General features: G+C 49.9%; 45 protein-coding genes, 1 tRNA gene, 1 pseudogene and 1 riboswitch (1 of these 48 running past the window's edge). Of the genes and pseudogenes, 29 read left to right on the top strand and 18 right to left on the bottom strand.

Annotation, left to right across the window (positions count from 1 at the left end):
- The 18 genes and pseudogenes from ACG2E4_RS01665 to ACG2E4_RS01580 form a co-directional block, all read left to right on the top strand.
- Positions 1–270: pseudogene (locus ACG2E4_RS01665) on the top strand (PLP-dependent cysteine synthase family protein); its annotated part reaches 717 nt to the left of the window's first position; the annotation flags it as partial.
- Between the two features lie 51 nt (positions 271–321).
- The gene (locus ACG2E4_RS01660; RefSeq protein ID WP_395260514.1) at positions 322–642 is read left to right on the top strand and encodes a DUF3467 domain-containing protein; all 321 of its coding nucleotides are present in this window, start codon (positions 322–324) and stop codon (positions 640–642) included.
- A gap of 576 nt (positions 643–1,218) precedes the next feature.
- Positions 1,219–2,079: a M23 family metallopeptidase gene (locus tag ACG2E4_RS01655; protein WP_395260512.1), complete on the top strand. Its 861-nt coding sequence runs from the start codon at positions 1,219–1,221 to the stop codon at positions 2,077–2,079.
- 75 nt (positions 2,080–2,154) lie between these two features.
- Positions 2,155–2,574, top strand: a complete 420-nt coding sequence (locus tag ACG2E4_RS01650) for a polymer-forming cytoskeletal protein (protein ID WP_395260511.1) — start codon at positions 2,155–2,157, stop codon at positions 2,572–2,574.
- Positions 2,575–2,599: 25 nt separating this feature from the next.
- Positions 2,600–2,815, top strand: coding sequence for an AtpZ/AtpI family protein (locus ACG2E4_RS01645; RefSeq protein ID WP_395260510.1), 216 nt, complete (start codon positions 2,600–2,602; stop codon positions 2,813–2,815).
- 2 nt (positions 2,816–2,817) lie between these two features.
- Positions 2,818–3,210, top strand: coding sequence for a hypothetical protein (locus ACG2E4_RS01640; protein WP_395275530.1), 393 nt, complete (start codon positions 2,818–2,820; stop codon positions 3,208–3,210).
- A complete protein-coding gene (gene atpB, locus ACG2E4_RS01635) occupies positions 3,211–4,251 on the top strand; it encodes a F0F1 ATP synthase subunit A (protein ID WP_395260506.1) in 1,041 nt (346 codons plus the stop codon). It begins immediately after the preceding gene.
- A 64-nt stretch (positions 4,252–4,315) separates the two neighbouring features.
- On the top strand, positions 4,316–4,531 hold the full coding sequence (atpE, locus tag ACG2E4_RS01630) for an ATP synthase F0 subunit C (protein ID WP_310683858.1): 216 nt from the start codon (positions 4,316–4,318) through the stop codon (positions 4,529–4,531).
- Between the two features lie 18 nt (positions 4,532–4,549).
- Entirely contained in the window at positions 4,550–5,074 is a 525-nt protein-coding gene (gene atpF / locus ACG2E4_RS01625; protein ID WP_395260503.1) for a F0F1 ATP synthase subunit B, read from the top strand.
- Positions 5,075–5,077: 3 nt separating this feature from the next.
- On the top strand, positions 5,078–5,623 hold the full coding sequence (gene atpH / locus ACG2E4_RS01620) for an ATP synthase F1 subunit delta (protein WP_395260502.1): 546 nt from the start codon (positions 5,078–5,080) through the stop codon (positions 5,621–5,623).
- Positions 5,624–5,657: 34 nt separating this feature from the next.
- Complete coding sequence (atpA, locus tag ACG2E4_RS01615; protein ID WP_395260500.1) at positions 5,658–7,283, top strand: F0F1 ATP synthase subunit alpha; 1,626 nt, start codon at positions 5,658–5,660, stop codon at positions 7,281–7,283.
- A 3-nt stretch (positions 7,284–7,286) separates the two neighbouring features.
- Positions 7,287–8,171: an ATP synthase F1 subunit gamma gene (gene atpG / locus ACG2E4_RS01610; RefSeq protein ID WP_395275529.1), complete on the top strand. Its 885-nt coding sequence runs from the start codon at positions 7,287–7,289 to the stop codon at positions 8,169–8,171.
- A gap of 79 nt (positions 8,172–8,250) precedes the next feature.
- Positions 8,251–8,337: transfer RNA gene (locus ACG2E4_RS01605), tRNA-Ser, on the top strand.
- Positions 8,338–8,474: 137 nt separating this feature from the next.
- Positions 8,475–9,872 carry a TolC family protein gene (locus ACG2E4_RS01600; RefSeq protein WP_395260497.1) on the top strand — a complete coding sequence of 466 codons (1,398 nt, stop codon included), beginning with the start codon at positions 8,475–8,477 and terminating at the stop codon, positions 9,870–9,872.
- A gap of 52 nt (positions 9,873–9,924) precedes the next feature.
- On the top strand, positions 9,925–10,467 hold the full coding sequence (locus ACG2E4_RS01595; RefSeq protein ID WP_395275528.1) for a phospholipid-binding protein MlaC: 543 nt from the start codon (positions 9,925–9,927) through the stop codon (positions 10,465–10,467).
- Positions 10,468–10,519: 52 nt separating this feature from the next.
- Positions 10,520–11,545, top strand: coding sequence for a hypothetical protein (locus ACG2E4_RS01590; RefSeq protein ID WP_395260495.1), 1,026 nt, complete (start codon positions 10,520–10,522; stop codon positions 11,543–11,545).
- Positions 11,529–12,482, top strand: coding sequence for a hypothetical protein (locus ACG2E4_RS01585; protein WP_395260493.1), 954 nt, complete (start codon positions 11,529–11,531; stop codon positions 12,480–12,482). The genes ACG2E4_RS01590 and ACG2E4_RS01585 overlap by 17 nt, the downstream gene beginning before the upstream one ends.
- 21 nt (positions 12,483–12,503) lie before the next feature.
- Positions 12,504–13,964 (top strand): capsule assembly Wzi family protein, encoded by a 1,461-nt coding sequence (locus tag ACG2E4_RS01580; protein ID WP_395260491.1) that lies wholly within the window; start codon positions 12,504–12,506, stop codon positions 13,962–13,964.
- Positions 13,965–14,064: 100 nt separating this feature from the next.
- Here the strand turns inward: ACG2E4_RS01580 and ACG2E4_RS01575 are convergent, their stop codons facing one another.
- Positions 14,065–14,814, bottom strand: a complete 750-nt coding sequence (locus tag ACG2E4_RS01575; RefSeq protein ID WP_395260489.1) for a glycosyltransferase family A protein — start codon at positions 14,812–14,814, stop codon at positions 14,065–14,067.
- A gap of 171 nt (positions 14,815–14,985) precedes the next feature.
- Here ACG2E4_RS01575 and ACG2E4_RS01570 point away from each other — a divergent pair, with 171 nt between their 5' ends.
- Positions 14,986–15,747, top strand: a complete 762-nt coding sequence (locus tag ACG2E4_RS01570; protein WP_395260487.1) for a DUF3047 domain-containing protein — start codon at positions 14,986–14,988, stop codon at positions 15,745–15,747.
- A 223-nt stretch (positions 15,748–15,970) separates the two neighbouring features.
- Entirely contained in the window at positions 15,971–18,481 is a 2,511-nt protein-coding gene (locus ACG2E4_RS01565; RefSeq protein ID WP_395275527.1) for an RND family transporter, read from the top strand.
- A gap of 300 nt (positions 18,482–18,781) precedes the next feature.
- Here the strand turns inward: ACG2E4_RS01565 and ACG2E4_RS01560 are convergent, their stop codons facing one another.
- Positions 18,782–20,305 (bottom strand): TrkH family potassium uptake protein, encoded by a 1,524-nt coding sequence (locus ACG2E4_RS01560; RefSeq protein WP_395275526.1) that lies wholly within the window; start codon positions 20,303–20,305, stop codon positions 18,782–18,784.
- Positions 20,305–21,654 carry a Trk system potassium transporter TrkA gene (gene trkA / locus ACG2E4_RS01555; RefSeq protein ID WP_395275525.1) on the bottom strand — a complete coding sequence of 450 codons (1,350 nt, stop codon included), beginning with the start codon at positions 21,652–21,654 and terminating at the stop codon, positions 20,305–20,307. The genes ACG2E4_RS01560 and trkA overlap by 1 nt, the downstream gene beginning before the upstream one ends.
- 585 nt (positions 21,655–22,239) lie before the next feature.
- Positions 22,240–22,492: riboswitch (cobalamin riboswitch) on the top strand.
- A 125-nt stretch (positions 22,493–22,617) separates the two neighbouring features.
- On the opposite strand from trkA, the gene ACG2E4_RS01550 reads away from it, so the two are divergent.
- From ACG2E4_RS01550 to ACG2E4_RS01525, 6 genes are all read left to right on the top strand, one after another.
- Positions 22,618–24,795: a TonB-dependent receptor plug domain-containing protein gene (locus ACG2E4_RS01550; RefSeq protein WP_395260479.1), complete on the top strand. Its 2,178-nt coding sequence runs from the start codon at positions 22,618–22,620 to the stop codon at positions 24,793–24,795.
- Positions 24,796–25,515: 720 nt separating this feature from the next.
- Positions 25,516–29,130 carry a vitamin B12-dependent ribonucleotide reductase gene (locus tag ACG2E4_RS01545; RefSeq protein ID WP_395275524.1) on the top strand — a complete coding sequence of 1,205 codons (3,615 nt, stop codon included), beginning with the start codon at positions 25,516–25,518 and terminating at the stop codon, positions 29,128–29,130.
- A gap of 152 nt (positions 29,131–29,282) precedes the next feature.
- The gene (locus ACG2E4_RS01540) at positions 29,283–30,233 is read left to right on the top strand and encodes an NADP-dependent oxidoreductase (RefSeq protein WP_395275523.1); all 951 of its coding nucleotides are present in this window, start codon (positions 29,283–29,285) and stop codon (positions 30,231–30,233) included.
- A gap of 460 nt (positions 30,234–30,693) precedes the next feature.
- A complete protein-coding gene (locus tag ACG2E4_RS01535) occupies positions 30,694–31,113 on the top strand; it encodes a hypothetical protein (RefSeq protein ID WP_395275522.1) in 420 nt (139 codons plus the stop codon).
- A gap of 584 nt (positions 31,114–31,697) precedes the next feature.
- Positions 31,698–32,408, top strand: a complete 711-nt coding sequence (locus ACG2E4_RS01530; protein ID WP_395260469.1) for a PIG-L deacetylase family protein — start codon at positions 31,698–31,700, stop codon at positions 32,406–32,408.
- A gap of 23 nt (positions 32,409–32,431) precedes the next feature.
- Positions 32,432–33,514 (top strand): AI-2E family transporter, encoded by a 1,083-nt coding sequence (locus tag ACG2E4_RS01525; protein WP_395260466.1) that lies wholly within the window; start codon positions 32,432–32,434, stop codon positions 33,512–33,514.
- A gap of 120 nt (positions 33,515–33,634) precedes the next feature.
- Here the strand turns inward: ACG2E4_RS01525 and ACG2E4_RS01520 are convergent, their stop codons facing one another.
- Positions 33,635–34,807, bottom strand: coding sequence for a lycopene cyclase family protein (locus ACG2E4_RS01520; RefSeq protein ID WP_395275521.1), 1,173 nt, complete (start codon positions 34,805–34,807; stop codon positions 33,635–33,637).
- A 281-nt stretch (positions 34,808–35,088) separates the two neighbouring features.
- The gene (locus ACG2E4_RS01515; RefSeq protein ID WP_395260460.1) at positions 35,089–35,556 is read right to left on the bottom strand and encodes a TspO/MBR family protein; all 468 of its coding nucleotides are present in this window, start codon (positions 35,554–35,556) and stop codon (positions 35,089–35,091) included.
- 391 nt (positions 35,557–35,947) lie between these two features.
- On the opposite strand from ACG2E4_RS01515, the gene ACG2E4_RS01510 reads away from it, so the two are divergent.
- The gene (locus ACG2E4_RS01510; protein WP_395260458.1) at positions 35,948–36,712 is read left to right on the top strand and encodes a creatininase family protein; all 765 of its coding nucleotides are present in this window, start codon (positions 35,948–35,950) and stop codon (positions 36,710–36,712) included.
- A gap of 64 nt (positions 36,713–36,776) precedes the next feature.
- Here ACG2E4_RS01510 and ACG2E4_RS01505 read toward each other — a convergent pair whose 3' ends face one another.
- From ACG2E4_RS01505 to ACG2E4_RS01485, 5 genes are all read right to left on the bottom strand, one after another.
- Positions 36,777–39,113 carry a M20/M25/M40 family metallo-hydrolase gene (locus tag ACG2E4_RS01505; protein ID WP_395275520.1) on the bottom strand — a complete coding sequence of 779 codons (2,337 nt, stop codon included), beginning with the start codon at positions 39,111–39,113 and terminating at the stop codon, positions 36,777–36,779.
- Positions 39,114–39,202: 89 nt separating this feature from the next.
- Entirely contained in the window at positions 39,203–40,042 is an 840-nt protein-coding gene (locus ACG2E4_RS01500; RefSeq protein WP_395275519.1) for a uroporphyrinogen-III synthase, read from the bottom strand.
- Between the two features lie 241 nt (positions 40,043–40,283).
- Entirely contained in the window at positions 40,284–41,291 is a 1,008-nt protein-coding gene (gene moaA, locus ACG2E4_RS01495) for a GTP 3',8-cyclase MoaA (RefSeq protein ID WP_395275518.1), read from the bottom strand.
- Positions 41,292–41,551: 260 nt separating this feature from the next.
- The gene (locus tag ACG2E4_RS01490; protein WP_395275517.1) at positions 41,552–42,973 is read right to left on the bottom strand and encodes a pyridoxal phosphate-dependent decarboxylase family protein; all 1,422 of its coding nucleotides are present in this window, start codon (positions 42,971–42,973) and stop codon (positions 41,552–41,554) included.
- 10 nt (positions 42,974–42,983) lie between these two features.
- Complete coding sequence (locus ACG2E4_RS01485) at positions 42,984–44,282, bottom strand: NCS2 family permease (protein ID WP_395275602.1); 1,299 nt, start codon at positions 44,280–44,282, stop codon at positions 42,984–42,986.
- Positions 44,283–44,346: 64 nt separating this feature from the next.
- Here ACG2E4_RS01485 and nfi point away from each other — a divergent pair, with 64 nt between their 5' ends.
- Complete coding sequence (gene nfi, locus ACG2E4_RS01480) at positions 44,347–45,048, top strand: deoxyribonuclease V (protein ID WP_395260445.1); 702 nt, start codon at positions 44,347–44,349, stop codon at positions 45,046–45,048.
- A 62-nt stretch (positions 45,049–45,110) separates the two neighbouring features.
- Here the strand turns inward: nfi and ACG2E4_RS01475 are convergent, their stop codons facing one another.
- The gene (locus ACG2E4_RS01475; protein ID WP_395275516.1) at positions 45,111–46,376 is read right to left on the bottom strand and encodes an HD domain-containing protein; all 1,266 of its coding nucleotides are present in this window, start codon (positions 46,374–46,376) and stop codon (positions 45,111–45,113) included.
- 348 nt (positions 46,377–46,724) lie between these two features.
- Complete coding sequence (locus ACG2E4_RS01470) at positions 46,725–47,171, bottom strand: acyl-CoA thioesterase (protein WP_395260440.1); 447 nt, start codon at positions 47,169–47,171, stop codon at positions 46,725–46,727.
- 178 nt (positions 47,172–47,349) lie between these two features.
- Here ACG2E4_RS01470 and ACG2E4_RS01465 point away from each other — a divergent pair, with 178 nt between their 5' ends.
- Positions 47,350–48,426 carry a M42 family metallopeptidase gene (locus ACG2E4_RS01465; RefSeq protein ID WP_395260437.1) on the top strand — a complete coding sequence of 359 codons (1,077 nt, stop codon included), beginning with the start codon at positions 47,350–47,352 and terminating at the stop codon, positions 48,424–48,426.
- Between the two features lie 190 nt (positions 48,427–48,616).
- Here ACG2E4_RS01465 and ACG2E4_RS01460 read toward each other — a convergent pair whose 3' ends face one another.
- The 6 genes from ACG2E4_RS01460 to ACG2E4_RS01435 form a co-directional block, all read right to left on the bottom strand.
- Complete coding sequence (locus ACG2E4_RS01460; protein WP_395260435.1) at positions 48,617–49,090, bottom strand: hypothetical protein; 474 nt, start codon at positions 49,088–49,090, stop codon at positions 48,617–48,619.
- 571 nt (positions 49,091–49,661) lie between these two features.
- The gene (locus ACG2E4_RS01455; RefSeq protein ID WP_395275515.1) at positions 49,662–51,809 is read right to left on the bottom strand and encodes a fasciclin domain-containing protein; all 2,148 of its coding nucleotides are present in this window, start codon (positions 51,807–51,809) and stop codon (positions 49,662–49,664) included.
- Between the two features lie 120 nt (positions 51,810–51,929).
- Positions 51,930–54,707 (bottom strand): carboxypeptidase-like regulatory domain-containing protein, encoded by a 2,778-nt coding sequence (locus ACG2E4_RS01450; protein WP_395275514.1) that lies wholly within the window; start codon positions 54,705–54,707, stop codon positions 51,930–51,932.
- A 10-nt stretch (positions 54,708–54,717) separates the two neighbouring features.
- A complete protein-coding gene (locus ACG2E4_RS01445) occupies positions 54,718–55,689 on the bottom strand; it encodes a FecR family protein (protein WP_395275513.1) in 972 nt (323 codons plus the stop codon).
- The gene (locus tag ACG2E4_RS01440) at positions 55,679–56,254 is read right to left on the bottom strand and encodes an RNA polymerase sigma-70 factor (protein WP_395275512.1); all 576 of its coding nucleotides are present in this window, start codon (positions 56,252–56,254) and stop codon (positions 55,679–55,681) included. The genes ACG2E4_RS01445 and ACG2E4_RS01440 overlap by 11 nt, the downstream gene beginning before the upstream one ends.
- 218 nt (positions 56,255–56,472) lie before the next feature.
- Positions 56,473–57,414, bottom strand: coding sequence for an L-threonylcarbamoyladenylate synthase (locus ACG2E4_RS01435; protein ID WP_395275511.1), 942 nt, complete (start codon positions 57,412–57,414; stop codon positions 56,473–56,475).
- Positions 57,415–57,671: the final 257 nt, after the last annotated feature.

The following is a 57,671-nucleotide window of genomic DNA, read 5'->3' as shown; positions in this document are numbered from 1 at the left end:
GGGAACATGGATTTCGACTTGTTGGACGAGGTCGTGCAGGTCAATGATGAGAACGCCCTGACCTTTACCCGAACACTGGCCCGGCAGGAGGGGCTGTTTGTCGGCGGGTCGTGCGGGGCGGCGGTTTATGGTGCGCTGGAATATATTCGGGAAAACCCGTTCGGGGAAGACGACCTGATGGTGATTATTCTTCCCGACAGTGGTTCGCAGTATGTTTCAAAAATTTATAATGACGAGTGGATGAAAAAGCATGGTTTCCTGGAAGAGGAGTAGTCGTCAAAACGGAAAAATTCTTTAATCTCAGAACATAAAGTTGATACAATGTCAGATCAAACCAACGAGTTTAACAAAGAGCAGATGCAAATTGAGCTTCCGGAGGAAGAAGCATCCGGGACCTACTCAAACTTGGTAATGATCACTCACTCCAATTCCGAATTTATCCTGGATTTCATATCAGTCATGCCGGGAGTGCCCAAGGCCAAAGTGGTAAAGCGGATGGTGCTGACGCCCGATCACGCCAAACGCCTTTCCAACGCACTGGCCGAAAATGTGAGTCGTTACGAAAAGGAACACGGCACGATTTCATCGGAAGATCAATTTGATGTACCGTTTAATTACCGTGGCCCCACCCCGGAGGCCTAACCTGAATTTCTCACGAGGTTAATTTAATATTTCTTGTAAAGCTTTGATATACAGTGGATTACATTTATTTATAGAATCAAAAATAACCTGAGTTCGACATAATTGTCTCACCCGGGTGCCTGTTTGCCTTGGAATGGCAAGAAAACAGTCCCTCCCCGAGGAGGGTGGCCAATCGCATGGGTCTGGCGATTGGGTCGGGAGGTGCAGGCCTAACATAGAATAATATCCCTCCCGCCTTCGGCGGGGCTCCCCCACGGGGAGATTAAAGGCCTGCTCCAGGAAGTTAAGAAACGATGTTAAAGCTGGAAGCTATAACCAACTTACGTTAAAAATAATATAACAGTGTGTAGCCAGCTGCGAAATTGTTTCGTATGCTGCGTTGATGATGGAAATCGCTCACTCTACGTATGACGATACGTTTCGGTTCCCGATTTCCCCGTCGCCTTGCGTACAAACCAATATCTTGGTGAGAATGCAGGTTAACCGGCGCTTCCTTGAAGCAGGGATGACTGATTAATGGAGTCGTCTAAATTGACTTAGCCCGGATTATTCACGAAATACTAAAAGTAGATGGGTATGCTAGATTTTATAAAAAAGCTGTTTCAGTTCAGGAAAAAGGCTCTTACGGTTATACTCCTCGATGATGATGAACCGGAGAGCTCAAACAGTTTTGAGTTCCGTCCCACCAAATTATTTGGGCTGTATTACCTGTCTCTGGCCCTTTTTTCAGTTATTTTAATTTTTTTTGTAATGTTTACCCCTTTGGGTTCTCTTATACATGACAAGCAAGATGAAGAACTGCGAAGTTCTGTCATCGAAATATCAAAAAGAATATCATCTTTACAGGATTCACTACGTGCCCGCGACCGGCAACTTCGGGAAATACAGCAGGTCTTGGCAGAAGGGGAGGATACGACCTTTAATATAGAGGGAAGTATTCCATCTACCGTCTCTCGAAATGAACCAGAGATGTGGGCCTCTTCTGATCCTTCAGGTCCAGCGGTAAACAGCGAAATATTCTCCCGTCAGGAGATTATTTTTTCAGGGCTCTTAAAACAAAGCCCCAGCTTCCCGGCTCCGTTCCCGGTACAGGGCACGCTCACGCGCGGCTTTGACCAGGCAACGGGTCATTTCGGAATCGATATAGCCACGAGTGAGGATGCTCCATTTCAGGTACTGGCCGATGGAACCGTGATCAACTATTACTGGACAATGAATTACGGGTATGTGGTTCACGTTCAGCACGAAAACGGCATCGTCAGTATTTTCAAACATGTATCAAGCCTGTCTAAGGAGGTTGGTGATATCGTCCTTAAGGGTGATATCCTTGGAACTGTGGGTAACGTCGGAACATTAAGTACCGGACCTCATTTGCACATAGAAATATGGAAAAACGGCGTTCCGCAGAATCCCATGATCTATCTTGTCAAATCATAAAAATATTAACTGCATTAAAGAGCTGAAATATCTATGTTTAGCAGTAACGGACGAAAAAAATCAACGGCAAGGACCATGAAAACCAACTCAACCGGTAATAAGATGCCTTCGGTAAATATGATCAGCGAGGGCACACATTTAAAAGGTACGTTAAAAACCAAAAATGATATACGAATTGCCGGGACCCTGGAGGGGGGCGTCAAGGCAAAAGGAAAACTGATTATCTCCTCCAGCGGAAGCATTGACGGAGATATCAAAGCCGTGGATGCCGACATTGCAGGCACCCTGGATGGGGAGATTCGGGTCACCGATAAACTTATCCTTCGGAAGTCAGCGGTAATCAACGGTGATATTTATGCCAAGAGCCTGCTGGTGGAAGAAGGAGCCAAGATCAACGGGGCGTGCCGCATGGGGGAGCAGGCAACGACCATTTCCATTGACCTGGAGGAGCGAAGTTATCCTGAGTCCAACTTGAAAGCGGTAGAAACGCGATAAGCTATCACCTCTGTTCATAATCATATTGAGTCAAAACAATACATTTTCCAAATATACTCAATATATTTCGCTGGGAGCTGAAATAGCTGCCGCTATTCTTTTACCAATCGTCCTCGGGTACTGGCTGGATGACTATTTTAACAGTTCACCGTGGCTGGTACTCGCAGGATGTTTAATTGGGATTGTCAATGTAATGATCGTTATTTTTCGTTTGGCGGATCGATTAAATAATCAGAAATAGTCTTGCTCGATACACTCGTTGACAATTACCTCAGGAGACTGCTGTCCATCGGGGCGGCGGGCGTAGTGCTTCTGGCGTTCTTTTTTTGGGCTCTCCCGGCTCCCTCAGCACTCGCCCTGGTCGCAGGCTACCTGCTGAGTTTTACCTTTGTGGCAAGCAACTTTCTGTTGGTTCGGAAGATTAACCTGGACGATCAGAAAAAATTTCTCATCCTTTTTTTCGGTTCCATTACCCTCCGCTTTATACTGGTGCTGGTATGTTTTGCCCTTGTTTTGGCATACCTAAAAATTGATCAAATTTTATTTACCATTAGTTTCATTATTTCTTATATTCTCCATTCTGTAATCGAGATCATTTTTATTAATAAAATTCTGGAAAATCGACACGAAAACTAGATGATACAGAGCCTGCATCGCCCCCTGCTAACTGTACTGATTTTATTGTTTGCTACTTCCTCTCTCAGGGCCTACCAGGAACAGCATTCCGAAGAAGAGTCGAAGGATATTCCGATTGATGTGGTTGGAAAGGTTCAGGATCATCACTATCTGGACCTGGCCGGTTATCACCTGGAGCTGCCTCGTATTCTCTTGGTCGATGGGCAGTGGCATTTTTATCGTTCTACCCGGCAGGCTGTTGAGTCGGGCAACTTTGCAGAGCAGGGCCACACGCTGGTTCCCGCCGGCGGAGGGGAGATAACGCTTGATCTTTCTATTACCTCTCACCTTATGTACTTCTGGTTTGGTGTTGGTTTGACGCTTTGGCTGACAATCGCCATGGCCCGCCGCTACAGGAAGGGTGTGGGTAGAGAGACCGAACCCCGGGGTTGGTTCCAGAACCTGTTTGAAATTACGTTTGTATTTGTCAGGGATGAAATTGCGAAAAACAATATACCTGATGATAAATACGAAAAGTTTGTTCCCTATCTTTTTGCGGTCTTTATTTCCATTACATTTATGAATCTGTTTGGCCTGTTGCCCTGGGGGGTAACGGCTACGGCTGATATTACGGTAACCGGAGTGCTGGCTGCGTTCACATTTTTTATTACCCAGTGGAACGGGTCCAGAGATCACTGGGAGCATGTGTTTTGGTTTCCCGGCGTTCCCGGTTTGATGCGTATTATATTGACTCCCATCGAGATAATAGGCCTGTTCACCAAGCCGCTGGCCCTGGCCGTTCGTCTGTTTGCGAACATGCTTTCTGGAAAGATCATGATTATATGTATACTTGGCCTGATATTTATCTTTACGGAGTTTTTCGGCTCTGTTGTAGGGCTTGGGTCCAGTATCCTGGTGGTACCGCTGACGGTGGCACTGTATGTATTGAAAGCTTTTGTGGGTGTATTGCAGGCGTACATTTTCGCCCTGCTTTCAGCGGTCTTTATAGGCATGGCCGCTGAAGAACACCACCATGAAGAGGGTGTTGAGGCCCACGCGTAAGATCTTTTTTTAACTCATGAACATAACTTCAACCTAAATTAAAACTTAAAACAGGTACATAATTATGGGTTTATTAGCAGCAGGAATTGGAGCAGGAATCGCAGCCATCGGCGCTGGTGTAGGTATTGGTATGATCGGTAAAGGGGCTGTAGAAAGTATTGCTCGTCAGCCCGAAGCGTCAGGTGATATCCGCGGAGCGATGATTCTTACCGCCGCTCTTATTGAGGGTGTTGCACTTATCGCCGCTATTGTTTGTATTCTTCTCGTATTCTTTGCGTAATCCTAAAAACGGAGATACATGTCGTTTATAATAGCAGCCGGTAACGGAGGCGGAGCTATCCTCAACTTCAGCAGTGGATTCGCCATCTGGGTAGCCATTACCCTCATAATATTTTTGGCCGTAATGGCAAAATATGCTGTCCCGTTGATAATGGATGCTCTCAGCGAACGCGAAAGCCGGATCAAGGAATCTCTTGAGTCGGCTGAAAAGGCGCTTGAGCGGGCGGAGCAGATCTCAAAAGACAATGAGAAGGCCCTCCGTGAAGCTGAAAGCAAAGCCCAGAAAATCCGCAAAGAGGCCATTGAGGAAGCTGAAATGCTCCGTTCCGAACGGATAGAAAAAGCGAAAGAAGAAGCTGCTCAGATTCTGGAGCAGGCTCGCGAAACCATTGAACAGGAAAAGAAACGCGCCATGCTTGAACTTCGTGATGAAGTGGCAAGGCTGGCCGTACAATCTGCCTCAATGATTATCGAAGCCGAGCTGGATGAAGAGAAAAACAGCAATCTGGTCAATAACTACATCGAAGATATCTCTAAAAACTAACCGATGATCACCAAAGCAGCCCGACGATACGCCTCGGCTCTACTGCAAATTGCCCAGGAGCAGGAGAATGTGGAGGCGATACTCAATGATATAGAGCTCATCAAACGTACTATTGAAGACTCAAGGGAGCTAAAACTCTTCCTAAAGAGCCCCATTATAAAGTTTGATGACAAGGCGAAAGCGTTGGATGAAATCTTCGGAGAAAAGGTTCAGGAGGTTGTTCGGCAGTTCATAAAACTGCTGGCACGTAAAAATCGAGTTGGCCTGTTGTACCCGATTACGCAGGCTTTTATTGAGCAGTACAATAAATACGCAGGTATTGTCGAAATAGATGTCTATGCCGCCCGGGAGTTGACGGAAAACCAAAAAAGCTCACTTCACAAAACCCTGGAAGCCAAGACCGGCAAACGGGTGAATATGCAGCTTTCGGTTGATGAGTCGCTGAGAGGTGGGCTGGCGGTCAGAATCGATGATACCGTCATTGATGGCACAATTAAGCATAAGCTGGAGCAGCTGGAAGAGTCGTTGTTAAGCACGGCCGCAGAGTAGAATTTAAATTCGATTATTAAAGTAATTAACACCAATGAGTCAAGTAAGACCTGACGAAGTATCAACAATCTTAAGAAAACAACTATCCGGCTTTGACAACGAAGCGGATGTATATGATGTCGGTACGGTCCTCGAGGTAGGGGACGGTATCGCACGCGTATACGGATTGTCAAAAGTACAGGCCGGAGAGCTGGTGGAACTGCCGGATTCCAGGGGCGAAGATGGAGAATCGATGCGTGGAATGGTACTGAACCTTGAAGAGGATAACGTCGGTATCGTTCTTTTTGGTGCCACCAGCGCCGTAGAGGAGGGCGATACAGTTAAACGGACCCACGATATCGCCTCGATCAACGTCGGAGATGGCGTGTTGGGGCGGGTTATCGATCCGCTGGGTCGGCCCGTTGACGGCAAGGGACCTATCTCCGGCGAGACGATCCGTGTTCCGCTGGAGCGAAAAGCACCCGGTGTCATCTACCGCGAGCCGGTAACGGAACCGCTTCAGACAGGTATTAAGGCTATTGACTCACTCATCCCGATCGGCCGGGGCCAGCGGGAGCTGATCATTGGCGACCGTCAGACCGGGAAAACTTCGGTGGCCGTTGATACGATTATCAACCAGAAGGAAACGCAGGATACCGACAAGCCGATTCACTGTATTTATGTCGCCGTCGGACAAAAGGGCTCCACGGTTGCTGGTATCGCCAAGACCCTTGAAGAGCACGGAGCGCTTGAATACACGACGATTGTATCTGCACCCGCCTCTGTTTCTGCTCCGATGCGGTATATCGCTCCTTTTGCGGGTGCGGCCATCGGAGAATATTTTCGCGATACCGGACGGCACGCCCTGGTAGTCTACGATGATCTTTCCAAGCAGGCGGTCGCCTATCGTGAGCTTTCCCTGCTGCTCAAGCGACCTCCCGGCCGCGAAGCGTACCCGGGTGATGTTTTTTACCTGCACAGCCGCCTGCTGGAACGGGCCGCCAAGATTATTGATGTAGATGAAGTGGCCCAAAAAATGAATAATGTGCCGGATCAACTCAGGCCCAAACTAAAAGGGGGCGGCTCACTTACGGCACTGCCGATTATTGAGACCCAGGCCGGTGATGTCTCCGCCTATATCCCTACCAACGTGATTTCAATTACGGATGGCCAGATTTTCCTCGACATCGATCTGTTTAACTCCGGCGTGCGTCCCGCTATTGATGTGGGAACCTCGGTTTCTCGTGTCGGTGGTTCTGCACAGGTCAAAGCGATGAAAAAACTTGCCGGAACAATGAAGTTGGACCTGGCCCAGTACCGCGAGCTTGAAGCTTTTGCGAAGTTCGGTTCCGATCTGGATCCCAGCACGCAGCGACAGCTCAAGCGTGGAGAACGGACGGTGGAACTGTTGAAACAGGATATCTACCAGCCGCTGGCAGTACAAGAACAGATTGCTCTGCTTAAAATCAATGATGAAGGCCTGCTCGACAAGCTGAAAGTGGATCAGATCGAAGAGTTTGAACAGAATTATATGGAAACGGTCAACGCCAAATATGACAAGCAGATGAAGGAGCTGGCGGCCTCGGGGGTTCTCAGCGACGAATTTGGCGAAAAGCTGGTTGACACCGCTCGAACCGTAATCGATCAAATCCTGGCAACTCAAGAACAAGAAGAGTCCTAATTCATGGCGAACCTGCGAGACATACGCAACCGAATTGAGTCGATCAAAAACACGCAGCAAATTACGCGTGCCATGAAAATGGTTGCAGCTGCAAAACTGCGGAAAGCTCAAAACAGGATCATCGAAACCCGCCCGTATGCCTCCAAAATGAAAGAGGTTGTGGGTCGGCTGGTGAAAAATGCCGGTGATCAGAATATTCTTCTCAGAAAACCGGAAAAGACGGAAAAAGTTCTCTTTATCGTTATCAGTTCGGACCGTGGACTTTGCGGTGCGTTCAACAATAACCTGTTTAAGAAGGTACAGGCAACGATCGAGGAAGATTTTAGCACATACCGGGAACAGGGAGATCTTTCCCTGATTACGCTGGGTAAAAAAGGCACCAAGCATTTTGGCAAGCGCGGCTATGAGCTTAGTCACCAGGATTCCAACTTTTTTGACAACCTCGAATACACAAAGCCGGTTGAGGTTATGAAAAAGGTAGTCGCTGACTTTAAAGCGGGTAACGTTGATGCGGTCTATCTGGCCTATAACGAATTCAAGTCTGTAATCGCTCAGAACCGGATCATAGAACCGGTTCTGCCGATCGACCCGTCAAAGCTTGCGGGTGAAGATACCAGTGAATCAATAGATTATATTTATGAACCCGGGGTGGAGTCCATTTTAGATGATCTGCTACCGCTGCACCTGAATATGCAGCTCTGGAAAGCAATTTTGGAATCTAATGCTGCCGAACAGGGTGCCCGCATGACGGCGATGGACAACGCCACGGAAAATGCGAAAGAACTTGAACGTGACCTGCAGCTTGAATACAACCAGGCGCGACAAAGTGCTATTACCACTGAAATTTCTGAAATCGTCTCTGGAGCACAGGCTCTTGAAGAGGCGTAAGTCGGGTCCAAACCGGAATTCCAGTTCAACATTATTTTATTGAAATTTGAAATATTGGAATTTATAATTTAGAGATTCAGGAGAGGTGGCAGAGTGGTCGAATGCGGCGGTCTTGAAAACCGTTGAGGCCTTATGGTCTCCGGGGGTTCGAATCCCTCCCTCTCCGCAAAACAAAGCCCCATTCCCAAGGATGGGGCTATTTCTTTTATAGGGATCCAGCACTCTTGTTTTGCAATCCTGTTTAAATAAAAGGGATTCAAGCGCGTTGAAGTCCAAAACTCTCATGATAAGAAATCCCATGATATGAACAGAAGAATACCCCTGCAGATAGCCTCAATCATTTTTATTTTCCTGATAGGTTTGCCTTCATTTACCGTGGCACAAGACACGCTTCAGATATCACTCGGAGATTTTATAGAACAGGGGCTGGAGCATTCCGGCCAGGTCGACTATGAGCGTCAGAACGTAGACCTGGCAGAAAACCGGATAAACCAGGCTCGTTCGCAGCGGTTTCTTCCCAGTTTTGAGTTAAACACCCAGCACGGGACTGTTCCGGGCGTGAAGAGCAGTACCAACCTTCCCAAAGATGAATGGTACCTGGACCCCAATTTGGAGAATGACTGGAGTAACTGGGCGATCTTTACCCGGGCCGAGGTGAGTGCAATTCAGCCGATTTTTGCCTGGGGAGCGTTGACCAATGCAGTGGATGCGGCAAAAGCGGGAGCCGAGGCGGCCCATTATGAGTTTCAGTCGAAGCAAAAAGGGCTCAAAATGCGGCTTTTCGAACTCTACTACAGCTATATTCTTTCCGAAGAGGTGAACCGGCTGCTTGAGGAGGCGCAGCGTAAGATCGATGATATTGAGCAGCAGATTGAGGAGGAGGTTAATAAGGAAGATTCCGATATTGATCAGACCGACGTCTACAAGTTCAGGGTGTTTAAATCGGAGTTTGCGATGCGGGCCGGAGAGGTGAAAGAGAATATCGAGTATATCAGGAACGTATGGAATTATGTACTCCGGTCCGATCCCGAAACCGTTTATATTCCAGGCGATCAATTTCTTGATCCCGTGGCGAACAAGATTGAGACACTGGACTATTACAAGTCACAGGCCCTGGAAAAAAGAGCGGAATTAAAAGGCATTGAGGCCGGCATTGAGGCGGCAGAATATGGAATTAAGGCGACCCGGGCGCAGAATCTTCCGATGCTTTTTTTGGGACTAACCGGCAGCTACGCCAATACACCAAACCGTCCGCGGCAGGACAACCCGTTTATCATCAACAATACCAACTACGCCTCGGCTGGTATTGGGATAGGGATACGACAAAATCTGGATTTTTTCTCTGCCAAGACGGATATCAAACGACGGAAAATTCAACACCGCCAGGTAAAATTTTTAAAGAGCGCGGCCGTTGATGGAATTATGCTGGAAATCAGTGACAGGTACAAGAATGCGAATATCTCGGAGGTGAAGGTGGATAAAACGGATGAAGCACTGGTAACCAGTAAAAATTGGCTTCGGCAGGAACAGTTGGACTACGATTTTGGTATAGGAGAAACAAAAGACCTTATTGATGCGATGCAGAAAGAGCTGGAACTTCGTTTACAGCTCAAGCAGCGCGTTTTTGAATTTAACAAGGATATGGCCGAATTGTACAACGCGGCCGGACTTCCGCTAACATCTTTAGAATCAGCTAAGTAGTTTTATGAGAAGAATAGTGTATTTATTGGCCGTATTATTCATCAGCAGTTCAATGTCTGTGGCAGCCCAGCGAGACAGTACCGCAATCCGCAACCTGCTGGATCAGCGCGACCAGCAGATAAAAGAGCTGCTTGGTCCCAAGGGCACCGAGTATACCCCTGAAAAGCGGCAAAAGTTAAAGGATATTATCAACGGGGTGATCGATTACTCCGCTATGGCAGAACATGCCCTGCAGGAAACGTATGATACCCTGAGTTCCACGGAACGGCAGGAATTTATTGATTACTTTTCCACTATTATCAGGGATCAATCCCTGAACAAGCTGGATATCTACCGGGCGGATGTTCTCTATAATACAATCAGGGTCAACGGAGATAGCGCCAGGGTAAACACCATCGCCATCCTGGAAAATGTACGCACGCCGGTAAGCTACGATATGTTCTTTCTGGATGAGAGCCAGCAGTGGGTCATTACGGATATGACTATCGATGATGTCTCCACGGCCGACTCCTACCGGCGGCAGTTCCAAAACATCATCCGAAAACGCGGGTACGATTACTTGCTGGACACCCTTAAAAAGCGGGCAGCCAAGTAAAGTTTTATTACAGCGTTATTAACTGTATATTTTTGCTCATTAATCTGGATAAATGCTACGATCAATCCACAAAAAAAAGTTAGCGCCCGAAGGCTATGTGTATGCCACTTATGGGCACCCCAAATACCTGAAGCATGCAATCGCATCGGTTGTGTCATTGCGCCGTTATGACGAGGAGCGTCCGGTAGCGCTGGTATGCGAGCAAAAGCACAAAAAAATTCTTGAAGAGCATGGATTGACCGAAGTTTTTGACGTTATCCATATCCTCGAGCCTGAACGCGCTTCTATTGTCGGGTTCAAACACAATATTCACGAATATCTGTTTTTTGAGAAAAACCTCTTTTTGGATGGTGATATGATCTGGTGTAAAAATCCGGATCCGCTTTGGCAGTCTTTCAAGCCCTACGCATTTACGGTGACCGGGACCCAGGTTTCGGATAACTTTTTTGGCGGTCCCAAAAATATAGGGGTAGTGAAGGATATTCTGCTGAGGCGCCGACAACGTACGCTCAGGCATTTTGGGCTGACCTATCTGAGCCGGGTGCAGACCGGGATGATTTACGCTCAGGACTTCAGCCTGACGAAAAAAGTGTGTGAGCTGGCCCAGAAGATGCTCGAACGAAAAAGAGAAACACATTTTCGGAGCCGCACCCTGGAACAGGGACGCAGCGAGGAGTCCTGCGAATGGAGCATCGCAATGGCGATGTCTAAACTGAATGTCCCCATATTTCCCTGGCTGCAGGGGCATACAAGCCCGCAACTGGACTATATTGCCGATTACACGGCCCACGATCCCGACTTTGAATACGTGGTTTGCACCTACTACTGCGACCGATTTGTATATAACCTGCGGGGCATTAAATCGAAATGGCTGCGAAGTCTGCTGACCAAACTATTTTCTCTCATCCCCGGCAAAGGCGATTACCTGAAAGCGACGCCATATCTTCTTCACTTTGGTTGGTATCATCAAAAACAGCCCTTCTACGAGTTTGCCGAAAAGACCTGGCACCTGCTTACTAGCGGTAAGAAAGAATTGATTCAGACTGACAGTAAGCTTAAACATGGCACCAACCAGTGATAAAACCGGTAGATGGAAATCGGTTTTACAAAAAATATCCCGTTACACCCTGCAGGCCGGTATCATCGGGTATCTTTTTTACAAGCTCTACGATATCGGGTTCAGCACGGTCATCAGATCTCTGCCGCTGGATCCGCTTTTTTACCTGATATTTATTGCGATCTATTTTTCGCTGCCACTCTCCGAGATTCTGATTTACGGCATCGGCTGGAATTTCAAGCCGATGCGGGCATTTATGATTTTTGTGCAAAAAAAAGTGCTGAATACCGATGTCCTGGGGTATTCAGGAGAGGTCTATCTTTTTTTCTGGGCGAAAAAAAAACTTAACATACCCGCTGAAAAAGCCCTCCACTTTATTAAGGACAACAACATCCTGTCCTCCATATCATCGACCTTTGTTTCCATCGTCCTGCTGATCTTTTTTTTTACGCAGGGGTATCTCAATCCCTTTGATTACCTGCCCAATGCTGATAACAGCTACATCTACGTGCTGGTGCTGGCAGGACTGCTGCTGCTCGGTTTTATGGGATACAAGTTTCGAAGCTATATCCTGTCAGTTTCGCTGGCAGAGGGCGTCAAGATCTCCTCCATCTATACCGTTCGGCTACTGATTACCAATCTGCTCCAGATTTTGCAGTATGCCCTGGTTAAGCCCGATATTCCCTGGGCCGTCTGGTTCAGCCTTATGGCTGTACAAATACTCTCAACGCGTATCCCGTTCCTGCCCAGCCAGGATGTGCTTTATGTGAACCTGGCGCTGGAGATGTCGGATCTCGTTCGGGTACCGGAGCAGGAGCTCGTGGGTATATTGACTGCGAACCTGATCCTGCAAAAGCTGATCGGGGGGATCTCCTTTTTACTTACATCGGCCCGCCAGTCGGCGGTAGAGACCATGCCCGACGACGAAGATCTACAGGAATACAAAACCTTTTCATAATCTCAAAAAAACTTCGACTGCATGCGCTACCATTACTACGTTGTGTTATTTCTTGCGATCATTTTCACGATTGCAGGTACAAGAATTCAGGCACAGCAAACCAACGCTGGAGATGGATATTTTTCAGTTGGTACGCAGTTCAATACCAACCTGTCCGGTTTTGATTCGGAACTGCCGTTCTGGCTGCATGCCAATAAACTGGGAATATACGATCAACGATCCGCCAACAGTCTGCTGTATACCGAATTTCAGCAACCGTTAGTGAATGGAGACCGTTTGTCCCTGCAGACCTCCGGCCGGCTGATGGGGCGGGCCGCCGAGGAGTCGACACTGGGCATCCATACCCTGTCAGCCACGCTGAATTACCGGTTTGTACGGTTTCGGGCCGGTAAGTTTGAGGATCCAATCGGCATGAATTATCACCCTCTTTCGTCCGGCTCCATGATGTACAGCCGCAATACGGAACCGGTGCCCAAGCTGGCGCTCCATACCGACGGCTTTGTTGACCTCCCTCTTACCCGGGGGCATCTGCAGTTCTCTTCCTACATAAGCCACGGGTGGTTTGAAGATTCCCGGTATGTGAAAAACTCGTACCTTCATCAGAAATATCTCTATCTGAAGATCAACTACAAGATGCTGGAGGTAATCGGGGGAATCATCCACAACGTGCAATGGGGCGGGCTGCATCCCGAGCGAGGGCAGCAGCCGAGCTCGTTTTCCGATTTCTGGCATGTGCTGCTTGCAAAAGGGGCCGACCAGGATTCAAACGCCCCGAGGGGGGAGGTCTCGAATGCACTCGGCAACTCTGTTGCGGCCTACGATTTCAACCTTCGGATCAGCCTGGACCGGTACCGCCTCACCTTTTACCGGCTCTTTTACCTTGAGGATAAAGTCTCCACCCGCTTTCGCAGTCCCTGGGATGGCATGTGGGGGGGCGGAATCGTCCGGAAGGCCGAACACCCGCTGGTAAAAGCACTACTGTACGAGCACCTGAACACCAAGCGGCAGGACGCTTTTGATTTCGAACCCCGGGGCACCGCCAGTTATTACAACAACAGTTTTTATCCCAGTGGGTGGACCTATAAAAACAGGGTGCTTGGAAATCCGCTTTTGTTGACAGACGGGTCGAATTACCGGCCCATCTATAACAACATCGTTGTCGCGCACCACTTGGGAGGCCGTGGATTTATAACGCCTCATATCGAGTGGAAGGCGTTTTATACCTACAGCCGGAACTACGGAACGGTGGGAGACCAGATTATTGAAACGCTGCCCCCGCCGCGGCAACATACGACCTACGGGAAATACCGCCCTCTGGAAGAGCTCAAGAAGGTCAATCATTCAATATATCTCGGCAGTTCGGTTTCTTTTCCGGGATATGAGCATCTGCAGCTTCGGGCCGGGCTGGCAGTTGATGTCGGTCAACTCTATGCCACCGACCGGCTGGGACTGAGCATCGGCGCCGAATACAATATTTATTAGTGTCACTACCGCTAAATTAGTGAAGTAATTAGCCACAGATATTCACAGATAAAAGGGTTTCGAAGACCCGGTATTTCACGAGTCATCTCAATGGATATCGCTATGCCGACTGGACCAGTCCTAACTTCTGGGATTCTTCCAGGTACATCGCAAAAGCCTCTTTTTCTTGTTCTGAAAGCTGAAATTTGGGATGACTGAACAGGTTTCCACGGATGAATTTGTGCCAGATATAGGCCAGCAGGTCAATCGGAGAATTGCGGATGCGGCGAAGAAAATGATCCTTTTCCCACGTATTACTTCCATGATAGCAGCGTATAAACAGGTGGGAATACCGGTCGGGTAGCTGTATGTATTTTCGATCCATCCATTCCTTCAGGAAAACGGTATCTTCAGCCCGCCGCGTGTGGGGATAGCGGACCGAGGAATCATTCCGGTGCATAATGCTGCCCGGTATCCCCTCCGGCAGCTTGCCAACATAGGGGTGGTGAAGATATTCCGGGGTATCCAGGTGCATCAGCGCACCGGAAAGACAACAGGCATCGTATCCCTTGTCCAGGTAGTCCGACTGTATCAGGATGCGGTCGGGGTGATACCAGTCGTCATCGTCCCACTGCACAAGGTACTGCCCGGTGGCCTGTTCAAGTGAAATATTTCTAAGTTTTCCCAGCGTATTGTCGTCAGAAGGTTCCAGCTTCAAATATTTCAGCTGCCCGGGGGGCACGGCGTCCAGCGCCTCGGAGAGATCCTGCTCGCCGTCATCAACAATTACCAGCTCTTTGTTGGCATAACTTTGATTGTTGAAACATGAAATGGAACGCTTCATCAAGTGTTTACGATTAGCTGTTACCATTAAACAGCTGACTTTTGGCCGGGTACTGTTCTTTCGATTTGAAATTGAATCTGTAGTTTCAGACATGTAAACTGTGCTGCCGATTAAATTGAAATATGAGATACCTAATGGCGTTTTTATGAACAGCAAATATACAGTATTGTTGAAAGTTTTAATAAAGGAGATCTGCAGTTGAAATATTTTATCGTGAAGAACCCCATTATTGTACTGTTCTTACTTATTTTAACCTTTGGTTCGGCAAAAGGACAAGATATTGACAAGAAGCTGCCCCCACTAGAGACAACAAGCGAGGGGGCGCTGCTGATCGACAAGTTTGAGGACGACCCGGTTGGAGGGCTGCCATCGGAGTGGTACAACCGGGACGGCAAGCGGAAGGCGGTTCACCCGGAGGAGAGCAAGTTATTCCACTACTCCATCAGGGAAGAAGCTGGAAATAAATTCCTGCACTATGCCCACACCGATGCCCGCCACCTGAACTTTCCACTGCTGAACCGGCCCAATGTCGATATTTATGAGCACCCGGTGTTAAGCTGGAAATGGCGGGTTAAAAAGCTGCCGGAGGGCGGAAATGAAAACAGCAGCGATCACAATGATGTGGCCGCAAGCATTTACGTTGTCTTTGATATCGGCCGGATTGCACTGGTGAAAAAAGTACCGAAGACCATACGTTATACCTGGAGCACGACGGTGCCCGAGGGAGAGGAGCTTTCCAAATTATTCGGGAACCAGAAAATTGTGGTAGTGGAGTCGGGCCCGGAAAAAATGGGAGAGTGGGTCACTTTTGAACGCAATATCGTAGAGGATTACCGAAGGCTGTTCGGGGACGATCCCCCGGCAACACCCATCGCTATTCTTATCTTAAGCGACGGTGACAGCACCAATTCCAAGTCCATTGCTGACTACGACGACATCATCCTGAAAAAAGCTGAATAACTTGGGATCCGGATCTCACTTCCCACCGGCAGGTGCTGACCCATTTTGTTGAATGAATGATTTCTCATGCAATGTGCGTTGAATGATGTTTTGTTGCCGGGCCTTCACGAAAAGAATATCAGGATTGAGAGAATCTGTCCGGCCCGAGGCTAACTTTATTACTATGAAATTCTTATTATTGGCTTCTTTGGAGCTACAGCAAATTTGAGCAACTGGCTATTTGATGGATAAACTTCTGAATTTATTACGTCCGCTACTTCAGCAAAACTATCGGTCCCCGTACTGGGTGGTTATCATAGGAGTGGTGCTGGCCGCAATTTCCGGTTATTATGCGCTGCAGCTGAGGATTGACACCGATATTGCCAACCTGTTGCCCAAAGCGAACGAGCATGTTCAGGCTCTGGAGCGGCTGCAAAATTCCGTCGGTGGAGAAACGGACATGCAGGTGGCTATTCAGTCTCCCAGTTTTGAGGACAACAAGAGGTTTGCCCAAGATCTTATTCAGAAAAGCCTGGAGCTTTACGACGAGCGCACCGATAACTACTTTTTTGAGCGGGCCGAGTTCAAAAAAGAGACTGAACTCCTCAAGGATAATGCGCTTTATTTCGCAACGGGCCGGGAGCTGCAGGATATTCGCCAGTATCTGCAAGACGAAATACAGGCGGCCAAGGAAGAGGCCAATCCCTTTCTGATCGACTTTGAAGAAGATGATGAGGAGTCAGCTGCCGACAGCACGCAGCTCAACCGGTTCGAGGAGAGCTATGCATCCCTGATCCCCTCCGAATATCCCGTGAGTGAAGATAGCACCGTCATGGTCGTTAAATTTTTTCCGACAGGTTCCAAGAGTGACCTGACCTATCTCGAGGATATGTTTGCCAAATATGATTCGCTGCTGGCCGAAATGAATCCCCAGTCATATAACAGTGAGATGGAGATTTATTACGGGGGGCGTCTGAAACGCCACCTGGAGGAGATCAACTCAATAATGAGTGACGTCTTCAACAGCTTCGCCTCCGGCATTTCCAGCGTCATAATCCTGGTGATGGTCTATTTCTTCGGTAAAAAATATTTCCGCTACCGCAGGGGTAGCAGCCACGAGCAAAATCACGGTTTTTGGCATCACCTTATCCGCCTGCCCGTGCCGGTGCTGGTCATCGGTATTCCACTGCTGATCAGCCTATTGTGGACGTTTGGAATCACCTATTTCGTGCTCGGTATGTTAAATACCATGACTTCGGTGCTCTTTGTGATCCTCTTTGGGATGGGGATCGATTATGGAATCCATTTCTATGCCCGGTACATCGAAATACGGTCGACGGGAATGAACATTCTGGATTCGCTGGAAGCAACCTACAACAAGACGGGTGCGGCGATCATGGTCAGCGCGCTTACGACTGCATTTTCCCTTTTTGTACTGGTACTGGCCAAGTTCAGGGGATTCTCGGAATTTGGCTTTATCGCCGGTACGGGAATCATGCTGGCCCTGTTCTGCATGCTCTTCATCCTTCCCTCCCTGCTTGTGATCTTTGAACGATACGGGTGGATTTTGCTGAACGAGGACCAGCAAACTTCAACCTCCGGGTCCGGACTTTTCAACCGGTTTCCTATAGCTCGTACAGTGGTAGTTTTGGGATTGATGATATCCGCAGTCGTCATTTGGAACAACCAGCACCTGCGCTTTCAATATGACTTTGGAGAACTGGAACCGGAATTTCCTGAGTATGAGCAGTTCCGCCAGGTGCAGAGCAAGGTGTTTGACGGCGAAAAACGGAACCCCGCGTACATTTTGGCCGACAACGAGACAGAGGTAGTGCAGATTTTGGAAAAGCTCCGCCAGAAAATGCGTACTGATACCACAAGTCCCACCATCCTGGATGTGGAAGCTCTGCAAGAGCGGTTTCCCCCGACCGACTCTTCGGCCACCAGTAAATTGAGGAAGATAGCGGAGATCAGGCAGCTGCTGAATGATCCCTTTATCAAGGACCAGGAAGACCCGCAACTGGAGAAGCTGCGCCGGGCGGCCCAAACCCGCAGTCCCCTCGACATAAGTGACATTCCCGACTATTTAAAAAGCAAGTTTGTAAACAAAGACGGGGAGATCGGCAATTTTGTGATCGCCTACCCGAGCGTGGGCCTTGCAGACGGTCGCCAGTCGATCGCTTTTAAAAATGATGTCGGTCAAATAACTCTGGACAACGGCAAAACATTTTATGCCGCCAGCACCTCTATCATTGCAGCAGAAATGCTGGAACTGATGCGCAACGAGAGTCCCTGGATGGTGGGGGCCACCTTTACGATGGTGTTCCTGCTGATGTTTTTCTCGTTCCGCTCCCTGCGGTGGACCATCATCGGCATGCTGCCGCTGGTTGTGGGACTGCTCTGGCTGTTTGGTATTATGATGCTGACCGGAATGATGTTCAACTTCTATAACCTGGTGGTGCTCCCGGCCATCCTGGGAATCGGGGAGGATAACGGCGTGCACCTGGCGCACCGCTACCGGGATGAAGGCAGCAACAGCATGTGGGAGGTACTCTCCAGCACCGGCCAGCATGTAACAGTCGGCTCGTTGACTACTATGCTGGGCTTTTCCGGCCTGCTTTTTACCACGCACCCGGGGCTTCAGTCGCTCGGTACAATGGCAGTTATCGGCATCGGTATGACCTGGCTCACAGCCGTAACCTTTCTACCGGCCTTGATCCAGTGGCTCGAAGATAAAAACTGGATACAGTTCTAGGAATTGTTGAATTACTGAATTATGTAATGTGAGGTGAACTCGGTTTAAGAATTCAGCAAAAGCCCATGTGATTTCTAGCTGAATACTTCCAATTGCTGTTTATTTTTGAAAGAGGAAAAAACAACATAACTTCGCCGGCTGGAAAGGCAGAACGATAAACTGATTTTGGGACCAGCCATATCTCGAGTCAAGGTAAATTGAATTAAAAGCGATCAGAAGTCTGAGACAAATAGTACTTCCATTCCCTAATCAAAATCTCCCTTCAAACCGTAATTCAACAATTCAATAATTCATCAGTTCCTACTGCTTCCAGAAGGTGGGGGTAAATATCAACAGTACGGTAAAGACCTCGAGCCGGCCTATCATCATCAGCATGATGAGCACCCATTTGCCCAGGTAGGGGACATGGGCAAAATTGTTGGTGGGGCCAAATGCTCCCCAGCCCGGCCCGATATTACCCAGGCAGGCGATGCTGGCTCCCGTGGCGGAAAGCAGGTCGTAGCCGAAGGCGGAGATGATGAGCGTTCCCATCCCAAAAATAAGTATGTAGAAAATAAAGAAGCTGAGTACGGTCCGCTGGATATTGGGATCCACAATTTTATCCCCGATGCGTATGGGGAGGATCGCCTTGGGATGGATAATCTGTTTAATCTCCCGCATGGTGTTTCTGAGGATGATGAGCCACCGTATCATTTTAATGCCTCCGCTGGTAGATCCCGCGCAGCCGCCGGTAAAGAAGAGCAGAAACAGCGTAAAGGCCCCGAGCGGATACCACAGCTCGTAATCGCTGGTGCCAAAACCGGTCGTCGTGACGATAGATACCACCTGGAATGAGCCGTACCGCAGGGCTTCTCCCAGGGAATAGCTGTTGAACATAACGAGCGAAAAGCTGACAACAAGCGTTCCCCCGAGTATTACCAGGGTAAAAAAGCGGACCTCCCGGTTTTGGAAAAATGAGTTCGTATCGCCTCTGAGCAGGCGGAAATGGAGGGCAAAACTAATGCCCGCCAGGAACATGAACAGCGTGATAACAAGATCGACGTAGACCGAATCAAAAGCTGCAATACTCGCATTTTTGGTGGAAAATCCGCCGGTCGCCAGGGTCGCAAATGCATGATTAAGCGCATCAAACCAGTCCATTGACGGATGGACCCAAAGAAGAAAAAATTCAGCTGCAGTAAACGCCACATATACCACCCACAAAAGTTTGGCCGTCTCCTGTACCCGCGGGGTGAGCTTGTCAGTGGTGGGACCGGGCGATTCCGCCTGAAAAAGCTGCATGCCCCCGATTCCCAGCAACGGCAGGATCGCAATGGAGAGTACGATAATGCCCATGCCGCCCAGCCAGTGCGCCAGCGATCTCCAAAACAGCATGCTGCGCGGGATCGCTTCTATCTGTGGATTGACAGTACCGTCGCTGGCTGTGCCTCCCAAAATGGTAGCCCCGGTGGTTGAAAGACCGCTCATTGTTTCAAATACGGCGTCTGTATAACTTGGAATTACCCCGGAAATGAAAAAGGGGAGGGCTCCAACCAGTGATAGAAACAGCCAGGTGAGGCTCACAATCAGAAATCCCTCGCGAATACGCAGCTCTTGTTTGGGTTTGAACAGGTAATACAGCCCCCCTCCCACAATAAAGGCGATGGATGCCGAATAGAGAAAGGAGTGCCAGGTTGTACCCTCATAGACAAGGTCGATGGCAATGGGAATAAGCAGGGCAAAACCAAGAAAAAAAACAAAAGAACCCAGGATACCCAGTACCGTCAGAATATCAATATTGGGCCGGTTAAGGCTGCGACTTATTTGTGACCGGGAATTCGCCATTATTGAAAAAGCGTAGTGATTTTTTCGACAGCCTCGGGCAGACAGAAAACGATTACCCGATCGTTGGCTTTGATTTGCGACTGGCCGGTCGCTATCTCCACGCTCCCGTTGTGCTGAATTCCCCCGATTACGCAGCCTTTTGGGAAGTTTATCTGTTGTATCGGCTTTTTGACAACCTTTGACTTGGGGGCTGCCTGGAGCTCAATAACTTCTGCCTTGATCCCCTGCAGGGCGGTAACGGAAATAACGCGACCCCGCCGAACATAACGATGGATTTCATTGGAAGCGGCAGATTTTTTGTTGATGGCCGCATCCAGCCCGATGGTTTGGCTCAGGGGGATATAGTCGGATTTCGAAACCAGCGCTACGGTTTTTTTAACATCCATGTGTTTGGCCATAAGGCAGGAGATAATATTGGACTCCTCATCATCGGTGACGGAGATAAAAGCGTCGGTGTCGGAGATACCCTCGGTAGCCAGCAGGTCGGGATCGGTCGGGTTACCGTTGAGCACCAGCACATCCTTCAGGTCCTGTGCCAGCTGCACGGCCGTGTCGTAATCCGGTTCAATGAGCTTGATCGTCCAGCTTTTTTCCTGGTCGCAGAGCAGCCGGGCCACCATCTCACCCACCGGCGTTCCCCCGGCAATCATAATAGTACTAATTTCGGTCTCAATTTTGCCGGTTGTTTTTACTACCTCGGGGATAGACTCCGTCTGAGCCAGTACAAAAACCTGGTCAAGAGCCTGCAGGCGGACTGTTCCGCTCGGGATAATGGTAAGGCCCCGACGGGCAATTGCGACTACCCGGAAGGTGATATCAGGGAACATCCGGGCGTATTCACTGACTGTTTTTCCCACAAGCTGGGAGTTTTTTTCCAGCCGTAGCCCGATAATCTGCATCTTGTTGTCGGCGAGATTGATCACATCGGTGGCGGTAGAGCGTTTGATGAGCTGGACAATCTCCTGGGCGGCGCTAAGTTCAGGATGAATCATCACATCGATTCCCAGATCGGTGGGCTTCAGCGGGGAGTTGGGCCGGGACAGTTCGTCATTGCGGATCCGGGCAATTACCATGTTGGTGCCAAGGCGTTTGCTGAGCATGGAGGCGATCATGTTCACCTCGTCGATACTGGTCACCGCAATGGTAATATCCGCATCCTTGACGCCGGCATCGACAAGATCTTTGGCAGAGGTGGCGTTCCCCTCGTGGCAAAGCACATCGAGGTTTTCGGTCACCTTGTCCAGGGCGTCCTTGTTACGATCGAGAACAATGACATCATGCTTCTCCTTGGAGAGCAAGCTTGCAAGGTCATACCCGATTTCCCCGGCACCGATGATTACAATCTTCAAAAGAGGATAAGTTGGTCAGCGTTGATTCAGATTCAGATAATGATGATCTGTACTTCATCCATTACCATGGGTTCAAAACATGAATCAAGTATAAAGAATTTTCGGCTGTAACTAAATATTGGATATAGATTAGGAATATCAGCGCAGGATGTGATGAATAGATGGCTGTTCATGCAGTTGTCAGATTTCATCTAAATGTTACCGCTATATCGCGCTAGCCTGCTTTTCTCACCAGGAGATTGGTTCGTGTGCAAGGCGATTTCCAACTTCAACGCAGCAGGCGGGACTATTTCGTAGCCTGCTACACACTGTGAGATTTATCCCAGCCTTAGAATTAAGGTAACTTGCTTCCTGTCAAGGCATTACACGAATTCAGACTTTAAGAAATGCAGGCTAGAAATAGAGGTCCCTGAATTGCCCGGCAGTCGCCTTTCTGTATCGTTCAGAACATCAGCTGCAGCTCTTTAAATCCATTCATTTTTAAAAGATATAGCTTTTCAAGTGTTCGCTTGATGTAGTCGGTAGCTGCATCCTTTTAGGTAGAATGGTATCAACATTTCTTTTGATTTATACGATGGAGCCTGTATCTTTTGCGAGTGTATTGGTTCCCTGCTTCCGTTTTGCGAAGTGGGATTAAAAGGGAATCCGGTGTTTCCCCATGTCAACTGGTGGAAGAGTCCGGAGCATTCCCCGATGCTGTAATTCCCAGCCCTGCTTGCAGGGTTTAGGATCATTCGTTGATAACCACTGTCCGTTTTTTTTGCAAAAGGGAAAACGGGCGGGAAGGGGCGAATGATCGGGATAAGCCAGAAGACCTGCCAGTGCATCTGCATTCGTAGCTTTCGGGAGAAAAGCGAAGAATAAATATTCGGTGCGCTATACCGGTATTTATGCCCTTCTGGACTTCCCAAAGGTGCGAATGATGTATTTAATCATCATTTGTAACCTAAATATAGTTTAATCATGCAATTCTCATTTCAACGCAACGCAGGGCTTGCGGTCCTGTTGTTCCTGTTCGCGGTACCTTTTTCAGTTTTTTCCCAAATCGATACCACCGGGACTTATCAGCTGGATGAAATTATTATCAGCGCCAACCGGTGGGCGGAATCTCCCCAGGGCGTGGGCCGTAATGTGACAGTCATCACCAGCCGGGAGCTCCGCAACGCAAACGTTTACAGCGTGGGAGAGCTGCTGGCGGAGCAGCAAAGCATGCACCTGGTGGGCATCGGCCAAACACCGGGTTCCCTGCAAAATGTGTTCCTGCGCAATGCCAACAGCAGCCACTCGGTGGTTATGATTGACGGCGTGCGTATCAGCGACCCCTCAACCGCTTCCAACAGTATCGATCTGTCCGAGCTTTCGCTGGCCCGCGTGCAGCGGATTGAGATCGTCCGCGGTTCTCACAGCACCTTGTATGGCTCGGCGGCCATCGGCGGGGTTATCAATATCATTACCCGCGGGCAGGAGTCGCCCGGCGTTAGTGGAAATATCAGCACGCGTCACGGCACTTTTGGAAGCAAAACCTACTCCACCGGCAATCAGCTGGACCTGAACTATTCGTCCCGGGGTGGGTTTTATGCGGATTTTGGCATTGCCCAGGGACTCACCAACGGGCTGGACGCGACGATCGACACCGTCCAGAATCCGCCGGACTTTAATCCCCGGGATCGAGACGATTTTAATAAGCTGGACCTGTCTGGAAAGCTGGGGTACAGGACTGAGACCTACGGGGTGTTTGCCTCCTACCGGCGTGCGGATCAGACCAGCGACATTGACCAGGGCGCCTTCAGCGATGCCCGCGACGCCCAGACCGATTTTCAGCGTGATTTTTACACCTATGGCGGCTCACTGGAGCTTTCGAACAATATTGAACTGCAGTACAATGGGGCCTATTCGGACTTGGCCCGCGATGTGGTCAACGATTCTTCCATAACAGATGAGGCCGGAAATTACGACGGCAGCTATACCGAGACCAATGCAGAGGGTACGCTCTGGGAAAACGAGCTGACCGCCGGTTTTCAGACCAGTGGCGTCTCGGGGATCGTGGGAATCGGCAATACCCAGCAGACCATGAGCACGCGAAATTATACCTACCTGAGTTCTTTTAACTTTGAATCTGAAACCGACCTGGATTCTCTCGATCTGAAAGAGACAGTTAACCACGTGTTTGTTCACACAGAATTAGGCGGTAAATTGATCGGTGAGGTCCTGGAGCCGTTTAGCCTGGGACTGGGCAGCCGGTTGGTGAACCACAACGAGTTTGGCAGTCATTTTACATTTGAGATCAATCCCAAGGTGCAGCTTTCGCCCTCTGCGCTGGTGTATGGTGCGCTAACCTCCGGGTTTAATGCCCCGTCGCTCTATCAGCTGTACTCCCCGGCCACCTCGACCGGCTATGTTACCAATCGTGGCAACAACACACTGGAGCCGGAGACCTCCATCTCGTACGAACTGGGATGGAAGCAGACGATCAGTTCGGCCGTGCAGATCAACCTGTCGCTGTTTCGCACCAACGTAGATAATGTGATTGAATACGTTTATTTGTGGAATGGGGATAAGGCCGTTGAGAATCTCGGCTCGATGGACTACCGGGGTGACACGTACATGAACGCTTCTGCACAGACCGTCAATGGGGTTGAGCTGGGTGTGGAAACGCGCCTCGGCAGCAGTGTGGCGCTGGGTGGCAACCTGGCCTACACGCATTCTACGCTGGAATTTAGTCCCGCCAACCTTGACGGGGAGTACACCGATGGCAGCCACGTTCAGATCTATGAAAGCGGGGAGTTCGTGACCTCAGAGAAAGAGATTGGATCACTGACCCGACGCCCGAGCATTACGGCAAATATTAATGCCACCTGGCAGGCGACTGACAAGCTGAGCATCCGTGCAAGCAGCCGGTTTGTGGGTGAGCGGGATGATGTGTTCTACAGCTCCGCGCTCGGTCCCGGTTACTACGGCGCGCTGGATCTATCCGAGGTGGATGGCTACAATGTGTCTGATCTGAGCCTGCGCTACAACGTGTTAGAGGAGCTCTCCGTGATCGGCAAAATTGAGAATGTTTTCGATTCCGATTATACCGAAATCAACGGCTACAGAACCAGGGGACGGGGCTTTTCACTGAAGGCGCAGTATACGTTCTAACCGCTTACAACGTTATTTATGCAGCCCTCTCTTCTGACTATAACCGGAGAAGGAAGAGGGGCTCATTGACGAGGTAGGGCTTTGCTCATTGTATTTGTAACCATGCAGAAGATGTTTTTGATTTTATAATTCTGATTCCTGTCTTTTGGAGTATAGTACCTCATTTCGAGGACGGGGAGATGCATTTCGGTTCCACTCATTAATAACAGGGTGGGTCCCCGGGGCTTCTCGATATTGGATCATTCCAAATATCATTAAGTCCAGACAGTTTAAAAGCTGAAATAAACTGGAATTTATTCCTGTACTGATCGATGGAAAATTCCAGGCCTTCAGCGGTTTTTATTCCATTTTCAGCATCAATTGTTGAAATGTGGATAACTCCCGTGAGCTAATTGGAGAACAGCTTTCAGAAACTTAAATCGGCCGTCAAGTTCTTCAAACAGGTTATTTTGTTTTTTCAGTATCCAAAATCAAACGGAAAAAAAGATCTGGGGTGGAGCCAAAAGTTCAGTGAAATTGCTGGATATTAACAGGGGTGAACAGATGCCCCAATTGAATTGTTGATAACTTCCCGCTTTTGTGGAAAAGTATTTGGTCATTTTGCTTGTCCCCTCGGTCGTTGATTTATATTATTATCAAGAATCGCGTCAGTAACTATATCCCATTTCAGCTCAAAATATTTACTCTCTCTCAAATAAAAAGTATACACTAGGAGACACTATGAAATTTACTCGGTTTTACACCCAGGACAACTGGGACTCCCCATTTGGAGACCTTACGTTTGTGTCCCGAAAGTCGGAGATAAAGAACCCCGACGGATCGGTAGTATTCAATATGGACGAAGTAATCGTACCAAAGCCCTGGTCGCAGGTATCAACGGATATCATTGCCCAGAAATACTTCCGTAAAGCAGGCGTGCCGGCTGAAGTCAAGAAGGTTGCTGAAAAAGGCGTACCAGAGTGGCTGCAGCGGTCCAAGCCGGATGAGAAGGCGATGAAGGATCTCGATGAAGATGAGAGATACGGCAGCGAGCACGACAGCCGACAGGTATTTCACCGCCTTGCCGGCTGCTGGACCTACTGGGGCTGGAAGCATGATTACTTTGACTCTGAGGAAGACGCAAAAATCTTCTACGAAGAGCTCTGCTACATGCTGGCTCACCAGATGGCCGCCCCGAACAGTCCGCAGTGGTTTAACACCGGCCTGCACTGGGCGTACGGAATCAACGGGCCGGCGCAGGGACACTACTATGTAGATGGCAAAACCGGGGAGCTGAAACAGTCGGAGGATGCCTATACCCACCCGCAACCGCATGCCTGCTTTATCCAAAGCATCGATGACAACCTGGTGAACGAGGGTGGAATCATGGATCTTTGGGTGCGCGAGGCACGGTTGTTTAAATACGGATCCGGAACCGGGTCGAACTTTTCAGCTATCCGCGGAGAGGGAGAGCCGCTGAGCGGGGGAGGCAGATCATCCGGACTGATGAGTTTTCTAAAAATCGGCGACAAGGCGGCCGGCGCAATTAAGTCCGGTGGCACGACCCGGCGTGCAGCCAAGATGGTGACGCTGGACCTGGATCACCCGGATATAGAAGAGTATGTCAACTGGAAGATGCATGAGGAGAAGAAGGTTGCCTCTATTGTGGCGGGTTCCAAAATTCTGGAGAAGCACCTGCGAAAAATTATAAAGCTGTGCCATAAGCCTGTCGAGATCGATGGCCGCACCTTTAACGGGGAAGCCAGCCGCGATCCCTTGAAAAACAAGGAACTTGGCAAGGCGATCAAGGAGGCCAAAAGTGATTATGTGCCGCTGAATTATATAGAACGGGTTGTCCAGCTTGCCGAGCAGGGCTATACCGACCTTGAATTTGAAACCTACAACACCGACTGGGATTCCGAGGCCTACGGAACGGTAAGCGGGCAAAATTCCAACAACTCAGTTCGCATGCCCAACGACTTCATGAAGGCGGTCAAAGAGGATGACGACTGGAACCTGTACTGGAGAACCGAAAAGCGGAACGCTGAAAAAGAGGGACGGGAGCCCGAACCCTCCAAAACGATTCGCGCCCGAGACCTGTGGGATGATATCGCCCATGCGGCCTGGGCCTGTGCCGATCCCGGAGCCCAGTACCACGATACGATCAACGAGTGGCATACCTGTCCTGAAGATGGACCGATCAAGGCCAGCAACCCGTGTTCAGAATATATGTTCCTGGACAACACGGCGTGTAACCTGGCATCACTCAACCTGATGAAGTATTTCAAAACGGAGGAATGTAAAGAGTTTGATGTGGAGTCGATTAAAAACGCCTCCCGCATCTGGACCGTCGTGCTGGAGATTTCGGTACTGATGGCTCAATTCCCCTCCAAAGAGATAGCGGATCTCTCCTACATTTACCGGACGCTGGGACTCGGGTACGCCAACCTCGGCGCGGCCCTGATGGTACAGGGAGTACCGTACGACAGCGACGAGGGATGCGCTATTGCCGGTGCCCTGACCTCCATGATACACATGGGCGCGTATGCAACCAGCGCCGAGATGGCGAAAGAACTGGGCACATTTGAAGCGTATGAACGCAATGAAGAGCATATGCAGAGGGTGCTCCGCAATCATCGGCGGGCGGCCTACAATGTCGATCCCGACAAGTATGAAGGGCTCACCGTCAAACCGATGGGGATTGACGCCAGCACCTGTCCCGATTACCTGCTAAAAGCCGCCCGTGCGGAATCGGATCGCGCAGTTGAGATGGGAGAAAAGCACGGGTTCCGTAACGCCCAGGTAACCGTTATTGCCCCTACCGGAACCATCGGTCTGGTTATGGACTGCGATACCACCGGCATCGAACCCGATTTTGCTCTGGTCAAGTTTAAGAAGCTGGCCGGCGGCGGTTATTTCAAGATTATCAACCAGAGTGTGCCGAAAGCGCTCAAGAAGCTGGGATACAGTGCCGGCGAGATTGATGATATTATCAATTATGCCAAGGGCCACGGTACATTGGAGGAGTGCCCGCATATAAATGAAGAGAGCCTGCGCGAGAAGGGGTTTGACGACGATCAGCTGGAAGCGATCGAGGAGGCCCTGCCCAGCAGTTTTGATATCAAGTTTGCCTTTAACCAGTGGACGCTGGGCGAGGATTTCTGCAAGGAGGTGCTGGACCTGACGGAAGAGCAGCTGGCCAATCCCCAGTTCGACATGTTGCGCCACCTGGGGTACAGCAAGGAGCAGATCCAGAAGGCAAATGACTATGTATGCGGAACGATGACCGTCGAGGGAGCTCCACACCTGAAAGATGAGCACCTGCCGGTATTTGATTGTGCCAACCGCTGTGGACGCATCGGAACACGCTATATCAAACCCAAGGGACATATTCGCATGATGGCGGCAGCCCAGCCGTTTATCTCAGGCGCAATTTCAAAGACCATCAACCTGCCGAACGAGGCAACAGTTGACGATTTCAAGGATGCGTATATGGATTCCTGGGAGCTGATGCTCAAGGCCAACGCACTGTACCGCGACGGCTCCAAACTCAGTCAACCGCTCAACAGCCTGAGTGACGTGTTTGACGAGCTGGAAGATGACGAGGAGCTCGATGAAGAGACAGCCGTTGCCCAGGATGAGGTAGTCAAAACGGCCGAGAAGATCATCCACAAGTATGTGGCCAGCCGCAAGCGGCTTCCGAACCGGCGCAACGGGTATACCCAGAAAGTGAAGATCGGCGGGCAAAGCGTTTACCTGCGCACCGGCGAATACGAAAACGGGCAAATCGGTGAGATTTTTATCGACATGCACCGAGAAGGCGCCGCCTTCCGCAGCCTGATGAACTGTTTTGCCATCGCAATTTCGCTGGGCCTGCAGCACGGGGTACCGCTGGAAGAGTTTGTGGATGCCTTCACCTTCACCAAGTTTGAACCCAGCGGCACAGTGCAGGGAAATCCGCATATCAAGATGACCACGTCGGTAATCGACTACATCTTCCGTGAGCTCGCGGTTACCTACCTGGGGCGTGATGACCTGGCCCATGTACCTGCCGAGGAGATTCTTACCCGCAAACTACGTCCTTCTGAGAAAAAGCAGGAACAGGACGCAGACCCGACCAAACGCCCCCAGATGAGACAGAACCCGGAACCGAAAACGGAGCCGGTCGCTGGTGGAGCTCCCTCAACACAGCAGGCTCCGGAGGAAGCCGAGGGAGATTACGAAAGCGACTATGAACGGGCCAAGCAGCTCGGCTATACCGGCGATTCCTGTCCTGAATGCGGGAGCATGACGATGATCCGCAACGGAACCTGCCAGAAATGCATCACTTGTGGGGCGACCACGGGTTGCTCCTGATAAATAAGTGAGTGATTCTGCATAACATATTAAAAGCCTGCCGGGAAATATTTCGGCAGGCTTTTTGTTAATTAAAAGTGTAATCGATTACAGCTGGAGCTGTTAAAACGAGTTATCGAAATCAGAAAGCAGTTTATGAAACAGATTCCATTATGGCAGAGAAAATGAAAGCAGCGGTATTTCACAAATTCGGAAATCTGGAAAATGTGACGGTTGAGGAGGTCGATATCCCCGAAGCGGGAGAAGGAGAGGTGCTTGTTCGGGTGGAAGCGGCAGGCGTAAACCCGGTGGATGCCAAAATTGTGCAGGGATACCTCAAGAATGCGCTGCCCCATGAGTTTCCGGTGGTTTCCGGTTGGGATTTTGCCGGTGTAGTTGAGGAAAGGGGATTTAGTGCACGAAGATTTGAACCCGGGGACAAGGTTTATGGCTACGCCCGGCGCCCGGTGGTGCAATGGGGAACGTTTGCTGAACACCTGGTAATACCGGAGAGTTATCTCGCGCATCGTCCCGGGAATATCCCGGTGGAGCAGGCGGCCGGGATACCCCTGGTTGGACTCACCGCATACCAATCCCTTTATGATGCGGGCGACATTCAGGAAGAGGAAAAAGTTCTGATCCTGGGAGCGTCAGGTGGCGTGGGCAGTATGGGGATTCAACTGGCCAAAGAGCAAAGTGCGTATGTCATTGGCGTCGCCAGCGAAAAAAATCACGCGTACATGAAGAAACTCGGGGCCGATGAAGCCGTGGATTACAGGGGCAACGATGTAGGGAAAGCTGTACAGGAGATCCACAAAGAGGGCGTAGATCTGATTTTTGATTGTACCGGTGGAGAAACATTGCAACAAAGTTTGAAGTCGCTAAAACCGGAAGGACGACTTGTCTCAATACGGAACAGGGGAGCGGATCTGGATTCAAACATCAGGCACAAATATGTGTTTGTAGAACCGAATTCAAGTGAGCTGCAGCATCTGCGTGAGCTGGTCGAATCCGGTAGAATTGGACTGCCTGTCAGCGAAGTGTTTGAGCTCGCTGAAGTTGTCGAAGCCCTTGAAAAAGTTGAAACTCTTCACACAAAAGGGAAAATGGTTATAAAAATGTGAAAAATGGTGCCTGTTTCGGGTGTTCGCGCATTCGGGATTCTCATTAAATAATCGTTTTTAGTGGTTTGGAATGGACACTGGTTTTACTCCTGAACAAAATTTATCAGTCCTGATAAAAATGGAAGAATATGGGCTTGAATTGATGGCTATTGAACTGACCCATTAGCACTTAATACATGTTAAAGAAATGTAATACGTTGGCACTGTTTGCACCAGTTTTGTGTTGGCATGAAGCAGCCCTGCAACCGAATTTTTTAAAAAATATCCATTTACAGGTCATAAAGGCCTATTTGCGGGGGAGAAAATTTAAAAAAATAATTTTTGTTAATTATTCATAATGTATGTAAAATTATTGGAGTTAAATTACAGCTGATAGACGGTTACCATACGGAAGGAAAAACTGCTGAATAATAGAAGGACATTAAGCTAGTAAATATATAGCAAATCGGAGTTGAACTATATGAATTCACCATCAAATAACCTGGCCCGCATCAAATGTCAATCATACGATAGGCAGCGCATGTATCCTTTGGCTAACCTGGTTGACATTATCCACACGCGACTGAATGAGATTAAGTCGGAAAGTTCGAAAGGTGCAGTAATTAATGAAATTATCGAGCGAACAGAAATCGTATCGATAAAAATTCATAACAGGTACCGATCTACGCTTTCGATAGAAGAGTTGAAGGACTATCAAAAAAATCTCTGGCAACAGCTTGAAGAGCTTGAACAGGCCGAGATCAAAGAGGGACGGAAGCCCCAGCTCGAGGATGAAAAACGGATGTTCTATTATCTGTTTAATTACATGGACAAAATTGCCAGTAGCCTGTTTCATTCCGACAAAGTCAGAAAGCTTATTGCCGCCCCCACAATGGCATAAACAGGATTATACTTTGAATAGTATATCCCCAGCAGGGGTGTTGTTGCCAGTTGCATTCCAAAATCTCACGCTGCAGGGTTTAAGTGGTATAGAGATATTGGGGATGTTCTTTTTGAATTTTAAGCTCTGAAAGTTTTCCAACCCGTTGTTCCAGCATCCTTCCTCGATGAAACCCTCTACTGCCTATCGATATACCTGGGATCATTCTTATGTCTATGCCAAAGAGATTGAAGGGGAATAATAGAGTGCTTTTCAAAATCCTCAATTCCTCGTTCTGAGGGAGTTGTACTCCCGTTTATAAGGTTGGTGGTACGACCACCTCCCAGCAAAATAGTAGATTCTGCAAAGGTCCCTAATAATTATAAATGCCACCATGCTGGGAGAGGAAAAATAAAATTTCAAGGGGTTTCTAAAAGACTCTTACATATTCCTGTCTGCAGGTCCAACCTTCCTGGAAGGTGGATCTTTAATTTGTAATATAAGTTGTGTATTGTCAGTGGTAGTCCACAGAGTCTGCCATATGTTAAAGCCTCAACAGCCAGGATATGCGAGTTTACTCTGCATGCCTGTAAAACAAAATGATTATGAAAATTCTCTACATTTTTCCCCATCCGGACGATGAATCATTTGGCCCTGCCCCTGCAATTGCGGCCCAGCGCCGGCAGGGGCAGGAAGTTTACCTGCTTACCCTTACCAGGGGAGAAGCCACAAAGCAGCGTCACCGGCTGGGGGTAACCAAGCAGGAGATGGGCGACATCCGGTTCAGGGAGATGCAGTGCGTGGAAGAGGTGCTGGATTTAAACGGAATGACGGTATTGGACCTGCCGGACAGCGGCCTCAAAGCAATGAATCCGATTGAAATAGAAGAAGTCATTAAAGAGCATATCCACCGCATAAAACCTGATGTTGTGGTAACCTATGCCGTGCACGGCGTCAGCGGTTTTGAGGATCACCTGGTATCGCATGCTGTTGTCAAGCGTGTGTTTTGCGAGCTCCGGGCAGAAGGGGGGTCCTATCCCCGGCGGCTGGCCTTGTACACGCATTACAGCGAGGAGAAAGTGGAGAGCAAGTTTGACCTGAAGTCTTCTGCGTTGGAGGAGATCGATTGCTGGGTGGAGGCCGGAGAGGAAGATATGGAGAAATTCAGAGCCGCTCTAGACTGCTATGAAACCTATCAACAGGTAATTGAGGAGAGTGGTGTAAAGCAAGCTGTTACGGGGAGAGTTCCGTTCGAATTTTTTGGCGAGGAAATGGATCCAAAGGCAAACAGCCTTGCGGATGGTCTGGATAAATAAAACCGGGAGATCGTTTAGTTCACATGAAGAAAGAATACCCTTTTTGGTTTAAAAGTACGACCATACTGGTAGGACTCACACTGTTGTTTCTGATCCTGTCAAACGGCAAATTCATATTGATGCCGCTTGCCTTTTCCGCACTGTTGTCCATGCTGTTGGTACCGGTGGTGGGCTACCTGGAACGGTGGAAACTCGGGCGGGCCGGATCCATCGTTGTAGCCATGATATTGGTGGTTATTATGATTTTCGGGTTGCTCTCTCTTTTTAGCTGGCAGTTTGTGCAGTTTGCTGAGGAGCTGCCCCGGGTTACAGAGCGGCTGAGACAGATCAATGCCGATGTACTCGCGTTTTTAGACCGGCAACTCGGCATTGCCCCCGCTCAACAGACCGATTACCTGCAGCAGGCGCTCGACAAGCTGATTGAACAGAGCGGGCAGTATGTAACCGGACTGGTAAACACCACCACCAACCTGTTTACTACGCTGGGACTGATGCCGATCTTTATCTTTTTCATGTTGTACTACAAAGAGATGTACGAAACCTTTTTAAATAAAATAATTGAGCGCCGCAGCTCTTCCCAGGTAGAGTCTGTCGTAAACAAGGTTCAGGAGGTTACCCAGAACTACCTGGTGGGACTGATAACCGTGATCCTGATTCTGGCTGTATTGAATACAATCGGGTTGTTGATCGTTGGAATCGATCACGCTATCTTTTTTGGTGTTTTTGCTGCCTTTCTGGCTATTATTCCATATATCGGTATTATTATTGGCAGTCTCCCTCCGCTTCTGTATGCGATTTTCCTGACCAATTCCCTGCTGTATCCGTTGGGGGTCATTCTTGTGTTTGTAATGGTTCAATTCCTGGAAGGAAATTTCATTACGCCCAAAATAATCGGCTCGCGGGTCAGCATAAATCCATTTATTGCCATGATTGCGCTCATTATCGGAGGGCAGCTCTGGGGAATATCGGGAATGATCTTATTTGTTCCACTGGTAGGCATACTGCGCGTTGTCTTTGAAGAGATCCCGGCCCTGCGTCCCGTCGGTTACCTGTTGGGAAATCAGATTGACTACCGGGACAAGGAAAAACCGCAGAAAGAAACGTAAATTTTCCTGCAGGAACTACCGCTGCCGGGACTGGAAGCCTGGAGATAATAACACAGCAGCTCCTCGTTGGTGTTGGCAGCGGCTGTTGAAAACCCGTGGTTACTCTACTCCTTTACAAGTTTAAAATGAGAAAAGAGAACGCCTGGTTTTCCAGATTGCGCGGAGAAAAGGCCACCAGGGAACACTCTTCATAATCTTGAAATCTTCCCTCAAGTTTGATTCTTCACCCAAAAAGCAGAAAAGTTCATCAAGCGTATTGTTTTTAAACAGTTGCTGAAAAACATCCTGCGCTTCCCGTGGATGGTCGTGCAGAATTTGTAGCAGCCACAGGTCATAATTACGGTATCGGCGTGCTGAACGGGGAGCAGGAGCGGGTTTGCCATGTGTCACCAAACGGTCCACGATGGCACGGGAATGCTGCTGGATACGCCGGAAGGCATAGCCCGTGCTGGGCTTGGTTAATCCGGCATTGGCCCCGACGTTCAGAACCCGGGGCGCAAACCACGGGTCGTGAATGGCATCGTTCATTGGGATATTGCCATATTCAACCCGATCAATATTATAATTAAGACGTTTCAATCCATACCGGTTGTGGAGGTAGAGCTCCAGTTTTTTTTCGTACAGCGGGAGCTCCTCCGCTTCTTTTGAAAATATTGTATACTCCAGCAGTGCAGAAGTTGAACTCCACGGGAGGACGTACATAAATGCAAGTCCCTGCCGGTAGGTCTCGTCAAAATCCATTAAAACAAAGGAATCTGCGTCAAATATCTCCGTATTCACGGTTACTTCCCATCCCAAAAAATGTTGAACAAGGGGATAGCGCGGTTTTCGCTTCAGGGATGGTTTAAAGCAACTTTGAAAAATAAAATCAGCTTGAAAATGCCCCTTGTCGCAGGTTAGTCCGGCCCCGGTTTCCGTACCGGACAATTTACGGATCGGGGACTCCATTAGAGTTACGCGGGGGTCCTTTTGCAGTTCATCCAGAATGGATTTCCGGTAATGTCCACTGCGAATGGAGTAGTAAGGATATTGCCGAAGCTGTTGATGATAGTGGTCGCCATTAACAAAGATATCTGACTGGAGCCATTTTCTGTGGATGAGATGGGCAAACTGTGGCCGATTCTTTTCCCAGAAGCACCATGTTTTGTCATTTTCGGGTGTCAGGTTTTGATCGACTACCAACAGCTTTTTTCCATCCAGTCCCTCCCGGACCATATGCCAGGCCAGGCTGAGGCCCGAAGATCCCGCTCCCGCGATAATGTAGTCGTATGTATTAGATGCTTGTGTCAACATAGTGCCTTGTTTGATTCCACAGAAAGCTCCATTGCGCGGACTGGCTGCTGAACCACAGGAGATCCATTATTAATCAAGAACAGAAATGGTGATCAGAAATACCAGTGCTATCTTGAGAAATTGGAATGGCAGGAGATCCTGAACAGGATTCCGGTTTTTCATAATTGCTGCAGGATATGACGAGCTTGACCGCAGCGTCATTGCTTCTGCGGTCCCCGATGAACCAGCTACAGGCGGCCGGCGCGTGATCGCAGGAGTCGGGTTTTATTCTTATTCAAACATCAATTCAAACTCCAGATTGAAAAATTAAGCGCGGTCGCAAATCCGACCCAGAGAAGATATGGAGTCAGCAGCCATGCGGCGAGCCGGTCATGAACCTGGAAGGCCAGGAGCGTAAACAAGATGATAATCCAGAGAAGGATGATTTCAGCCAGGGCGGTTCCTGTCTGATGAAGACCGAAAAACAACCATGACCAGGCCCCGTTTAGGGCCAGCTGTATGAGAAAGAGCGTAAGGGCGTCTCTGGCTTCTGAAAAACCCGACTTTTCCCAAACCAGCCAGGCAGATAGGCCCATCAAAAAGTATAATATGGGCCACACGACGGGGAAAATCCAGTTGGGAGGGGTCCAATCCGGCTTTGCCAGGTTTTCGTACCACACGCCCGGTTCAAAAAGGGCGCCAATTGCTCCCGCACCGAAACAAAGCAGCAGCCATATTGCAAGACCGATATATTTTTTTGATCGTCTCATAAGATGAAATTACATCATAACAGTTAAAAACATTCCTTATGAAAGATTTAACCCGGATTATTCACAAAATAGTAAAAATAAGATGTTAAGCCTTTGATATTATTTGATATATAAAAATTATCTGCAGCTCAAATTTGGATGCAGTTGAAACGGGATGCTAATTTTTCGGCGAGGCATGAAAGAATATCTCTGCCACCGGAGGTACTGCCAAGATTTTTAAACCACTGTTGAGGAACTCCTTTCGAACATTTCCATCGATCAGTTTTTAATACCTTTGGAAAAGGTGAGCACATGTTTTTATCAGTCTGCTGTTTGTCCGGGGTACTTTCATTTGTCGGGAAGATCATGTAAGATCGGGGGGACAGAAAAAAGAATTAAAATCGGGAGGATTATGCGTCCGTATATTTTGGGTGAAAGTAACTGGAAAACGATAAAGGATCAGCCGGTAGAGCTTGCGGTGTTGCCGTGGGGAGCTACAGAGGCACATAACTATCATCTGCCGTATGCCACGGATATCATAGAAGCCGACCGGATTGCGGCTGAGTCGGCCCGCCTTGCATGGGAAGAGGGGGCAAAAATCATGGTTTTGCCCACCATTCCCTTTGGCGTGAATACCGGGCAGACCGATATCAAGCTGGATATCAATTTACACCCCAGCACACAGGCGGCTGTGCTGCATGATGTGATTGAAGTGTTGGATCGCCAGGGGATCCGAAAGCTGCTGGTGCTGAACAGCCACGGCGGCAATAATTTCAAGCCGCTGCTGCGCGAACTCGGGGTGCAGTTCCCGGGAATGTTTCTGACGTTTTGCAACTGGTTTCAGTCACTCGACAAATCGAAGTATTTTACCCGCCCCGATGGTGATCATGCCGATGAGATGGAGACCAGCCTGATGATCTATTTCACACCAGAACTGGTCCGCCCGCTGGAGGAGGCCGGGACCGGAAATGCGAAAAAATACAAAATAAACGCCCTGAATGAGAACTGGGCCTGGGCCGAGCGCCGGTGGTCTGAAGTCACCGAAGATACGGGTGTGGGCAATCCCCGGGCAGCTACTGCCGGGAAAGGAGAAAAATATTTTAAAGCGGTAACCCAAAAGGTGAGCCGGCTTTTTATTGACCTGGCCGCTGCCGATATTGATGATCTTTACGAGTAGCTGATCCCTGTTTTTGGGAGGAGTGGAGGCCGCGGAGAATCGGTTCTCTTTCGGGTACGCTCAGCTACAACTCCTGGAGATGAACTGTTTTTGTCCACGCGGTACCGTTGGAAAATCCCACCGGTTTGGGCATCATGTGTGGTGCGCGGGGCCGGTAGTGTTGCATGAGCACTTCTGGCAATTGCAGATGATAGGAGCTGATTCTTATTTCCAGCTCGTTGGTTTTGTCGGGTAAAATAATGTAGAGGGGATCAGACGGCGGCAGATCCCCATAGTAGGTAAACTCATTGGAGCTAATCGTCTGGGTGTAGCTGGATACAGATCCATCTGCCGGAGCGCCTTTCTCCAGCGTGACAGTGTAATCTGAGGGCGTTCCCAAAAAGGTGAATGAGGTTGCGGTAGCCGGATGTGTATGGGTGACCTGTAGAATTGTTGAGTGGGTGGAGTCATTTGCCCGGGACTCAAGGCGTTTTATGTTGGGAGCATCGATAGCCAGGGGAGGAGCTGGAGCATACAGCACACGACTGGCACTGACGAGACCGAAGGAAGTGAATAAGGAATCTTCAGGATGGACACCCAGAAACTCTGAAGTCCATCCATCCACGGTGTGGTCGGCTGAGAGCCAGTAGCTGTTCCCGGTATCAAGATTACTGGCATGGATGAGGCTGTTCTGCTTTTTTTGGAACTTTGAGTAATCGGAATTTAGAGCAGCTCCTGTAAAGCAGATGAGAGCGACTGATGCAAAAGCAGTAAAAAAGAGGCGCGGGGCTGTGTCAATAAGATGGTTGAGCAGAGGGAACAGCAGACCTGTCATAAGACCTGTCAGCAGGATACTGATCCACAGGAACCGGGTCGTCAAGGCCGCCTGTATGAATTTGACATAGAATGGGAGCAGAAACAGGGTCATAAATTGGCTGGCCAATAAAATTGCAGCAAATCCCCAGCGTATCTCCGTTCGCTTTAAGTCGCGTGCGACGATTACAGATCCCGTCAGCCCGAACAGGATCGGCCAGAGCAGAAGGTAGCTGGCCGCTGGGAGCAAAACAGTTAATGCAATTAATAAGGTAATTAGGGTTAAGTATATGGATGACAAAAGGTTATATATGTTTATCTTATGTTTAATCCACCTGCAGGGATAGAGAACGATGAGGAGACTCAGCGAAATAAAAAACCATAGATACCAGCTGTGAGCGTATGTTTCTCCATGCTGTAGCCATTGATATTGGGGAAAGATATATTGCCGTATAAGTTCCCAGGCCAGCCAGGTGATCAATCCGGAACTGAGGAGGATGACCAGATAGCCAATGAGGCCGTAAAGGACTCTCGTTGCTGAAATCCATCCTCTCTGGTATCCCCTGATGATTCCGAATAACAAGAGAAGCACCGTAATTCCGGTCAAAAAAAAGGACCAGTTTTCCGGGTAATAGACCAGTCCTCCCAGCGGGTGATTGAAATAAACCAGGTCAGAAGAAGAGGCCAGGTCGAAATGTTGAGAACCAAATCCCCGAATATTGCCAAGCAGGTTTTCGCCCTGGTGCTGGAGGGTTGCGGCCGACAGGTTATCCGGATGATCCTGCATGGTGTGATAATTCAGGAAGTCCTGGATAAAAGCGAAGTTTAGTCCCTGCACGCCATGCGGTTTAAAGACCGAAAAGTCGGTGTCGTTCGGCAGGATTTTATAGATGTTATATGTAAGTGAATTACCCACCGGGTGAGGGCTGAAATCGGCAAACAGGGGAATAAGATTAGCATTCCCGGTGTTGGTTTCAAACATGACGGCAGGCCCGCTGCTGCCCCGCGCTTCAAAATTGAGAATAAGATCGATTTCTTTGAGCAGGGGATTGGAACGGGCAAACTGCCGGGCGCCCAGCAAGCCAAGCTCTTCGCCATCGGTCAGCAAAATCAGCACGTCATTTTTCAGAGGGGGACCGGCTTTGAGGGCCCGCATCGCTTCAAGGATGGCGGCCACCCCGGAGGCGTCATCGGCCGCACCAGGGGTATAGGGGGCGGAATCGTAGTGTGCCATCAGCATGATGGTTTGTTCCGGGTTCGTGCCTTTGAGACGGGCCGTGATGTTGTGGATTTCCGCAACCCGGGTACCCCGCAATTGGGAGCTGGCGAGCCTCTTGTGAACCCGCGGATTTAATCCCAGGATGTCGAGCTCTTCCAAGATATACCGCCGGACGGTATCGTGCTCGGGGGCGCCCGGCACATGGGACTTTTGGGCGATCGATTCGACGTGGCTGAAAGCTCGTTCTGCCGAAAAAACAGTTTCGGGGGCATCGGCGGGCTTTGGGGTGGGAGGGGAGATCAAATAGAGTCCCCACCAGACCGATCCGATAATAAACAAGACGATTACCACCCGTTGGAGTGAGAAGTTGATCCTTTTTTTCTCCCCCATTGTATTGTTTTTGTCATTTCGGATTTAGCGATTAAAGGCAGGGCTGCTATACCCTGAAAGATCTCACGAAATGCTGATAGCGTAGCCGATCAGTTCATCCTTTTGGGCAGCTCCTCGGCGATCTCATTGATAAAGATAGCCAGCTTGGGGCGAGAAGGCTCAAAGTCGGGCTCAATGCCGTGCGATCTCAATCCCCCGGAGCATACCGGTCCGATAGAGGCGACGAAGACATGTTCCAGGGCCTCACGCAGTTTCTCTTTGGTAGCCACCATATCCGCCACTTTCATGGCATGGGTCACCTGGGTCTTGCTGGTAAACAGAACGACATCTGCTTTCCCGTCGAGTATGGCGCGAATTCCCTCTTTCAGCGGCTCCAGGTCGTCGGGCAGCGCCCAGCGGTAGATTGAGGTCTGCAGCAGCTTGGCTCCACGCTTTTTCAGCTCCTCATTCAGCTCTTCGTTGGGCTCCCCATACTCCTGGATGGCAACCGTTTTCCCGCCCAGATTAGCTGTTTGTTCATTACTGTCGAGCGCTTCCAGGAGCTCTTTCCAGGTGTTGGGTTCCGGTACCTTTATATCAATCGGGATCTTGAGTTTTCTAAGAACTTTTGCCGGCTTGGGTCCCCGGGAAAGCACGATAATACCGGAAAGGGCCTCGTGGATTTTTTCCCAGTCGTATTTGGTTTTCATGGTCTTGACAAGCATGTCCGTTCCTACCCCCGTCATGCAGAGCAGGATGTCGACTTCACCCGCAAATAACTGTTCTGCAAAGGTAAAAACAGCGGTATGATTTTCCAGTGGGACCTCTTGCATGGAGGGCGCTGAAATAGGGTGGGCGCCCTGGCGCTGCAGTAATTTTGCCGTGGTGTCGGCCCGGCGGCTTTCAAATGCCAGGGCTGTGAAATTGGTGAGTGGTTCAGATGAAGTCATAGCGAGCCCCTTTTATTTTTGGATTAAAATTCGATGAAACGAAAAGTAACTTATTTCAGGCAACGACTACAAATGTGCGGAAGGGGGACTTTTCCCGGATATACTCCACAGATCGATCTATATTGTTGAGTTCGTTGGAATCGGGAGCACCCACGGGCGCAATATCCAGGTTTTCAGCACCTTGTTGAAAATATGCGAGATGTACCCAGGCAGAAAGTTGTTGGCAGCCGTTTTCATCCTTCTATCCACCGATTAGCGACATCGATTCACGGATGGGATTATGATTTTCTTTCCTGCGTTGCTCCGCCTCAAAACCATCCTTCGCCCGGTTTGCAAAAGTATGCCGGAAGAGCTTGATGATTTCCGCATCAGTGGCCCCGTCACGGATAAATTTTTTGATATTGAGCACGCCGCTGTCATACAAACAGGTTTTCAGCGTTCCCTGGGCATCAATTCTTATTCGGTTGCAGGTGCCGCAGAACGTGCGGCTAAAGGCGGCGATGATACCCAGCTTCCCCCGGTAACCCGGTACCTTGTAATTGGTGGAAGTGGAATGGGGACCGGCTTGTATCTGCTCCAGATCGGGGTAATAATCTTTTAGGTGGTCAAGAATTTTATCATGTGTCCAGGTTAACACTGAGTCATTTCCGCCTTCCCCGTTGAACGGCATCTCCTCGATAAAGCGAACAGATACCGCGTAGTCGCGTGTCAACTCGGCCAGGGGGATGATATCTTCGGTGTTCTGATTCTCCATCACCACGGCGTTGATCTTGAACGGGATCGAGCTTTCGGTCAGCAGGTGAAACGTTTCCATCACCTTCTTAAACTGGTCGCGTCGCGTAATCTCTTCAAACCGTTTCCGGTCCAGGCTGTCCAGGCTGAGGTTGATGGAGCTGATACCAAGCTCCTCCAGTGTTGGGATGTGGGGCGCCAGCAGCGTTCCGTTGGTGGTCAGTGCAATCTTTTCGAGTCCCTCCAGCCGGCTGATCTGCTCCAGGAAGTCGATCAGATCATTTCGGACAAAAGGCTCGCCCCCCGTGATACGCACTTTCGATATGCCCAAATCGACAAGGATCCTGACAATGCGTTCCAGCTCCTCATAACTAAGGATCTCCTCTCTCGGCAGAAAATTGATGCCTGCAGCCGGCATGCAGTATTTGCACCGCAGGTTGCACCGGTCGGTCACAGAGAGGCGCAGGTAGGTGATGGGCCGGCCGTGGTTGTCGTAAATGGGAGCTTCATTATCCATATTCTGGCATCACTTTATAAATACATTGATCGAAATGAGCTCTATAAAGATAAGCAATACTGGCGAATTCCAAGAGCCATTTTAAAAGCCGGGGATTTTTCCGCAGACCTGGCAAGAGCGAATTCGAAAAAGAGCTGATGCCCTGTGAATACACATTTTAAATTCGTGCAAAAAAAACAGGGTTGACAATTAAAAATACTTGTGTAAAATCCTCTTGACAATATCCGGTATATGTAAGAAAAAATGAGCGGATGTGCGGGCTATTCACGAAGTTTTGCCGCCTGTTCAGATATTACATTCCAGGCCTGTTCCACATGTCGCTGTTCCACGTGAGTATTTCCGATCACCATGCGGAGGGTATATCGCCCGCTGAGTTTTGTATGGGTGATAAAGAGCTCTCCGGTCTTATTTATTTGTTCCAGGAGTGTTTTGTTTAGTCGGTTTAATTTTTTTTCATCGGAAAGATGGGCCGGATGGTAGCGGAAACAGAGGAGGTTAAACGGCACCGGGGCCAGCAGTTCAAAATTGGGCGCCTGCCGGATGGCCTGTTCCAGATCCTGCGCCAGCTTGATATGCAAACGAATTTTTTCCTGCAGTCCCTTTACCCCGAAATCGCGGATGACAAACCAGAGTTTGAGCGCTCGAAACCGACGGCCAAGCTGAATGCCCCAGTCGCGATAATTCCTGACCCGCTTATCCTCCGCCGTTTTCAGGTATTCCGGCATGATTTCAAATGTTCGCACCAGCAGGGACTGGTCTCGTACAAAGAACGCAGAGCAGTCGAAATTGGTAAACATCCATTTGTGGGGATTAAAGACAAATGAATTTACCTGCTCTATCCCCTCAATCATGGTCCGGTGCTCGGGTAGCAGCAGGGCAGTTCCGGCATAGGCGGCATCTACATGGAGAAAGATGTGGTACCGCCTGCAAATGTCGGCAATCTCCGGGAGCGAATCGACAGCCGTGGATCCGGTGGTGCCCAATGTTGCTACCACGCATGTAGGTTCAATGCCCTGCTTCAGGTCAGCCTGGATCTTTTTTTCCAGGGCTTGGATATTTATCGAAAAATCGCTGTTGACCGGAATCTTCCGTAAATACTTGCGCCCGAAACCGGTGATTTTTACATCCTTTTCTATGGAGGAATGTGTCTCGGAAGAGCAGTACACGGCCAGGGGGCGGCGGGAGGAAAATCCCGCCTTATTAACTTCAAAATCAGTGGCCTGTTCGCGGGCCATCAAAAGTGCGGCCAGGGTAGAGGTGGAAGCGGTATCCTGGATAACCCCGGAAAAATGGGCAGGCAACCCGATCATGTCACGCAGCCATTCCATTACGCGCTCCTCCAGTTCCGTGGCGGCGGGGGAGGTCACCCAGCTCATGCACTGGGCACCGAGCGTTGCGGTCAGCATCTCCGCCAGCACGGACGGGTAGCTTTTATTGGCGGGGAAGTATCCCATGAAGCTGGGACTCTCCCAGTGTGTCATTCCCGGCATGATGACCTGTTGAAAGTCTTTAAAGATTTTATCGAAAGATTCGCCGCTGTCGGGAGGAGATTCGGGCAGCTGTTGTATAATGTCACCGGGCTGGACCTCCGGTTTTACGGGGTAGTCTTCGACCTGCTCAAAATAGTCGGCCATCCAGTCTGCCAGCTTGTGTGCTTCCTTGCGAAATTGGGTTGAATCCATATCAAAAATGTTACATGGTGAGAAAGATATTCAGAACTGAAAAGATCCCGATGATCCACATCACCGGGGCGATCTCTTTTGCACGGCCGGTGACGAGCTTAATCAGGATGAATGAAATAAAGCCGAAGGTAAGTCCCATGCTGATGCTGTAGGTCAGCGGCATCAGGCTGATGGTCATGAAAGCGGGAACGAGGTCTTCCAGGTTCTCAAACTGGATCTCCCGCAGGTTCCTGAACATAAACAATCCCACGATGATCAACGCGGGAGCAGTGGCATAACCCGGTATTACGGCTATAACCGGAGCGAAGAAAAGGGCGGCCAGGAAAAGCAGGGCGACGGTGACCGCCGTAAGTCCCGTGCGTCCCCCTTCTTCAATGCCGGAGGCCGATTCCACATAGGTGGTCGTAGTGCTGGTGCCCAGCAGGGCGCCAATCGAGGTAGCGATGGCATCGGCCCCAAGCATTTTGCTGATGTTCTTGATGCTGCCGTCTTCTTCCACGAGGTCTGCCTCGTAGGAGCAGGCAACGATAGTGCCGACCGAGTCGAACAGATCTACAAACATAAAGGAGAAGATGGCACCAAATAGTCCCCATCGGAGAGCCCCGGCAATATCGAGTTCAAAGGCGGTGGGAGCTATCGATGGAGGCATGGAAATGATGGCCGCGGGCATCTCTATTTCCTGTACCAGGATTCCCAGCCCCGTGGTAACGACAATGCCGGTCAGGATAGAGCCGCGCCACTTGCGCGCTTCCAGGATCAGGGTGACTAGCAGGCCGGTTAGTCCCAGCAGCACCGGGGGACCGAAGGTTCCGAGGGTGACGAGGGTGGAATCACTCTGTACGACCAGTCCCATGTTCTGCAGGCCGATAAATGTGATAAAAAGCCCGATTCCGCCTGGAATCGCCAGCCTGAGTGAGCGGGGAATGGAATTGACAATTTTTTCACGGAAGCCGAAAGCGGCAAGCACCAGGAAGGCGATGCCGGAGATAAATACAACCCCCAGCGCGGTCTGCCAGCTGAGTCCTTCTCCCAATACCAGCGTGTAGGCAAAAAAAGCGTTGAGGCCCATGCCCGGGGCCATCGCCAGCGGTACGTTGATCCACAGGCCCATCAGCAGCGTACCGACACAGGCCGTCAGAGCAGTTACGGTAATAAGGGCTCCTTTGTCCATTCCCGCCTCCGCCAGTATATTCGGATTCACGGCAATGATGTAGGCCATCGTCAGGAAGGTCGTAAACCCGGCTACGATCTCCCGGCGAATCGTGGTATTATGTTGACTCAGCTTGAAAAAATTATTGAGCATGATTATAAACAATTCAAGTTGGAGGCCGCCCCGATATCATCAGTTAAGCAAATTTTTTGACCGATACAACATGGTTTCACCCGGAACAACCGATTACGAAAATATCACACCCAGTGAGGCGATCCAAATTCAGCATCAGCTTGGCGATCGAATTGAGTTGAGTCCCCACAAAGGGGAAGTTCGTACGGTGGGTGGGGCCGATATCTCCTTTAACCGGGGATCGGATACGGTTCACGCCGGAATTGTGGTATTGTCGATACCGGATCTTAATATACGGGCCCGGTCACTCATTACGACCAACATAAGCTTTCCCTATATCCCGGGTCTGCTGGCTTTCCGTGAGCTGCCAGCCTTGTTGGAGGCATGGAAACAGTGTCGGGTCAAGCCGGAGGTGCTGATCATGGATGGTCACGGCATCGCTCATCCGAGGAGGATGGGCATTGCCACGCACTTCGGGATACTAACCGATCACCCCGCGATAGGATGTGCGAAAAATGTGTTAACCGGCACCTACGACGAACCAGCGACTCAAAAAGGAAGCTATTCGTATCTGACGGAGGGAGAAGAAAAGATCGGGATGGTGCTGCGCAGCCGGACCGATGTGAACCCGATTTTTATCTCTCCGGGACACAAGGTCGATTTTGAGGATACTCTCCGCATCGTGGGAAAAGCGCTCACCAAATACAAGCTGCCGGAAACTACGCGTGCGGCCCACCGGCTCGTAAATGAGTTGCGGAGGGGAGAGCTTGAACCCGGGTATGCCGAGTTTTAACGGGATGTGTTCTTTGGTCGTGAGTCGTGGGTCCTGGGTTGTGAGTTGTGGCCGGGATGGGATTATTGTTCCACATCGAATGCTTTCAGGTGTACGACATAGGGTTTTACGACGGGCTGGGTAAGGGCGATAATATTTTTGGTGTCAGCGGCCTTGGAGAATTCCACTGCCTTGTCTTTCTCTTCCAGAATCCATATTCCTTCGCTTTCGTAGCGGTATGCCTCGCTGTAGCTCTCATCAAATGAGTAGTAGTAGGATGCGGCGTGTTCATCGTGCGGCAACCCCTTTGACTTAAGGTAATCCCTTGTTTTGGCCCGTACCTGGTGGTGCAGCTTTTTACTTTTATTTTTTTTCAGGAAGGTGGTTCTGAACAGGGTGCGTGCCTGGAACCGCCTGCACAGATCGGCCAGGATCGGATCATCAGATTTTTGCCAGTATTTGATACTCATAAAGACATCGTTGTCATCCAGATCGATGAAGTGCTCGATCATCGTTTTTGAGATTCCCTTGTGTGCGCTCGGCTGTTGCTCCAGGAAAAATTTTAGAGCAGGAGAGGGGTAGTAAAGCTCGTGGTCACGGTCGATGAGGTGGTGAACACGGGTAAAGATATTTCGCAGCAGCTTGTCGGCGGCCAGCACTGTTTTGTGCAGGTACACCTGCATGTACATCAACCGCCGGGCCAGGATGTAGTTTTCAATGGCATAAATTCCCTTCTTCTCAATTACGATGTTGCCCTTGTGGACCCGCATGGTTTTTAGAATCCGCTCTATCCCCACCGATCCCTCGTAAACCCCGGTAAAAAAGCTGTCCCGCTTCAGGTAGTCGAGCCGGTCAATATCCAGCTGAGATGAAATAAGCTGGTTTAAAAACGGTTTTTTGGGGTATTGATCGGTAAATATTTTAATGGCCGTGTCCAGCGTCCCCTCCAGCTGCTTGTTGAGCTCTCTCATGATCGCCAGGGTCATCATTTCATGGTGAAAGTCTTCCCTGATCAGGTTGTGTTCCAGCGTGTGGGAGAGGGGGCCGTGCCCCACATCGTGCAGCAGTACTGCAATCAGGGTGCCCTCATATTCGGCGGGACTTATCGTGGTATCTTTTTCCCGCAGGTTATTGAGGATGCGCTGGGCCAGCTCCATCGCCCCGATGGCATGAGAGAAACGTGAGTGTTCGGCGGCGGGGAACACGAGATACCCGAGTCCCATCTGCTTGATGCGTCGCAGCCGCTGCACCCAGGGATGGTCAATCAGCCTCAGGATGGTACCTTTTGGAATGGAGATAAAGCCGTGGATCGGGTCGTTGAATATTTTATACTGGGTGCTCTTGTCCATTATGTACAGCTGTTTTGAAAATATTGCAATTACGTGCGCCAAGGGGCCCGATCCCTCTCGTCTGTCGGGGACCTCTGCCTCGTTTGCAGAAGCTTGGAATATAGTACATAGTTGTTTCTCCCTAAAGTTTTCCCGTAATAGACAGAGCTTTAAAGATTATTTGATGCTCTGTGAATCCCAACAAAACAGAAGGTTTTACAAAGGCCTCTGGGAATAACAGTTTTGTATGACCTACAGGGAAATGGTAAAAAATATGTTTGGGCGTTCCATTTTTTCCAGCTCTCCGCCCGGCTTCTCTGGAAAAAAGAAGAGAGAGGAGAAAACGGGTATCAGGATGGTGCAAAAAAATCACTCAAACAGCGTCTCGTTAAGCACAAATTTATCGCTGTCTCCAATGTCGGGAATGCGGGTCGGGCGTTTTGTCTCCAGGTTAAACCAAACACCCGAGGCCTCAGCCACGGAAAGCAGCGCGTGGTTTTCTGCATCATAAATGGCCTGGAAGCTGGTAATGCTGGTGTTGCCGATACTTTTGATGCCTGAACCGATCAGCAGATCGCCCGGGTACTCGGCCGGTTTAATAAAATCAATATGGAGGCTGGCCAGCACAAAGCTGTACCCGGATTCTATTTTTTTGGAAAGGACCGGTACCTGGCGGATAAAGTGGATACGCGCCTCCTCGTAATAGGTGCTGAAAATGGCATTGTTAACGTGATTTAACGGGTCAAGGTCTCTAAACCTGACGGGTATTGTGATCCAGTGAGGAAAGAGGGCCGGGTGGTGTTCGGGTCGTATCATGTCGTTTGAATTATACTCAAATGGAGACTTTGAAAATGCGATCTTGCAATCTGAAATCAAAACTGGAATCGGCCAAAACTAATTTAGCCAGTCTGTGTTGAATTATTATATTCATGGTTTATGGAAGTGGTTTTAGACGATATCCCACACGCAAGAATATTAACGCAAGTTCAGTTTTATGTACGACAGTCCTGAATATGATTTTTTGGAAGAATTGCTGGTCACCCCAAGTCCCACCGGGTTTGAGTCGGCCGGGCAAAAAGTTTGGATCGACTATGTGGAGACATATGCCGATGAGGTGGAAACAGATGCCTACGGGTCGGCCGTCGCCAGGCTGAATACCAGTTTCGATGTCATTACGGTAATGCTGGAGGCACACTGCGACGAGATCGGCATGATAGTGCAGTATATCACCGATGACGGCTTTATTTATCTGAATAAGCTGGGAGGCAGTGATTCTACCATCGCCCGTGCCAAACGGGTGTTCATCCACACAAAAGATGGGATTGTTGCCGGGGTTGTCGGTAATACCGCAATCCACCTGCAGGACAAGAAAAACGGCGGGGGTGACCAGCCGGCGTGGAAAGATATTTATGTAGATATCGGGGCCTCCAGCAAAGAGGAAGCGCTCAAGATGGTGCAGGTCGGTGACCCGGTAACGTATGCTGATGATTTTGAATTTCTATCGGACCAGATACTGACCGGGCGCGCACTCGACAATCGTATCGGCGGATATATGATTGCCCAGGCGGTTAAAAAGCTGAACGAGCGGCGAGATGAACTCAGGGTGAACGTGCTGGCCCTCAACTCGGTCCAGGAAGAGGTCGGAGGCTACGGGGCCCGCATGATGAGTTTTCGCCACCATCCCGACATGGCCCTGGTGACCGACGTAACCCACGCCACCGATTCTCCCGGTATAAACAACAAAGAGCATGGATTGATCAAGCTGGGTAAAGGTCCCGTCCTGCAGCATGGCGGGGCCAACCATCCCAAAGTGGTGGAATTCCTTGAACAGGTGGCTGAAGAGCTGGATTTCGAAGTGCAGCACGAGGCCAACAGCGTGCGTACCGGCACCGACACCGACAGTATTTTTTATCAAAAAACGGGGATACCCAGTGCCCTGGTATCGCTCCCGCTGCGCTATATGCATTCTCCCGTGGAGACGACTTCGATGAGTGATGTGGATGCCCTTGTCGACCTGATGGTGGAGAGCATCATCGGCCTGGAGCCGGACCAGACCTTTACAACATTTTGATCCTGGGACCTTTGCAGGACCTTCTATGTTGTTGGGAGGTTGTTGTACTACTGGGTGTCAAGCGGGAGTACAACTCCCCCCAGAACGAGGAATTGAGGATATTGCAAAGCGCTCATTCCTTAAACCTGGGAGCCTGGCGGTAAAAGTGAAGCCTGGCGATGCGCGTGAACTCGGCGAGAATAAAAAGGGGTCAGGAGTTTTCCTTCATTTTTTGTTTTCTTCGCTTGTAGTTTACCCAGCGTACACCAAATCGTTTCATGTTTACCTTGTCGCGAAATTCTTTCGCCTTCTCCATCGCCTTTTCATAGTTTTCTTCGTAATTGTCTTCATCAGGAATACCGGCACGGAAGCTCTTTATCTTCTGTTCCCCTTCCTCATTGATGTAGCTAATGCCAAGATATACGACTCCCCGCTTGGTGGTCTTGTGGATGCCGATTTCGCCGGTAACACTGTTTTGATACTGGATTTTTTGGTCTGGATTTCGCGCAATTTCATTCCATTCCCTCAGCCATTCATCCCGGTATTCAATAGCGGCCTGCCGGGCCTCCTCCCAGCTGTCATAATCTCTTCTTCTAAAGCGCTTGCTGAACCGGCGGTGATCTCGTTGAATACGGACCCAATAGCCGCGGAAATCTTTATTGTCGAGCTTTAGAATGTTTTTCATAGGTGCTGTGTACTTCTTTTGTTTCTTGTTGCATTAGTGTTTTGAATCGGGCAGGAACATCATATCACAGGTACAGCACTGCCGTTCTAAACAGTCAGTGGAACGACCTGCCCGGGAGAGATGCCTGAATCCAGAGTCATCCATCCTTTAAAAATACTCGTGTTGTCAATGCCTATTGCCGGGCACAAAACTAGTATTTTCAGCCGGATCCTGCAACACGCAAACATGATCAACCCTGGCGCAGGATGTTATTAATTAACCTGAGTTCTGTATAATGATCGTAACCAGAATGCCTGTTTGTCTTGAGACGGCAAGAAAACAGTCCCTCCTTGAAAGGATGTACCAATCGCGTAGTTTTGCGATTAGGTCGGGAGGTGCAGGTCTGAGATAGAGAAGAACACCCCACCCGCCTTCGGCGGCGCGCCCCTGGAGGGGATATTAAAGGCCTGCCCCGAGAAATCAGCAAACAATGTTAAAGCTGGAAGTTAGAACTCACGATAATTAGGGAGGCAAAAATAAAAGGCCTTCCTTTTCACGGGAAGGCCTCTTGTAGGATGTCATCATATTGCACCTACTCCGATGGAGGGGATAGAACTCCATCGATGATATGTACAACACCGTTGGTTCCTTCCAGGTCGACGGTTTGAACAATGGCAGCATCGCCATTTATACTTACGGTTCCGTCGTTGTCGATGGAAATCGTTATATCTGCACCGTTGACAGTGGTAGCGGTTTGCCCGTCACTCAAGTCACCGGACAGTACCGCGGAGCCGAGTACGTGGTAAGTGAGAATATCGGCGAGCTCCTGCTGGCTCAGGCCGGATAGGTCCACTCCTTCAAACGCCTCATTGGTAGGGGCGAAGACGGTAAATTCCGACTCGGTATCTGACAGCACGGAAACCAGGTCTGCATCGGCTACAGCGCCCGCAAGCGTACTCAGATCATATCGCTTGCCAACGATGCCGGCGACTGATATGAATTTATTGGGCAGCAGCACCTGGTTAATGGCATGAATGACCCCGTTTGCAGCCTCTATATCAGCATTTACTACCGAGGCTGTTGCATTTACATTTACTTCGCCATTTGCAGTGACAAAGATATCTTCACCGGTCAAAGTGGCCACGGCTTGCTGGGTATCCAGGTCACCAGACATAATATCTGCGGACACGACGTGATATTGCAGGATCTCTGTTAGCTGCTCCTCGGAAAGGCTGGCCAGCAGTCCATCCGGCAGGTTTGCAAAGGCATCATCCGTGGGAGCAAAGACGGTAAATGGTCCCTGGTACTGCAAGGTGGCTTTCAATCCCGTTTGATCCAGGGCATCCACCAGTGTGCTAAAGCTGCCTGCATTTTCAGCCTGGTCCACAATATTCGGTTCGCGGTAGTCGGAGGGCAGCAATACCCCGTCAATAATATGGATCACGCCATTTGTGCCTTCAATATCGGCTGTAGTCACAGCAGCACTTCCGTTGATGGTGACCGAACCTTCTTCAGCAGTTATGAGCAGTTCCTCACCCTGGACCGTTTGAACTGTTTGACTCGATTCCAGATCCCCGGAGAGGACTGAGCCTTCAATAACGTGGAAAGTCAGGATGTCAGCGAGTTCTTGCATGGACAAGCCGGAAAGGTCGACTCCCTCAAAAGCGGCATTGCTCGGGGCAAAGACGGTAAATTCAGATTCAGAATCTGAAAGGGTGGCAGCCAGTTCCGCATCCACCACGGCCTGTACAAGCGTTGAGAGCTCGTAGCGTTTTGTGGCGTTTTCTACAATGTTCTGGAAGCGATCAGGCAGCAGCACCTGGTCAACTGCGTGGATCACCCCGTTGCTGGCCTCTACATCTGCGGTGGCAACAGTGGACGTTCCGTTAACATTGACCTCCCCGTTAGCGGTTATGAACAGTTCTTCACCGGTCAGAGAAGCGACCGCTTGCTGCGGGGCAAGATCACCGGACATAACTTCGCTGCCAACCACGTGATATTGCAAAATTTCAGCAAGATCCTCATCCGAGAGGCTGGCCAGCAGTCCATCCGGCAGGTTTGAAAACGCGTCATCGGTCGGGGCAAATACCGTAAACGGACCCTCATACTGAATGGTCGTCTTCAGGTCGGTTTGATCGAGGGCACCCAGGAGCGTGGTAAAATTGCCCAGATCTTCGGCCGTGTCCACAATGTTGGGCTCACGAAACGCTTTGGGCAACAGAACGCCATCCACCACATGGATAACCCCGTTGGAGGCCTGCAGATCGGCAGAAGAAACGACGGCATTACCGTTTATGGTAACCATGCCGCCCTCAGAAGTAATGAGCAGTTCTTCTCCCAGAAGGGTTTCTACCGTCTGACGGGCTTGCAGATCGCCAGACATAATTTCTCCCGGAATGACATGAAATGTCAGGATGTCCGCCAGCTGTTCTGAAGAAAGGCTGGATAGTGTGCCTTCCGGGAGGGCATTAAACGCGGCGTTTGTGGGAGCAAACACGGTGAACGGACCGTCCGATGCGAGCGTGCCTGCCAGCCCGGCATCTGAAATTGCCTGTACGAGTGTGCTCAGGTCGTCACTTGACTCGGCTTGTTCCACGATGTTCATTTCCGTATCGGGTCCCATGCCGTTGCCATCGTCGTCATCGTCACTGCCACAGGCAGTGAGACTAAAAACGAGCGCAACCGACAGGAGCAGGGGAAACGCTCCGACTTTTGACCATAATGTTGTTAGAAAACTCATGTAGGTACCTTGTTGATTTTATTGGGGTTAATTGACAGCGTACATACACGGTTGATCCGGAGGCATGACTAGTTTTTTTAAAAAAAAGTCCAAAAAAGATTGGGAGCCTGCCGGAGATGTCTAAAAGAAAAGTTCAATACTGAGGGAAGGGGTCAGGCCCGGGAGCGTTCGTTCCCGGATTTTGTATTCGGTTCCGCCGCTTGTTGGCTGCGGTACAATCTGTTTTTCCAGCGTATTGTGGCGATCCAGCAGGTTTATGAAATCTGCCCGCACCCGTATCCTGCGGTCGCCCAGGCCGCGTCCATAGCTGATCGACAGATCCAGCTGATGGTAGGGGGGCAGGATGTCATCAGAAGGGGAGGTTACGCTGTGGGAACCGAACCCGGTTTGATTTTGATGTATCGTCAGGTAATCGTAATAAGCCCGCTTGAATGCCCATGAGCGCCCCCAGATACTTTTCCAGCGGAGCGTGGTGGTAAGTCCACCGGCAATATTCCAGTTAACTGAACCCATAAGCTTGTGCGGGTTATTCCACGGAGATTCCATAAACCGACCATCAAACCGATTTGGAATCTTTCGCCTGGCCAGCGTATACTGGTACGAGAGCATCGCCTCCATTTTCCAGGACTCGATAAATTGTGAAATATTGAATCCTGTACCATACGTGTAGCTTTTGCCTGAAACAATGAAATTGATCTGATCCTCAAAATGATCAGTCGTGGATTCGGGAGTGCTCAGCAGGGCATGATAGTTGAGCGCCAGCATGTTGGGCTGCCATTTGTAGAATGTTTCCCAGCGTAGCGCAAGGTGTTCGGTCGGCTCCACAAGCAGTTCCGCTCCCATGTGGTACGCTTTCGGTATATCCGTGGTATAGTCGGCGGGTACCCAGAACCGGTTTGAGGGAACAATGGCGCTGGGACCCACACTGGTTACATCGAACTGGTTGACAAACTGGCGATAAATGCCGGTGGATATGTTTCCTGAAATATACCCGAGCGGTGTCCCCGGTTTGTCGTACTGCAGGGAGAGCCGCGGTTCGGCAAATATTTTCTGGTGGTCCGGGATATAAGTGAAGCGAGTACCGGCTACCAGGTTGGTATTGTAGCTCAGTGCCATCTCGTCATCTATAAATCCGCTTAAAATAAGCTGCGTCTTGCCCGTGGATGTGGGGTGGTAAAACGGATCGGAGAGACTGAAGGCGTAGTCGACAATTTTGGATTCAAGTCCGAATCCCACCGAATGATCGGTGTGGAGACTGTAATCAAAGTTGGCTTCAAAAGTCGTTTCGGTTAAGCGGTTTCGGTCTCCGCTGTGACCCTGGCGGTCCACCAGATTGCCAAGCTGCTCTCTAACCCGATTGATATCACCTGAAGGGGCAACCAGTTGATCACTGTTGGCCATCGCAAAGTGGTGAGAAGAGCGGTGGCTTGAGACAGAGGCACTGAAGGAGGCATTCAGTCGTGAACTGGCAAGCCAGTCGTGCTGGAACGTCCCAATGGTATTCAGCCAGTGATACCCGTCGCGGGTGTACATAAAGTCTGGGACGTCCGATTCGGTATTGTCATTGTGGGACAGGAGCTGGGTCTGCAGGTAGTTTTTTCCCTGGTACAAGCTCAGGGAGGAGGTGTGGAATGCGTTAAACTGCAGCTGATTCCGCATGTGAAAATCGTAAAAGCGGATATCAGAATCGTGGAAAAGAGGCCTGAAACTGGAGGCCACCGAACGGTTTTCAAGCAGAGTTTCAATGAGCAGCGGATCGAGCCTGTCCCACTGTTCCAGCGTACCCGAGAGCGACGGCTTTTGATACCATCGCCAGAAGTTACCCCGACCTGCGATCATGGTCTTCAGCGTAGTTCCGTCAGAAAGATCGGCAGCGAAGTCAACTCTGGCATTTGCATTCAGGGGATCGGCCTGGAGAGTGACTGTATTTTCTGTGTGGTCGGCCAGGTCCTGCTTGACCTCAATAATGCCGGATAGCTGGCTGCCCTCTTCGGCCCCGAAGCCTGCTTTGTGAATAGTAATTTTTTCGAGGGCATAGGGACTAAAAGCCCCGGTCAGGCGCCCCAGGCTTACGGGATTGTAAACCGGAACGCCGTCCAGCAGCACCTGGTGATCGCCGGCCGCTCCCCCCTGCAGGTGAAGGTCGGCTAGCGAGAGACTGAAATTAATCCCCATCACAGCATTTATACTCCGGATGGCGTCGGTACTGCCCGAGTATGATCCCCAGCCGGTGAGATTATTCACCTCTTCGCCTTCCGGACTGTAGTAGGGCAGCCGGGGCTGAATACTGGAGACAATGAGGGGTTCCACAAAAACAGGCCGGGCTTCCAGGTAAAAGCGGCTGGGACTGTCGGTTTGAGCGGGAACTAAAATAGTGTCGCGGACCGCCTTGTATCCCACATAGGTGATCGTGACCTCGTATTTACCGGTCAGCAGCGGAGCTATGGTAAAGCGTCCGGCCCGGTTGGTTGAGGTGCCGGTGGAAGCGTCTGCCAGTAAAATATTTGCCCCATCCAGAGGTTCTCCGGTCGACTTGTCATATACGGCTCCTGCAAAGCTCCCGAACTCGGAGGGGGTGCTGGGCGACTTGATGAGCAGAAAAGTTCCTGAGGAGAGCAGGATGTAATCGAGATTCGTTTCCTGCAAAATATCAGAAAGAATATCTTCGGGCAGCTGGTCTTTCGAGATACTGAAAATTTGCTGATCGTTGAGAAGACCGGGGTTGTAAATGAGGTCGATCCCGGTGGTCTCGACCAGCTCCTTGAGTGCCTGTTCTATGGGGACATCCCGAAAGATCATCGTATGCCGTTTGGTCTGGCCGGTATCCTGCGCGGTTATTTTTGTCGCTGCAAAAGCGAGGAACAGCAGCAGGAAAGTCAGTCTTTTTCCGGGGGTCATGGGTACTCTTTTAACGATATTCGATCACAAAACCATTGTTGATTGCACGATAGCTAATTCCCTGGCTCAGGCAAATATCCCTGATGATCTGTTCGGCATCTACCTGGCTGGAGTAGTAGATCGTGAGTGAATCCGTAAGAATATCACGCGCAGTTACCTCAATGGTAATATTAAACCGCCGTTCCAGTTCGGGAATAATCTGGTAAAGCGGGCGGTCCTCGAACATAAATCGCTGTTCTGTCCAGGCCATGACCTGCTGAAGGGAAGCTTTTTCAGGTCGTGCGGGCTTGCGCTCGTTCCTGCGCAGCGTGCTCTGTTCTCCCGGGTTGAGAACAATTGCGTTTTCAGCATCTTCAAGTGCCTGGAATGAGAGCTTTCCCTCTGCGAGCGCCACCTTGGTCTCCGGATTCGGCTCCGACGGCCAGGATCGCAGGTTGAATTCCGTTCCGAGTACCGCTATCGAGGCGTTGAACGTCTGCACGGTAAAGGTCTGGCTGCCCTTTTGTACGTTAAAATAGGCCTCTCCCTCCAGTTGTGTATTGCGGTGCGTGATGCCGTACAGCCTGTTGTAGCTCAGCGTACTGCCGCTGTTCAGCCTGACGCGGGTGTCGTCCGGCAGTTGCACGGTTTGCTGACTGCCGTACGGCGCCGTCACCTCGACGGGCAGAAACAGGTAGGATATGCCCGCCGCGACAAGGATGACTGCCGCAGCCGCCCATCTCCAACTCAGGTAAGAGGTGGAAGTTGGGGAGAGAAAAGCGGAGGAGGTTTGTTCCCGGTCCTCCTGTTCTGTTGCCAGGTTTAGTTCTTTTTTAATATGAGCCAGCGCTTCGTCTTTCTCTTTCCGGGAGATTGACACGTTTCCCGCACTGTCGGCTTTTTTCGCCTCTTTCCAGAGCTGTTCAACCGAAGCCCGATCTTCAGGATCCAGTTTTTTCAGCCAGTAGCTGAGTAGTTCTGATATGTGGTTGTCATTGTTCATACCGTGATTCTCTTTGTTCCCTGAATTGCTCATACTGGCCTTTCAACGTGTTCAAGGCGGCCACAATATGGTTGTTTACCGTCCTGGGGGCTACGTCCATAACCTCTGCAATTTCTTCGTGCGTAAGTCCTTCATACCTGCTCAGCTCAAACGCCTGTTTCTGTCGCCGGGGCAGTGCTTCAATCCACTGCTCCAGGTGCCGGGCCAGTGGCGACTCTTCGGGAAGAACGTCAATTTCGGAATCGGGATCAGCCAGCTGAATATCTTCCATTGAAAGAGAGAACTGCCGGTGATCCCGCAGGTAATTCAAGGCGTTGTTTTTGACCATTCGGTAAATATAGGTTTTCAGCGATTGCGAAGGATCAAGGTCAGCCCGGATGTTCCACAGCTTAATAAAGCTGTTTTGCACGATATCCACAGCAGATGGTTTGTCTTTCGTAAACCGCCACGCATACCTGACATAGATCTCAAACGTCTGATCAAATAGCTCATCCAGAGCGGTCTCATCCGACGTGCGCAGCCGGGAGGCCCAATCCGAAAATTGTTGATCAGATACTGAATCCATGATTGCTTTCCTGGCCCTTAGTACACGGGAAGATCAGGGCATGACTAGTTTTTTTCTTAAAGAAGCATTTTCAACGGGAAAACGTTTGCCAACCAGCTGGAAAGCTCAATTTTTTTTGAAGTGGGAGTCTCCCTACCGGCAAGTGTTACCGGGGGATGATAATCTGTCGCAATAAGAAAGCAAAAGCCGTGGGCAGGTATCTGGCAGGAACGCCCCAATCATCCGATCGCTTTGGAAATACGGTTCACCAGGGCTTCAGTAATCGGGTGTTGTTCCCGGGTTTGGGCATCAAAAGGCTCCACAACTACTTCCTCCAGCCGATTGTGGTCGGCCTGCCGAAACCGGTCATACAGTTCCGTCGCCATTTTTTTATAGTCCTGATGGTAGTGAAGCAGATGTGGTTGTTCCTCCGCCTGCAGAGAATGGACGAGGTACAGCGCATTTTTTTTGTCGGGTGACTCTCCCTCTTCGAGCCAGCGAACAGTGGCTTCCGGTGCATAATGGGAGTATTTGGTCCCGGGACTCCGCGTCGCCTGCTCTTTACCGGCTTCCTGGGTTAAAATAACGTCCAGGCCGGTTATACGCTCAATATCTTTCTTGTCGATGTATCCGGGGCGGTAGATGCGAAGAGGCAGTTCAGATATATCGAGTACTGTCGATTCCAGGCCGATCTGGGTTGCTCCCCCGTCGATGACCGGGAGATCATCTCCAAAATCTTCGGTTACGTGGCTGGCTTTGGTGGGGCTGGGCCTGCCGGACTTGTTGGCGCTCGGCGCAACCAGCGGTCCGGCACGAAAAATAAGCTCCTGGGCCAGCGCGTGGCTCGGCCAACGGAGCGCTACGGTGTCCAGGGCGGCAGTGATGAGATCCAACACATTCGGCTTTTTCTTGAAAATCAGCGTCAGGGGTCCCGGCCAACAGGCCTTCATCAGCTTTGTCGCGTGATCCGGGATGTCAGCCGCAAAGTCGTCTACCAGGTTGCGGGATGCAATATGGACAATCAGCGGGTTATCGGAGGGGCGGCCCTTCAGGTCAAATACCTGACGGATCGCATCCGGATTCCAGGCGTCTGCACCTAGCCCATATACCGTTTCAGTGGGAAAGGCCACGGGGTGACCATCTGTTAAGATTTCTATCGCTTTTTCAATTGAAACGTTCATGTCATGCGTACCGTGGTACAAGTGATGGATCTGCCGGTGAAATAGCCATGAGTCGAAGTTGTCACAAAATCACTCCAGGTGTTTTTATTCATTGGAAAGTGACGGAGGCTAGTCCGGATTTCTCACCAAGAAATTTGTTTTTCAGCAAGGCGAAGGGCAAAAGGCCGCGCAGACGTACGTTGGTACGTTGAGCAGGTGATTTGTCCTTCAACGCAGCTGAAAGGCCCATTTCGCAGCCTGTTACAGACTGTAATGAT

It is taken from the genome of Halalkalibaculum sp. DA384 (assembly GCF_043951955.1).
GTDB lineage: Bacteria > Bacteroidota > Rhodothermia > Balneolales > Balneolaceae > JAMQKA01.
Note: the sequence above shows the minus strand (reverse complement) of the source record. Positions and strands in the feature narration are given on the sequence as shown.

What these genes read in the sequence shown, in the direction of transcription:
- ACG2E4_RS01540 (WP_395275523.1), top strand. Translation starts at nt 29,283, where the DNA reads ATGGCAGAGAAAATGAAAGCAGCGGTATTTCACAAATTCGGAAATCTG.
- ACG2E4_RS01440 (WP_395275512.1), bottom strand. Translation starts at nt 56,254, where the DNA reads ATGGATTCAGTATCTGATCAACAATTTTCGGATTGGGCCTCCCGGCTG.
- ACG2E4_RS01560 (WP_395275526.1), bottom strand. Translation starts at nt 20,305, where the DNA reads ATGGCGAATTCCCGGTCACAAATAAGTCGCAGCCTTAACCGGCCCAAT.
- nfi (WP_395260445.1), top strand. Translation starts at nt 44,347, where the DNA reads ATGGTTTCACCCGGAACAACCGATTACGAAAATATCACACCCAGTGAG.
- atpF (WP_395260503.1), top strand. Translation starts at nt 4,550, where the DNA reads ATGTCGTTTATAATAGCAGCCGGTAACGGAGGCGGAGCTATCCTCAAC.
- ACG2E4_RS01525 (WP_395260466.1), top strand. Translation starts at nt 32,432, where the DNA reads ATGAAGAAAGAATACCCTTTTTGGTTTAAAAGTACGACCATACTGGTA.
- atpH (WP_395260502.1), top strand. Translation starts at nt 5,078, where the DNA reads ATGATCACCAAAGCAGCCCGACGATACGCCTCGGCTCTACTGCAAATT.
- atpG (WP_395275529.1), top strand. Translation starts at nt 7,287, where the DNA reads ATGGCGAACCTGCGAGACATACGCAACCGAATTGAGTCGATCAAAAAC.
- ACG2E4_RS01590 (WP_395260495.1), top strand. Translation starts at nt 10,520, where the DNA reads ATGCTACGATCAATCCACAAAAAAAAGTTAGCGCCCGAAGGCTATGTG.
- ACG2E4_RS01575 (WP_395260489.1), bottom strand. Translation starts at nt 14,814, where the DNA reads ATGGTAACAGCTAATCGTAAACACTTGATGAAGCGTTCCATTTCATGT.
- ACG2E4_RS01545 (WP_395275524.1), top strand. Translation starts at nt 25,516, where the DNA reads ATGAAATTTACTCGGTTTTACACCCAGGACAACTGGGACTCCCCATTT.
- ACG2E4_RS01580 (WP_395260491.1), top strand. Translation starts at nt 12,504, where the DNA reads ATGCGCTACCATTACTACGTTGTGTTATTTCTTGCGATCATTTTCACG.
- ACG2E4_RS01550 (WP_395260479.1), top strand. Translation starts at nt 22,618, where the DNA reads ATGCAATTCTCATTTCAACGCAACGCAGGGCTTGCGGTCCTGTTGTTC.
- ACG2E4_RS01530 (WP_395260469.1), top strand. Translation starts at nt 31,698, where the DNA reads ATGAAAATTCTCTACATTTTTCCCCATCCGGACGATGAATCATTTGGC.
- ACG2E4_RS01585 (WP_395260493.1), top strand. Translation starts at nt 11,529, where the DNA reads ATGGCACCAACCAGTGATAAAACCGGTAGATGGAAATCGGTTTTACAA.
- ACG2E4_RS01565 (WP_395275527.1), top strand. Translation starts at nt 15,971, where the DNA reads ATGGATAAACTTCTGAATTTATTACGTCCGCTACTTCAGCAAAACTAT.
- ACG2E4_RS01505 (WP_395275520.1), bottom strand. Translation starts at nt 39,113, where the DNA reads ATGGGGGAGAAAAAAAGGATCAACTTCTCACTCCAACGGGTGGTAATC.
- ACG2E4_RS01655 (WP_395260512.1), top strand. Translation starts at nt 1,219, where the DNA reads ATGCTAGATTTTATAAAAAAGCTGTTTCAGTTCAGGAAAAAGGCTCTT.
- atpE (WP_310683858.1), top strand. Translation starts at nt 4,316, where the DNA reads ATGGGTTTATTAGCAGCAGGAATTGGAGCAGGAATCGCAGCCATCGGC.
- ACG2E4_RS01450 (WP_395275514.1), bottom strand. Translation starts at nt 54,707, where the DNA reads ATGACCCCCGGAAAAAGACTGACTTTCCTGCTGCTGTTCCTCGCTTTT.
- ACG2E4_RS01470 (WP_395260440.1), bottom strand. Translation starts at nt 47,171, where the DNA reads ATGATACGACCCGAACACCACCCGGCCCTCTTTCCTCACTGGATCACA.
- ACG2E4_RS01435 (WP_395275511.1), bottom strand. Translation starts at nt 57,414, where the DNA reads ATGAACGTTTCAATTGAAAAAGCGATAGAAATCTTAACAGATGGTCAC.
- ACG2E4_RS01490 (WP_395275517.1), bottom strand. Translation starts at nt 42,973, where the DNA reads ATGGATTCAACCCAATTTCGCAAGGAAGCACACAAGCTGGCAGACTGG.
- ACG2E4_RS01515 (WP_395260460.1), bottom strand. Translation starts at nt 35,556, where the DNA reads ATGAGACGATCAAAAAAATATATCGGTCTTGCAATATGGCTGCTGCTT.
- ACG2E4_RS01650 (WP_395260511.1), top strand. Translation starts at nt 2,155, where the DNA reads ATGAAAACCAACTCAACCGGTAATAAGATGCCTTCGGTAAATATGATC.
- ACG2E4_RS01595 (WP_395275528.1), top strand. Translation starts at nt 9,925, where the DNA reads ATGTCTGTGGCAGCCCAGCGAGACAGTACCGCAATCCGCAACCTGCTG.
- ACG2E4_RS01660 (WP_395260514.1), top strand. Translation starts at nt 322, where the DNA reads ATGTCAGATCAAACCAACGAGTTTAACAAAGAGCAGATGCAAATTGAG.
- ACG2E4_RS01520 (WP_395275521.1), bottom strand. Translation starts at nt 34,807, where the DNA reads ATGTTGACACAAGCATCTAATACATACGACTACATTATCGCGGGAGCG.
- atpB (WP_395260506.1), top strand. Translation starts at nt 3,211, where the DNA reads ATGATACAGAGCCTGCATCGCCCCCTGCTAACTGTACTGATTTTATTG.
- moaA (WP_395275518.1), bottom strand. Translation starts at nt 41,291, where the DNA reads ATGGATAATGAAGCTCCCATTTACGACAACCACGGCCGGCCCATCACC.
- ACG2E4_RS01535 (WP_395275522.1), top strand. Translation starts at nt 30,694, where the DNA reads ATGAATTCACCATCAAATAACCTGGCCCGCATCAAATGTCAATCATAC.
- ACG2E4_RS01500 (WP_395275519.1), bottom strand. Translation starts at nt 40,042, where the DNA reads ATGACTTCATCTGAACCACTCACCAATTTCACAGCCCTGGCATTTGAA.
- ACG2E4_RS01445 (WP_395275513.1), bottom strand. Translation starts at nt 55,689, where the DNA reads ATGAACAATGACAACCACATATCAGAACTACTCAGCTACTGGCTGAAA.
- ACG2E4_RS01600 (WP_395260497.1), top strand. Translation starts at nt 8,475, where the DNA reads ATGAACAGAAGAATACCCCTGCAGATAGCCTCAATCATTTTTATTTTC.
- ACG2E4_RS01465 (WP_395260437.1), top strand. Translation starts at nt 47,350, where the DNA reads ATGTACGACAGTCCTGAATATGATTTTTTGGAAGAATTGCTGGTCACC.
- ACG2E4_RS01455 (WP_395275515.1), bottom strand. Translation starts at nt 51,809, where the DNA reads ATGAGTTTTCTAACAACATTATGGTCAAAAGTCGGAGCGTTTCCCCTG.
- ACG2E4_RS01510 (WP_395260458.1), top strand. Translation starts at nt 35,948, where the DNA reads ATGCGTCCGTATATTTTGGGTGAAAGTAACTGGAAAACGATAAAGGAT.
- ACG2E4_RS01475 (WP_395275516.1), bottom strand. Translation starts at nt 46,376, where the DNA reads ATGGACAAGAGCACCCAGTATAAAATATTCAACGACCCGATCCACGGC.
- atpA (WP_395260500.1), top strand. Translation starts at nt 5,658, where the DNA reads ATGAGTCAAGTAAGACCTGACGAAGTATCAACAATCTTAAGAAAACAA.
- ACG2E4_RS01460 (WP_395260435.1), bottom strand. Translation starts at nt 49,090, where the DNA reads ATGAAAAACATTCTAAAGCTCGACAATAAAGATTTCCGCGGCTATTGG.